This window comes from Pelotomaculum isophthalicicum JI (genome assembly GCF_029478095.1).
Lineage (GTDB): Bacteria > Bacillota > Desulfotomaculia > Desulfotomaculales > Pelotomaculaceae > Pelotomaculum_D > Pelotomaculum_D isophthalicicum.
The window spans coordinates 57,672-115,342 of record NZ_JAKOAV010000007.1 but is presented as its reverse complement, the minus strand read 5'-3'; the positions used below and the strand labels follow the sequence as shown (position 1 = coordinate 115,342).

The window sequence follows — 57,671 nt, the reverse complement described above, 5'->3', positions numbered from 1 at the left end:
TGGAGAGGGGCAAGCGCTAATTCTAAAGAAATGGAAACAAGTAAGCAGGCCTATGCCAAGCAAATTGAAGACTTGCAAAAAGCAGGGAAAACCGACAAATCGACTCAGGCGAATTCAGCCGGCGCTCAAAGCACTAACAGCACTCAATCAGCGGCAAATCAGACTACTCCGGCAGCCACAAGCGCAATCCCAAATCCTGCACCAACCTCTACGCCTGCATCGACTGTTAAAAGCACAAACTCAATTGCCGCTGGAAGCAAAGTTGGTGATATTGTTAAACTGGGAGATGTGGAAATGGTCGTGACAAAGTCTACGACAAAGTACAAAGTCATCGATATCACTTTGAATGGGAACACACCGGATCAACCGCCAAAACTGCTTCTTACTGAGAACAACCGGATTATTTACGAAATACCCGCGGATGTTGACGTTGACGTAAATGTAACGGAAAAAACGAAAACAGATCAATCCCCGTTATTTAATGGAGTGAAAAAAGCCGGTAACTAACCGGCTTTTTTCGCAGGAAATTATACTTTCCGTTATTTGTGAATAAGTGACCTTTGGGCATACGTACGCGGCGATTTTGATGATCAACTGCCTTTTGCATCCAGACGTATCGCTTCGGTCAGCACTTCAACCACATAATCCAATTGTTTTTCTGTAATGTTATTGAAAAAGGGCAGCGCCAGTGTTGAGGAAGCAACAAACTCTGTATTTGGAAAATCACCTGATTGGTAACCAAATTTCTCCTGATAAAATGGCTGCAAGTGGATTGGCTGAAAGTATGGCCTGCAATCAACGCCATTCCCCTGCAGGTACGCCATAACCCGGTCCCGGTCGATGCCCGGCGCCAGTCGCACTACATACACAAACCAGCTTATCTTTATCCCTGGCTCCAGATAAGGAAGCGCAACCCCTTCCAGACGCTCCAGTCTAGCGTTATAAGCCATTGCTACTGCTTCCCGCTTGGCCAGGATCTCGTCAAGATACTCCATTTGAGCTACACCAAGCGCCGCGCTTAATTCATCCAAACGGTAATTATAACCCAACCGGCAGTGATTGAACCAACCGCCCACACTGTTCCTTCCCTGGTTGCGCATACTCCGGCACAAGCCAGCCAAGTCGCTGTTGTTGGTTGAAATAACCCCTCCTTCACCGGTTGTTATCTGTTTGTTGGGATAAAAGGCGAACACTGCCGCGTCACTCTCGCTGCCCACCATTTTTTCGCGATAGCGGGCGCCGATAGCTTCACAGGCATCTTCAATTACAGCTAGCCGGTACTGCCGGGCTACTTCCATGATGCGCCCCATGTCCGCCGGTCTGCCAAAGACGTGCACGGGAAGAATAGCCCTGGTTCTAGATGTTATTTTTGCTTCTATCTTTTCCGGGTCTATATTTAACGTCAAGGGATCAATATCGACAAACACCGGCCGGGCATTTTCATAGAGCATGCAATTGCTGGAGGAGACAAAACTAAAAGGGGAAGTAATCACCTCGTCACCCGCGCTGATACCCAACCCACGCACTGCCAAATGGAGTCCGCTGGTCCCGCTGTTTACCGCCACAGCTTCTTTTACTCCCAGATAATCCGCCACCATCCGTTCAAACTGTTCTACTTGGGGGCCAATACTGAGAATATTGCTGTCAAGCACTGCATTAACCAATTCCCGTTCCCGCTGGCCAATGTCGGGAGACGAAAGAGGCACATTCATCTTTAAGGCACCTTCCCTAAAATAATTCTTTCTACTGACTACTGACTACTGGCTACAGACCCTTAAGTAGTAACTTTCATCTAAAATTTACCGGCATCCCTGTCTCGGCAGAGCGATATATTCCGAGTACGATTTCCAGCGCCTTTCTCCCTTCGCGGCCATCGACAACAGGCCGGCCGCCGGTTAGGATTGCTTTCACCATATCCTGTAAAACAGCCTGGTGACCTGGTTCCATGTAACATTTTGCCTCCTCTTTTAGGCACACCATCTGATCTTCTTCTCTTGTCTCACTGAACCGCCAGGTCATTACCGTATCGGCTTTTTCCCCACCTATCACAACCGTTCCCCTTTCCCCGAAAACAGCGATTGTCTGTTCCAGGTTCCGCGGATAAACAGTAGTCGCGGCTTCGATTGTCCCCAGGGCTCCGCTTCCAAACTTTAATACCGCAACTCCGACATCCTCAGTTTCAATAGGGCGGCAACGCGTGGCAGTGTAGGCGAAAACCGACTCGACGCTGCCCATCAACCACGAAAGAATATCGACAATGTGTATAGCCTGGTTCATCATCACCCCGCCATCCTCCGCCCTCTTGCCCCGCCAGGGGTTGTTTAAAAAATACGCCTCGTCACGATTCCACCGCACCGTGGCGGTGGCGTGACTCAATTTCCCAAATCTCCCATCATCTATAGCTGATTTAAGTATTTGAAAGAACCGGTTAAAACGCTTTTGCATAACCACCGAAAGAATTACTCCTGCTTTCTCGCAGGTGTTTACCAGCATGTCGGCATCCGACAGGCTCAATGCCAGCGGTTTTTCCACCAACACGTGTTTGCCCGACCGGGCAGCCAAAATACCCATTTTTGCGTGCAGGCCGCTCGGAGTGCAGATAACAACAACATCAAGATCCCGCTCTTCCAGCATCTTTTTATAATCACGATAGCCTTTAACGTTGTAATAAGAGGCAAAATTCTTTAAAACAAATGGGTCAATATCATTAACCGCCACCAGTTCCGCCTGGGGTAATGCTACGATTTCATTAGCATGCACTCTCGCTATACGGCCGCAACCGGCAATTCCGAACTTTATTCCCGCCATAGTCGCAGGTATCCCATGACAGCCACAAGTATGAAGGATACTAGCATTCCGGCCAGACCGGCGGCAAGCATACACAAGAAAATGTTCGGTCCCACACGGCGCTCATCGGGGGAAGCCGGTATGATTATCCGCAGGTTGTTCATCTTCCACGCTTCCTTCTCCTCCTGCTGTAAAAGCGTGGCCAGGCTGCCGGCAATAAACGCCGCCCGGTAGGGGTCGGTGTCTCTTACCAGGATCTCAAGCAGTTCCAGGTCTTTTACTTTCCGTACAGTAACCATCCGCCTCAGGTCACCGGGACTTAATTTACGCTCAACCCGTTCGGACAGCTTTTGCAGCACCTGCTCACTTTCCGCCAGTTCACAGTAAGTTCTCGCCAGTTGGCGGTACATCATCAAACTGTTATAGTCCATACGATTGGCGCCGGTATCACCGGCAAAACCGTTTTCTGGCTGACTGAGCCGTAAAATTGTATTGGCCTGGTACTTTGCCGGTAAAATCATGCATACCAATCCTCCGGCGGTCAATGCAACGATGATCGTCGCCAGCACCAGGAATAATCTTTCTTTAATCAGTGTGGGAAGGTCAATATTATCCAATAATTCTTCCACCCCCTTACCGCTTTTCACTCTTTGGAACATCCCTGATGAACCTTGCAGGACAGCCCGCCACAACAATTCCTGGAAGGGTATCTTTTGTAACCAGCGCGCCGGCGGCGACAAAGGTTTCGGCGGCAACCGCCACACCCGGCAAAATAACCGCCCCGGCTCCTACTCTGGCGTTTTCTCCGATTCTTGGCCCTTTAATTTTGGCAAACCGTTCTTCCGTCCTCCCCATGTAATTGTCGTTGGCAGTAACAACCATAGGCGCTATGAAAGCGCCCGCGCCGACCATGGTATGCGCCGTCAGGTATGCGCCGGTCTGGATTTTAGCATAATCCCCCACCGTCACATCGTTCTCCAAAACCACACCGCGGCCGATAATTACCCGGCTGCCAACCAGACACAGCTCTCTAACTGAGGCCATATCCCCGACCATCACCTCCTCGTCCAGGCTGGTCCCCGCATAAAGCACCACTCCGCTGCCAAGTATGCTGCCCGGCCCTACCCGCAAGGGGTGTAAAGGAGCACTCAAGCGGTTTGTACTGGTTTTAGCCGGATGAGGCTGCTTGCCGATGACGCAGTTGTCACCAACCAAGCAGTTTTCGCCAACGTATGTCTCCGGGTAAACGGTAACATTATTGCCTATGGACGTGCCGGAGCCAATAAAGGCGCCCTCGCTAATCACCGAAAAAAAACCGATGGCACAGTTCGCGCCGATTGTCGCGCCCGGGTGAATAAAGTTCATCTATTATCCGATCCCCACCTCACCTTGTTATTTCTTTTGACAGTATTACGATTATAATATTACGGCGGCTTGCGTTTGGTGACGAAATAAAGGAGCAAATAGTAACTATGGGTATAAACGCAGCTCATCACTAAGCAGCAAGAAAGGGACACACCTTTATTAGTGATGCGTAATAAAAAGCCGCCCACCGGGGCGGTTGCATCCATGAAATATTCATTTATCACCTGTCTTATTCAGGTCCGGATATTAACCCTGAGAGTACTCCCTGATAGTCTCCAACAATATCGACTTCTTGACCGGTTTGGTCAAGTGGGCCGTACATCCCGCATCAAGGCTCTTTCGCGCGTCTTCTTTTAGCGCGTAAGCCGTCAGAGCGACCACCGGAGTCGGCGCCAGGCGGTTCTCCGCTTCCCATTTCCTAATAGTCCTTGTGGCCGTATACCCATCCATCACGGGCATTTGCATATCCATCAGGACCAAGTCGTATTTTCCCGACTTAAACTTCTCAACGGCTATTTCACCATTTTCGGCAATCTCAATTTGATAGGCGGTCTTCTTCAAGTATGCCTGGACCAGCAACTGGTTATCCGGGGAATCTTCCACCAGGAGAATCCGTAAGGCGCGCTGGTCCGCAAAAACCGTTGTTGTCTCATCAGGCTCACTTTTTTCTTTTGGCAGTTTCACTTGGCCCATGGCGGTTTCAATCGCGTTTCTTAAATCTGAACGTTTAACCGGCTTAACGAGGCAAGAAGAGATCCCCAGTTCCCGGTACCGCTCCATATTACCGATGCGCATGTCCGACGTTAACATCATTACCGTCACACCCGCAAGGCCGGGATCGTTATGAATTTTTTCCGCCACCTCGAACCCGTCCATCACCGGCATACGGCAGTCAAGCAATACAAGGTTGTACGGAAAACCCGCCTTTTTCGCCTTTTTCAATTCGGCCAGGCCAGCTAGACCGGCTTCCGCCTCTTCCACAATCGCGCCCCAAGCGGTGAGGGTTTCTTTTAGAATCAAGCGGTTAGTTGCATTGTCATCAATAATAAGTGTTTTTACCCCTTTAATATCTACAACCGGTAATCTTTCTGCCTTAGATTGCCCTGATTGAACAGTGAAGCGGATGGTAAAGTAAAAGGTGCTCCCCTTTCCCACTTCACTTTCCACCCAGATGCGTCCGCCCATCAATTCCACGAGCCTCTTGGCAATGGTTAGACCCAGTCCGGTACCTCCGTATTTCCGGGTGGTGGAAGAGTCCGCTTGAGTAAACCATTCAAAAATAACGTCCAGCTTTTCCGGCGGTATTCCGATGCCGGTATCGCTGACAGTAAAAAGCAACCGGCATTCCCGCATGTCTTGTCCCGTGGAGAAGGGCGGTTGCTTGTCCGCAAGCTCAACTTTTAACAATACCTCGCCTTTATCGGTAAATTTTATGGCGTTCCCAATCAGGTTGATGATAATTTGGCGTAAGCGGCCGGGGTCCCCGACCAGTTCCACGGGCACATCGGGCATGAGCTGGCAGACCAACTCAACCCCCTTTTCATGCGTGCGGATAGCCATTACTTCGCAGGTTTTTTCTATCACATTACTAAGATTAAAACCAATACTTTCAAGCTCGTAATGGCCCACCTCGACCCTGGAAAGATCGAGGATGTCATTGATCAAGTTTAACAGTGTTTCACCCGCCGACCTGAAAGTTACGATATATTTTTGCTGCTCGGAAGTCAGGTGTGTTTCACCAAGCAGTTCGGCCATCCCGATAATCGCGTTCATCGGCGTGCGGATTTCATGGCTCATGCTGGCCAGAAATTCACTTTTCGCCTTATTGGCGGCTTCCGCAGCCTCTTTGGCCTGCTGCATGGCCTCCTCTACCCGCTTTCGCTCAGTAACGTCGTCCACCACGCCGATGATAAACAAAGGCTCATTCAAGTTGTCGTGGGCCAGTGAGAAATTAATACTCACCCAAACCAGCCTGCCACCTTCCGGGCATAGCGTTTTTCCATCTGATAGCTATCCTGTCTGCCTGCCCACAGATCGTTAAACATTTCAATGAAATTTACTTTATCATCCGGGTAAATGAGCTCGGCAAAAACCATATTGGCCAGTTCCTGGCCGTTGTAACCGAGCATTTCCTGCAGTGCCGGGTTGCTTTCGACAAGCCGTCCTTCCCTGTCGATTAACGTTATTCCCACGGACGTGCCCTCGAAAACCGCCCTGAAACGCGCTTCACTAGTTCGCAGTTTCTCTTCAATCAACTTTTGTCCGGTAATATCACGGGCTATGGTTGAAGCGCCAATTACTTTACCTGAAGCGTCTCTAATCGGGGATATAGTCAAAGAAACCTGAATCTGCCTAAAATCTTTTCTGACGCGCACGGTTTCGTAGTAATCGACCCTTTCCCCCAACTTGATTCGTTCAAGGTTACTTGTTATTTCGCCGTAACTGGGCGCGAGGATAAACACAGGGCGGCCAATGACTTCATCCGCCTTGTATCCGTAGATTCTCTCCGCTCCCGAGTTCCAGCTAAAAATAATACCCTCAAGACTCATCCCGACAATCGCGTCATTTGAGAACTCCACCATAGAAGCCAGCCAGGTAAGTTTTTCTTCCACCTGCTGCGGCGTTTTTAAACCGGCAACTTTTCTCTTCATTTCATTTAATTCATTGATCAGCTGTTTTTTGGTCTTATCAGAGTCTTTCATCTCTTATAATTTCCCCAATACCACTCTGTTCCTGCCGCTTTGCTTTGCCTGGTAGAGCGCTTTGTCAGCCGCCGCCAGCAATTCTTCCGGGGAGCCGGCTTGTAGAGGTACGGTAGATGCCACACCGGCGCTTACCGTGACAAACGCGCTGACAGACGAACTGGCATGAGGAATTTGCAGCGCCTCAATACCGCTGCGCAGCATCTCCGCCATTGCTGCAGCCCCTTGCATATCCGTGTTTGGCAGGATAGCCGCAAATTCCTCGCCGCCGTAGCGGGCCGCCAGATCCCCGGGCCGTTTTAAGAGACCGCTCAGACAGCCCGCCACATGCTTCAAACAGTCGTCACCGGTCTGATGACCATAAGTGTCATTATAGTTTTTAAAAAAATCTATATCAAGAATTACTAAGGATAGCGGCATGGCATCACGCACCGCGCGGTTCCATTCATTCAATAATATTTCATCAAAATGACGCCGGTTGGCGATACCGGTGAGGCCATCTAAAAAAGAGAGCCGGCGCAGGTTCTGATTTGCTTCTTCCAGTTGTCGCGTTACCTCCAGCAACTCCTCCTCGCGCGCTTTCCGCCTGTCCGTCTCGTGTTTAAGTCTTAATGCCGAGCGCACGCGCGCCAGCAACTCCACCTCGCGCGCTTTCCGCCTGTCCGTCTCGTGTTTAAGTCTTAATGCCGAGCGCACGCGCGCCAGCAACTCCACCTTATTCAGCGGCTTCGTGATATAGTCCATCGCCCCGGCGGAAAAAGCTGACTGCAGGTTATCAATATCGTAATTAGCAGTTACCATGATGACAGGAATATCCTGCAGATGTTCATGCTCTTTTATTAAACGGCATGCTTCAATGCCGTCCGTACCGGGCATGACAATATCCATCACGATTAAATCAAAATCCGTTTCATCACTCCGTGAATTACCCATGCCGAGAAGATTAAAGGCTTCTTGGGCCGATTCCGCGGTTAGCACATCAGTGTAACCTGCCGACTTTAAAATATATTCAATTAACAGCCTGCTGTCTGATGAGTCATCAACAATAAGTATAGCCATAAGAATCCTTCCCCGGTTTATATGATTAAACCCAAGTAAATCGATACTTCTATAATTATTAAAATTTTCCTGCTGTTTATAATAAAATATGTAATAATTTATCATTTGTTGTCGTAAGGTTAATCACAACAAGAACAAATTTTCCGATGGGAACCTTTGGGTATACAACGCACCTCATGTTCGGCCTCTATAATTGTTCGAGCGCTAGCAATAAATTAAGCCGCCCTTTAAACAACAGGCGGCTCGCAACTCAATATTGGCATAAAACTAAATCAAACTTTTTTCATAGATACATCGTCGAAATCATGCGTGCCTGTACCACCGTTAACCAGCAACTTGATTTGTATCTTAGCCGCTCCGGCCGGCGCAGCCACTGTTTGAGCCGGAATCTGCTCCCATCCCGCGCCCTTATGTTTGTATAAAATGCTGCCGCTGGACAACTGCTTGCCGGCAGCGTCATAAAAGAAGTAGGCTATCCTGGCTTCGGTGACGGCGTTGCCTTTCCGGCTCCTGGCGCTTAAAGTGTATTTAGCTCCGGCCTCTACGGGAACATACTGGTAGAAATACCACCCATACTTGGCGCTGCCGTACTTATTTCCGTTGGTTTCCGTTTTTATCACCACGTCAGCGCCCGTCCATTCAGCTTTACCCTGGCTGAAATCGCCGTTTTTAACCAACTCCCCCGCCGGAGGGTTGTCCACCGGTGGAGGGGGTTGGATTCCCCCAATGCGGTAACCGGGCTGCGCGTTGGCCTTATTCAACATGGCCGCTGCCAGCAGGCCGGTTGCGCCGCCGGAAGTGGTTGCCGACAGCTTTTTGTAGGCAGTGTCTGTGATCACGGGAGCAAATTGACCGTAGGCTGACCATAAACCGATGAACCAGGGGTACTGGGTGGCGCCCCCGCCCATTATGTCGTCAGCAATGCTGCCGTCAGACTTGATCACTTTTTTGGCGCCGGTATTGGCGAACCTGTCCATGTCGGTGGCGTTAAAAACCACGCCGGCCGCGTATCCCTGATACGCCGCGTCTATGTCGATAATGGCGTGGCCGGTATCCTCATAAGACGAGTTATCAAGAGAATACCGCCAGTTGTAGCTATTGGCGCCTTGGTCTAAAGCCAAATTGTTTTTAAAATGCTGCAGCATTTTCTTCGCCCTGTCCTGGTATTGGGTTTCACCGGTGGAGTTATAAATCATCAACTCTGTCCTGGCCATGGCCAGGTACTGGTTAAAGGGCAGTTTCGCGCCCGCCTGCTTGTACGGCATGTCATTGCGAAATTTGTAATAGCCGGTACTGCCCTCGTCCACCCATTCGTCATCATGAACGGCCACCGCGTCTTTAGCCGCTTGCAGGAACAAATCCCTGTCGCTCAGGTACTTTTGCAAGGATGAAGTCCTGGTGACAATAGCGGCGAACTTGGCCATGGGATAAGTGATCATGCCTGTATGCGCGGCAAAAATAGCATATTTCCCGTTCAAGGTGTAGCTGCCGTTGCGCCAGGCAGGCAAACTTAAGCCCCGGTAATCCGTGACACCGCGGGAGATGTCCCGCTGGGCTAAAACTCCTTTGCCGTGGGCAATGAACTTGTCTAAATAATTAGTGTCGCCCGTAGCCTCATACATAGTTAAATAAGCGTCCATAACATAGCTTTCACCCCAGGCCAGTTGCGCGTTGTCATTGTTGGCATCCTTAAACCAGTTTCCGTTGTTCACAGTGTCCAGTCTGGTAAACATCTGAAGCAATTCATTGGAATCGACCGCCCCGGCGGGCATGGCCGGCACAATGACACATAACAAACAAAAAATTAAAATCAAACTAAGATAGAAAGACCCGCGCTTTTTTTTCATCGCATACCTCCCGGCAGTATTCTGGAAGCTTGTCCCGTTCCCAGTTAACGTAAAATTCGACAATATTCGTAAGTTTCCTGGTGGTAAAATATTGCAGTAGTCAGTAGTCAGTAGTCAGTAGTCAGAATACCACGAGTATAACCGGAAGGGGGATACACTTTCCTTGGTTACACTGGATAAGTGACCTATGGGCTTACATTAGCGGTGATTTTGAGGCTTAATTCAAAGAGCGAATGAGCCCGAGGATAAATGAGGAATGTCCCGATTATATGGGCCGAATATGAGCCGCGTTGTAAGTTTGTCTACTGTATTGAATACTGACTACTGACTACTGGTTTATTTCAAGCTCTCCAAGACCTCCGCCAGCTTGCCGGCCAGCATCGATATATCGTGAAATCTTTCCACATAAGCACGGGCGCGGTCCCCCATAACTTTCCTGGCGCCTGGTGTTTTACCGGCCATTTGCAGCATTGCGTCCGCCAGGATAACAGAATCATCGGAGGGTATATGCAGCCCGAAACGGGTAAACTCCGGGTTCGGGGTTTTTTCTACAGCAGCGATTATCGGGCGCGCCGCAGCCATGTAGTCAAACAACTTATTGGAACTCAAACCGTAGCGGTACGCTTTGCTGTTGCGCAGGTGAAACAGGCACACATCGGTGTTTTTTAGGATTACTGGAACCTGAACTTTTTCCAGCGTATTTATAAATGTTACATTAGTCAGCCCATTGTCCTCTGCCATCTTAACCAGTCCTGGTTTATCCGGCCCGTCACCCACCATTAAGACATGTATCCCGCCAATCCCGGCCCGGTGCAGTATTTCAGCAGCTTTTATCACCGTTTCCAGACCATTGGCATATCCGTGCGCACCCGCATAAGTGAATATCACCCGCCCTTTGAGCCGGTGGAATAGAGCGGTTAGCTCCGGGTTCAGGCGACCTTCGCGGGCACAGTTGTCATACCAGGCCAGGTCGACACCGTTGGGAATATGGACCACCTTTTTATGATCGATACCAAAACGGGCGATGTGCTCCTTACCACCTGGCAGCACACTGATGATCAAATGAGCCCTCCGGTATAAAAATTTCTCCAGCGCACCCATCCCCACGGCCAGAGGACTGAACTTGCTTAGTGCCCCAATGTCTACAAGCGACTGGGGCCAGATGTCCCTCACTTCAAAAACAAAAGGAATATTATATTTTCTGGCGAGGTAATATGCCGATAATCCGGCGAACAGGTGGGTGGAAGAACCGATGATAACTTCAGGCGCGTCCAGTTTGCGCCCCAGCCAAGCCGCCCTGCAGGTAAAAGCCAGGTGGTTGATCAACCTGGATAAGCTATTGTCATAGTACGGCGGAGTCTGAATCCAAACCCGGCTGACGCCCCTCACTGTTTCATCGAGGTAATGGCAACCCGGGGGGTATTTTTTTTGTTCGGTGAAGACATTGTGAATAAAACTGGCTGCAAACAGCTTCACCATCCAGCCCCGGGCGGACAGTTCCCTCCCCAGACTCTCATGCCTGCCGGGACCTGCGGCGTGATGATTAATAATCCAAAGGGTTCGTTCAAATGTGCTTGGCATATCGCGCTCCTTACGGTATGACATCCATCATGCCAAGTAAAACATGAACGTTTGCGCTCAGCTCAAACTTTTCCCCGACCCTGCGGTGGGCCGCTATCGCCAGCGCTCTGGCCCTGTCCGGGTCACTAAGCAGACTCTCGATGGCCAGCGCAAGAGCGGACGGGTTTTCCGGGGGAACAATCACACCGGTATCGTGGTCGACAAGGTCCGTTACACTGCCGGTTCCCGTGACAACTACCGGTACTCCGCCAGCCATGGACTCCATCACAGCCACCGGCACCCCCTCATGAGCGCCGCCAGGCGTTTCCACGCTGGGATGCGCCAGCAGGTTAAAAATGCCCGACCTGAGCATGCGCAGCACTCGGTCATGTGATAGCGCGCCGACCAAGAAAACAATACCGCCAAGCTTTAACCTGTCAGCCAAACGCGACAGGCTGCCCCGTTCCGGCCCGTCCCCGACAATCAGGCACCGGAAGTCCACTCCCCTGTCTGCCAGCAGCCGGCAGGCATGAAGCAGGTAACGGTGGCCCTTTACCGCCGTGAGGCTGCCAACGGCCCCAATAATGGGCTTGCCCCTGCCCGGGCGGCGCTTTTGCGGTAATTCCGGAGGCACATCCACCCCTAACGGACTCAGAATAACCCTTTTCCTTTCTTCTTCCCGGCCTATGATTTTAGTCACCTGCTTAAGACCACGGGACGAAATAACCCGCACAAAGGAACATCTTCGTACTTTCTCCGGCAGGAGGTTGTTGTTCTTGATATCCCAACGGTGGGCGGTAAAGCTCCAGCCGACACCGGTCAAGGCGGAAGCCACCAGGGCACAGGTTGAAGGAGTGGACGCCCAGTGGGCGTGAATATGGGTTATTCCCAGGGACTGAACCTTCTCAGCGATGAACATGCCCTTGGGAAGCAGCAGCAGGTTTTTTACTTTGTTAGTGAAGCTCCCGCCTTTTAACAGCAGACACAACAAGCCGGCCACCTGCAAGGGAGCCCTGAGCAGCCACGTTACTGTCGAACGCCAAACTGCCAAGCTCCATGGCCCGGAAACAATAGTTTTGAGGAAAGGGCCGTTCCCGTCCTTGTGTGCCAGTGACCCGGCCGGCCGGACAGGTATGATGGTGAGATCGACCCCGTGCGCGGCCAGGCAGTTCATCTCCGGGATTAAAAAAGCTTCCGGCCGCCCAAGAGGCGCGGTGACGGTCAGGTACATTAATTTTTTTGTAATGATTACCACCTGCCTTTCCGGCGCCTGGTTCTATTCACTAGCGAGATTATCCGGGAAGCCCGGTGTTCCCAAGCAGCTTCCTTTTCAATAAAGTATCTGCCCCTGCGCCCGGCTTCCGCCCATGCAAGCGGATACTCCAGCATGGCTGTCAACGCTGCCGCCAGGCTTCCCACCCGGTCGGGCTCCACCACTAGTCCACAGCCGGTCAGCCGCACTATATCTGACAGATCGGCAATATCCGGTACAACTACCGGCAGGCTGCAAGCCAGATAAGAATAAAACTTCAAGGCGGAACTGCCGCTGCGACAAAATCTCCTTTTTAAGGTCATGTTTTCTCCATACCAACCCCCGCCGATCCCGGCGACACAGGCGCTCAGATAAATGGGCACCCGGTTATACGGCACCCGGCCGGTGAAAAGCACCCTGCCGGCAAGCCCCTTGGAGCGCACCTGTACCTCCAGCGCTTCCCTTTCCGGTCCGTCCCCGATAATCAGCAGCATAGCGTCCCGGCAAAGACCGGCTATTCTGTCAAAGGCTTCAACAACTATTCCTCCGCCTTGCCAGGCCGCCAAGTTGCCGGCAAAACAGAGATACTGTTTGAACGGGTCCAGACCCAGCCGCGCCAGGGCATCCTTTTGTTCAACCGGGCGGTATAAATATGGGTTGGCCCCATTGGCTACCACTGTTACTTTTTCGGCGGGCACTCCCTGCCCGGCCAGCCACCCGGCCAGACTAGAAGTAACCGGCAGGACCAGGGCAGCGGAAAAACAAGCCTTTCGCTGCGCCCATCCGGCTACAGCCTGTTTCCACCGGGTCCTGCCTTTAGCGCGCAGGTCTTCAGACGACACCGTGTTTAACTCCAGGAGCGTGAACTGACCCAACAGCTTAAGCAGCCAAACCACGGGCATTTCATAGATGCTGTCACGTATATACACAGCGTCGTAACCTACCCGCAGAATTAAAAACAAAGCTGCCATACATACCAGTACCGGTCTGAGCAGCCCGTCGAGGTACTTGTTTTTCATAACCGGTAAACCAACAACATTCACACCCTGCCGGCCTGGTCCGCGGTATTTCCCCCGCAGCGCCAAAGTCACCCGGGCGCCTGCGCCGGCCAACCCCCCCGCCATTTCCAGCGTATGTATGATCTCGCCTGTGGAAACCCCAGCTTTTGCGCCGGAGATCATTAAAATTTTCACCGACATCTCTCCGGATCTGTCATGGCCAAAGAAGCCGCTACCCCCGCGGCAAGCCAGAGCAGGTAATTCCCAGGAATATCCCCGCTAAGCATGGCGTTCAACAGGCAAAATACCAGCAACGAAACGGCAAGGGCAGTCCCTTTAGTTTTCTTCCGCCATAATACCAGCCGCGCCAAAGGAGCGAACACAAACATCAAGGACAGCGCCAGACCTGGAAACCCCAGTTCCGCCGCCGATTCCAAAAACAAGTTGTGCGGGTAATAAATTCCCGGCTCTGGTGAAATACCGGCGAAAGATCCCGTTCCGGCGCCCATCACCGGGTTCTGCCCAAATGCCGTTAAAGCGGCCTGGTAAAGTTGCCACCTGCCGTTATCCGCTAAACTGAAAAAATCCGGTGAAAACCAGTAGTGGGAGGAAACATAAACAGCTATCAGAACAAACAGAGAGACAACCAGGGCCGGCAGCAGGCGAAACTCCCGGCGACTCGCCACTATACCCCCGCAGAGCAGGGCAATAACCAGCGCCAGGGCGGGTCCCCGGGCACCGAGCAGAATCATGGCGGCGCTTGCGGCTGTAACCAGGAAGAGCGTAAGCGGATGAGGAACTGCAACCCCCCTGCCTATCACCAACAGAAGGATGAACAAGCCAATCAACCTGCTTAGCTCAATAGGATTAAAATTAAGCACGGCATAAATATTTAAAGGCAAATCAAGGTAAGACTTACTTACCCAAAAATACATGGTCAAGGCCAAGCCGCCCAAGAAGACCCCTTTCAGGAAGCGGCAAAGGCCTGTTTTGCCCCAGACTGCTGAAGCCAGCACCGGGCTAAAAAAACTGACAGCGTTGTTAACCAGGTAATACTTTATTTTCTGCGCTCCATATTCTTCGAACAAGCTGTCCGGCAGGCGGACCAGCATTAACAAACCAAGACCCAGCATGGCCCATAATTCCCAAAGTCCGAATACAGCAGTCAGGGCGTAAGCTCTTTTTTTATACAGCAAACGAACAACAAGAGAAAATATTGGAAGTAAGAACGCGCCCGCATTAAAATAAAGCAGAGCCTCATGCCCAATGTCCAGGGTCCTGCCAACCAGATAAAGGCCGCCTCCGGTGAAAAATCCCAAGACTTCCGGCGCCAATGGACAAGTAAGAAACACCAGGAAACTGCCTGTCATGAGGACAGGCCACCTAACCCCGGCCATACCTGCCAGGGTCCCCACTGTTAAAGCAGCCATAAGCAATTGGGGACAATTCTTAGGCAAGTGGGGACTGTTCTTGCTTGCCGCCACAGGTAATTTTTGAGTATTCACTGATTAACAAACCCGCTTCTTTCCGCCATGTCAAACTCATTCTGGCTTTCAAGGTATTCAGTCTCAAGAAGTGCAGCTTTTCCGCGTCGTCCAGCAGTTCGCTCATAGATTTCCTGATATTTGCGCTGTCTCCGGGGTCCGCCAAAACACCTACTTGATATTCATCCACCAGCCGGCTTATCTCCGGCAGTTTCGACGCCAGCACCGGTACGCCCGCGGCGATAAATTCAAGCAGCTTGTTCGGCAGGGAATAGCGCTTGCTTTGATCAGTGTCCTCAATTAAGACCACTCCCAGGGTGGCTCCGCGGATATATCCCGGCAATTCCAACGCATTTACCGGCGGCAGGAAATAAACATTTTTTAGCCCGGCGCTAAGCGCGAAATCTCTCAGGCTGCCTTCAAGCGGCCCCTGGCCGATTATAGCCAGGTGGCGGTCAGCGGGCAAACCGGCCCAGGCTTTGAACAAATTTTCCAAGCCGCGCCCTTTTTGCAGTTTACCTGTATACACAACCAACAGTTCATTATGGCCGAGCCCCAGCGCTCCCCGCAGGCTGCCCGCGGGACCTGCCGATTCTGCGGGGTCAACACAGTTTCTCAGCGCCAGCGGTGGCCGAACCCCCAGTATTCGGGCTATTTCCCGGGCACAGCTTTCGTTGACGGTGATTATCAAATGACAATGCTTTGCCAGCGCCTTTTCCAGCCACAGCCAGCCTTGCCAAAGCAGGCGCCGCAACAAACCCCGCCTGCCGCCGCGGCCGGGCCAGTCGTATCCATGCCAGAGTTCGTGGGAATCATATACAAGTTTGCCCCCCTTGAGCTTCGCGGCAATAAACACGAAGGGCAGCATATCCAGGTCGTGCCCGTGCCATACATCCGCTTTCTCGCGCAACAGCGCGCGTATTATCTGCCAATAGGCTTTCAGGTAAGACAACTTGTAAGGAAACCAGGCCATCCTTCCAGTAGTGGGGTTCAGCACTCTTACGCCCATTACGTTTTGCTCACGCCGGACATCCATGGCCAGGGAGAAAACAGTTATACTATACCCCGCCATGCCAAGGGCGGCAGCCTCTTTCTGCACCCTGGCGTCGTACCGGTAATCGCTGTTCACCACCATGACTACCTTGGGCAAAAATATTCCTCCAGCAACCGGGAGATCAACCACGAGGCGTTTCCCTGCCCGTATGGGCTGCCGGACCAGTCGCCGCGCGCGGAAGCTCCGACAGCCTCCAGGATTAGCCGCCGATCACAGCCCACCAGCACGTTGCAGCCCCTTTCAACTGTTTCCGTCCACTCGGTCTCTTCCCGTAAAGTTATGCAAGGCACTCTCAGATAAAAAGCCTCTTTTTGCACACCACCGGAGTCAGTAATTATTTTCCTGGCGTTTTTGCAAAGCCAAATCATCTCATCATAGCCTGCCGGATCAATCACAACCATATTAGGATGGGCCAGATAACCACCCAGGTTAAACTCGCTGATTCTCTTCATAGTGCGGGGGTGCACCGGAAATACAACCTTTTCTCCCAGCGTAACGAGGCTTTCCAGAATAACTGACAGCCGCTCCTTTTTATCAGCGTTTTCCGCCCGGTGCACAGTGGCTAGAAGGTACTCTCCGGGTTCCGGAAGCCGGCCTGCCGCCGATGGCGGTGAGCAATTACCATTGTTCAGGCACTCCTGCAAAGCGTCATACATGACATCCCCGACATTAACGATAATTGAACCCCTAAACCGAACCGTATCAGTTTCCTTGCCGGAAGCCGCGCCGTTGCCATTGATAATCCCTTCCTTATTAAGGTTGCGCACCGCTATTTCAGAAGGGCAAAACAATATGGCAGACAGATAATCGGTTAATTCCCTGATAAATTCCTCCGGCATGGCCCGCTTGCCGCAGCGCAAGCCGGCTTCAACATGCGCCAAGGGTATGCCTGTTTTTGAAGCCGCCAGCGCCCCGGCCAGGGTGGAGCGGGAGTCACCGTAAACAACAACGACGTCAGGCTTCTCCCATTCAAACACGGCCTTCAGCCCGTCGAACATCTTAGCCAGTTGCCGCCCCGGCGCGGCCAGTCCGGCGTCAATATAATAATCCGGCGCGGGACAGCCCCGTCCGGAGAAGAACACCTGCGACATATTCGCATCGCAATGCTGACCGGTGTGAATCAATATCTCATCATGATTTTTCCTGACGGCTTTGGAAACCATCATCGCTTTGATAAACTGGGGGCGGGTACCAACTACTGTGGCGATCTTCAAAGAATCTCTCCCCTGTATGTCTTTAATCGTCTATGCTTTATCCTATGAATTTCTTTATTAAATCGTTCCACAGTCATTAGTGGCCCAAAGGCCACTTAGCCACAAATATCGAGAAATAAAATAACCGGATCTATGCTAAAAAGGATCCGGCAAGCGCTTCTCTGTTTGTTTATATTTCATCGAATTATACATTCAGGCGGGTGACAAATCTTCTGCATTCCTTTTTTTACTACTGCTCTAAACCTGTTTATGCTCCATGACCACTGGCGCTCAAATTTAACACGGTAGAAACGGGCTGCCGCCTCAAACTCGGGGAATGTTTTTTCTATCGCCAGCAGCTGCGCGATGTGCAATTTGTGATAAAACGGGCTGGAAAGGCTGCTCAAGGTGTCATAGTAAGACCAGTAACCGGCGTCATAACGTGGCAAGTAAATGCTCAGGGCTCGGAGTGTGTCGTTAAGCGCCTTTTCGATATCAAAAGACAAACATGTTTTTGTAAGCTTTAAATCGTACAAGCCATAAAGAGCAAAACACCACCCATTGAGGATGGTGTTCGGGTTCTTTGAGGGATATTCCTCAAGTACAAGACCTTCCGGCGTGTACCGGGCGGTCCCGCCCTCCATAACTGGTTTTAACATTAGCCTGGCAGCGTTTTCCGCCACTCTTATCCACGCATGTTCCGGATCATGCAGATACGCCCGCACTGCCACCGAAACAGCCTCACCTTGAACCATTGCTGAGTAATGGGAAATACCGGACATACCCAGTAGTGGCCATATCGGCCACCCGCCTTCCGCATCCTGGTGCTCACGCAGCCAACCGGCAAGCATCATAAAGTCATCCAGGTTTCGGCGGTCCCCGCCAAGCAACCAACTGTCATAATGTCCCAAAGCTTTTTGCGCTATGGTCGTGGGAATAATAACAAGGCTTCCATTAGCCGTTCTGTTCAAAGGAAAACCACCCTTTGAAACCGGCCCCCTCCATTTTATCTTAGCTGTCAAGTCATTAAAATAACCAAGAACACCACCAGGCTGATAGAATTTGCCAAGCGGCTGTTCTTGGTGGTAATAACTCCTGCCGGATACTATTGACAGCCAGCGCATGAGCATTAAACCAGTATTCTGCAAAGACATTAACCGGTTACCTTTTGCTCGCACTCTCTGTCGAGCAGAATTTTCTTGACTAAACGGCGAATATCATCCAAGTCGAAAGGCTTGCCTAAATAATGTTGGATCAAACCATCCTTTTGGGCCGCCATTATCGTGTCCAGCTCAGTGTACGCGGTCATCATCACTACCGGTATATCCGGTACGATTTCTTTAATTTTATCCAATGTCTCCAGACCGCTCATACCTGGCATTTTAACATCGAGAAGGATCAGCGAAGGTGTTCTGCCGCAAACTATCCGGAGCGCTTCCGCGCCGCTTAGCGCCGTCTCAACAATATACCCCTCATCGCTGAACAACTCAAACAAAAGACGGCACACCCCGACGTTATCATCAACAATAAGCAGATATTGTGAAGATTGAGACATAATGTCCTCCCCAATGGTATAATTTAACAATTATTATTTAATTTAATATTCGTTATTACTTCCTGAAATCCTCTAACTAAAAATAGTTCCAAAATTCCAACTATTTAGAACCGGAGAAGAATTGCCTTCTATTTCTTTAATGTATCAATCATTTTATATACCAGTATTTGTATCTCATTGATTTCTTGCAACAATAATAAAGAATAATCAACCTTCTTACGCTCAGTACTTAATTGAAGGTATCCTTTAACTACTGTTAATTTATCTAATAAATCACTACAAGTGTTTAATATCTCTTCATTATCCACAGCCTAATCTCCCCCATAAGATTTTTCCCAAAAAAAATAAAAACATTATCGATGCAAAGTAGTTTTTATGAAAAATAACCGCGGATAGAATTACCTCTCCACGGTTCGTTAAAGATCATTTATGATGCAGCTGCTGTGACTTCATCAACATCCCCTGGCAACCTTTTTAATCCCGCTCCCCGATAATAGAAAGTGTTACATGGTCTGTTTAAAAACAGCTTGCACTTTCCAGAATCCAAAAAACTTTTTTTGAATATAGTTAATTATACGGCGCCGGGAGGGTAATTATGTTTTCAATTTTAATCCTGCTAATGGCAGGACATGTCTTCGCTGATTTTTTTCTCCAGCTAACCCGTTTAGCTGCCTATAAAAGGAAAAAAATCATGGCGCTTGCCGCCCACGCCTTGTCTTGGGCGCTCGTAATCAGCCTCGCCTTGATTTTAACTGGTTTTTTTTCAATATGGAAACTCTTTTTTCTATTTGCTACACATTTTACAATCGATTTTCTCAAGATTCGCCTTTTTGCCTCATCACTATCCAAATTGCATCCGGTCAATATTACTGATCAGCTTTTGCACATCGCCACCATACTTGTGGCACTATTTTACAAATGATAATATTCCGGGTTATCTTTAAGCCAGCGGTGAGTTATAGCGAGCCCTTCGGCAATTCTAAACGCCGGTTTAAAGCCAAGTACCTCTTTTGATTTCCGGTTGTCAATAAACAGCCTGCGTCCGGCGGCCGGACTGTCCTGAAAGAGGACCGGGCTGGCGCTTCCCACAATTCCCCTAATGTTAGAAGCTAGTTCACACATGGACACACACTCATCACTTCCAACATTAAAAACATCACCGGTTGCTTCAGGCCGGATCATGCTTAAGACAACCGCTTCGGTAAAGTCGGCAACGAATGTATAAGAGCGGCTGTCGGAACCATCCCCATATACCGTTATTGGCTCGTTTGCCATAGCCTGGAGCAAGAATTTTATCGGCACACTGATCCTGGTGTTACGTGGGCCATAAATATCCGCCACCCGGAGGATGACCGTTCGCAGTCCATTGCTTCCGGCAAGTGTGCGGCAGAAGTTTTCGCCGGCCAATTTTACGGCGCCGTGTATCAGGACAGGCTCCAAAGGGTGGTTTTCATCAATAGGAACATATCTTCCATTCCCGTAAACAGCAATCGACGAAGTATAAATCAGCAAAGCGTCACGGGCAAGGGCTGCCTTGATCAAATTTAGAAGGCCGGTCAAAATACCTGTTATAACCGGAGTTTCAATTGACCGCTCGCGCAAGGCCAGGGGAAAAGCCAGGTGAACAATCGTATCGGTGTTCCCCACGGCCTTTAAGACTGAATCCGCGCTGGCGATATCACCGTTAACAAGGTTGATTTGCCCTGATAACGCGCCCAGATTAGCGGCCCTGCCGGAAGTAAACACATCCAGCACATGCACCTCCGCTCCTTCCGCGAGCAGCTTTTCACATAAGTGGGAGCCTAAAAAACCGGCTCCCCCCGTCACTAAAACCTTACGCCCTTTAAGCCTCACCTGTAATCCTCCATTGCATTAGTAGTCAGTAGTCAGGATTCAGTACTCAGAATAAATAATAAAAGTTTTTCATCTTTTAATATTCTGACTCCTGACTCCTGAATTCTGACTCCTTAATGAATTACATTTTCATAAACGGGTCTACCTCTTTACGATCCGCCCTGGCGGTTCCGCCGTGGCGGAACAAAACCACGGCGACGGTTCTGACTAATATCTTTATGTCCAGCCAGAACGAATAATGCTCAACATACCAGACATCCAATTCGATACGCTCGGGCCAGTAAATGGCTAAGCGGCCGTTAACCTGTGCCCAGCCGGTTATGCCGGGCTTAACGTCGAGCCTTTTCCGCTGCCTTTCGTCATACTTGCTGAGGTGGTGCAGGGGGGCGGGCCGTGGGCCGACCAGGCTCATTTCACCGCGCAGCACGTTAAAAAGCTGCGCCAGTTCATCAATGCTGGTCTTTCTAAGGAACTTACCTATTTTGGTTATGCGTGGGTCATCTTTCTCCACAAACATCCCGGAGCCGGTTTTCTCGGCGTTGGGAATCATGCTCCGGAATTTATACAAATAAAATATTTTCCCTTGTCGCCCCAGACGCTTTTGTTTAAAGATGACCGGACCCGGCGAAGTTATTTTTATCGCCAGCGCTACCGCCAAAAGCAGCGGGCTGATGAGCGCCAGGATCAGTAAAGAGCCAATCAGGTCAAATGCCCTTTTCATCTCTAGTACCTCCGGTAACCGGGGAAATAACTGTCGCTTTCCCGTGGGACTTTTGTCGCCATCATATTTTCCAGCATGCTTACCGCTCCATGGTTATGCACCTTTTTCCCGATGTAGAAATCCAACACACCATCGCGGGAGAAAGAATGTTTATAGCAATAAATACCGTCACCCTCACGGTACCCCCCGCCAAGTAAAAAATAGCTGATGCCCCTGTCTTTTGCCCACTTGATTACTTCATGTTTTAATATATTGTTCGGCCGGTACTCATAAAATTGTTCTAAAGTCCCTCCTAGAAATGAATGAATATAAGTTTTATTAAACAAGAGCAGCTCAGTGGAAATAATTTGGCCGTTTTTCGAGGTGTGAGCATACAAAAAGTTACTCTTTAATTCTTTATGTATATATTCATAAAAATCGCTGTTAAAGAAGTAAAATTCACTGGCCTGGTTTCGAAAAAGCGTATGGTGGTAAATCGAAATAAAATCGGAAAAGTGCGACGGCGTATCTTCAAGGATCACTTCAAGACCTTCCCGGTAAGCTTTATTTATGTTTTTGCGGTTATTGCGCTCATACCCAGTCCATATTTCTTCATTAGTTCTTCTGAGATCTACGCAGATTACTGAGGAAACCCTTTCGACTTCCAAGTTGTTTAATAGTAAGCGGTGATTTCCCAATAAAGGGTGGAACCGGATAAACTCGCTGACGATACGGTTCCTGGCGCAATAATCCGTGAAACACAGGTGAAAGTTGCCCCATACACCTTCACCGGCTGACGGAGAGGCCAACGGCCCTCCATAACCATAAGGGCTGGTAACATCGTACAGGTCCTGCTCAAGTTTGCCTTCCAGGCCCGGGATTAAATTCACCTTCCTGAGCAGAAAAGGATAAACAACAGAGTCGCCTCCTTCTTTGTAGACGAAAAGCCGGACTTCCCCCGATTCCTTGAATAATCCGCAGTATTCGGGCGTGTAATGAAGATCCGGACTCAACTCCTTTATATAACCCAGCTCCCGCAGCCACTGATCCTTATCACGCAAACCCAGCACATAATAACTTCCCACTATATGCCACCCTTTCAAGTAGTCAGAATTCAGAATACCTCAAGGCGATAACCGTTCTCTCATCCTGACTACTGATTCCTGACTACTGGCTCTACCAATACCTGAACCAGTAATAAATCAGTTTTATATACTCGCTTCGGACTATCTGCCTGTCAATATCGCTTTTGCACTGCCCATCCACATTAAATCCTGAGTCCTTGGTCGAACAGTAAAGCAGTTTCACGCCGGTATTTCTGAATATCCTTCCGAATACCAGCTTGGTTCTCCTCATGTGGTACGGCGAAGTAATGATAATGGCAGACTTGAAATTTTGAGCGGTTACAATATCCTTGGAATAAACGGCATTCTGATAAGTGCTTTCGGATTTGCCATCGACTAAAATATCCCTTTCCCTAACACCCGCGTTGACAACTACTTTTGCCTTCTGCTCACCGCCACAACCAGATATGATTATTTTTGGCGCCAGGCCTAGCTTATAAAGCTGCACCGCGTAGAGATCCCTTTCCGAATCACCCTCGAGGACTACCAGTACATCTACTTTCTCGGGCTTGTCATCAATGACTAATAGTTTTGCCAGTAACGCCCACGGGGGGTTGGCAAAAAATATAATTATCCCAATAAGAAGAAAGCTAAAAAATATAACTATATATCGAATCCTTCTTTTTATTTAAATCACCCGGCCTTGTCTATCCCGCTATTTACGCGCAAGGATTAAAGAAACTGAATCTACCCGGCTCACTCTCTCAATCTTATAACCACATTTTTTTAGGCATGACAAGATAAAGCCTTCCGAGGTGAAGACCGTATGAATTAATTTTTTTTCGGTAATTCTGTAAATGTATGGGGATAATAGCTTCAATGGTGACTTCCAGGTTAAAGGTTCCCTAAAGATCCTGCGCCAGTTACGGAAGGTTAAGTAAAAATATCCATTTTCCTTAAGTACGCGATAAACCTCGGCTACTGTTCTTTTTTCACTTGGGGAATGGAAAATGGAGTCCCTGCACAGAACAAAATCAACCGATTCGTTTTCCAGAGGAATAGACATCATGTCTCCCAATAGAAATTCCACATTATCACAGCCCTGCAGCCTGCGTTTCGCTTTCTCGTAAAAAAATTCGGAAAGGTCCTGCCAAATTACTTTACCAGCGCCCAGGGACAGAAAAACTTCTTCCCAGTGGCCCGTTCCGGCCGCGAGATCAAGGACGGTTTTATTTCTAAAATCCAGGTCTAAACTCTTTATCTCACGGTGCCACTCACCCTCTCGAAAAAGCTCTTCATTCCTTTGGTAAAATAACCTGCTTAGTTCACTATTCATTACTGTTCCAGCCAAAAAACATACCCCCATCATCATCTACCCGTGATAAGCCTACAGGTCATTAATGCCGCCTGCGCAGCGAAAATTATGAGCATCCCCCATATACAATTTCTCCAGATACTTCACTAAGTCGTCTGTCTCATAATGATGTGCGTCGTTATAGGCACATGCGCTAAACTTGACAGCTTCGGTTTTATTATTAATCAGATAACTGATACCTTCAGCCAAAGCATGGGGATCCCCCGGCTTTACGAGGTAAGAGTTTTTCATATGCTTCAAAAAATCAGTTACTCCACCCACTTCCGTGGCCACCACCGGCACCCCGCAAGACATTGCCTCAACAATAGATATGCCAAATCCCTCCATGAGTGACGGTGAAACATACAAATCAAACAAAGGCAGCAAATCCCTGATATCTTTTCTAAACCCTAGTAATCGCACATGCCCGGTTAGCTGGTTCGCCCGGATCTGATTTTCAAGGTTTCCCCGCTCCGGCCCATCACCGATAATAACCAGTCTCACATTAAAGCCTGCTTCTGTTAAGATTTTTATACTATCGATCAGGTAGCTCAAACCTTTTACCGGTCTAAAATTCGCTACTGTCCCTACAATAATGGAATCATCAGGCCAGTGGGAGTACTCGCAAAAATCTCTTTTTGAAAAGACTCCTTTGCGTATCTCATTAAGTTCTATGGGATTTGGGATCAAAACAAGCTTCTTTTCGGGTACTCCAATAGTTTTTAACCAGTGTATAATCTTACTGGATACCCCCACAAAATGATTGGTCCTCCATTTGGCCAGGCGGTAATAAATACGTCCCAGCGTTGTTACTTTTCTCCGGTCCGAAAGATTGTGCTCGGTACTGATCAGTTTTACAGGAGTGAAGAAGCCTAAAAAAAGACCATAAATGTCCGCTAAGGCCAGATGCGTATGCAAAATATCGTATTTCTCAGCTTTTATTAATTTGAGTAACTTAAAATACGTTGAGATAAGACCACATTTTTTTGCATCAATACAAAAAACCTGGTTAACTATTCTTTTCACCGACAATACAAAATCATCTTCAAAACCAAAAAAACAAACATCAATTTTGAATATATTTCTATCTACTTTATTTAAGAAACGGTAGGTTGCTGTCTCCGCTCCTCCCACTCCGTTAAAGTTGCTTATGATAATAAGAATTTTTTTCATATTTCAAGACTTCCTCATAAACGGACATAACCTTCCGGCTCACCTCAGCTTCATCGAAATACCGGCGCACCCGCTTCCGCCCCTCCTGACCCATTCGCAGGCGAAGCCCGGGATCCAGCAGCAGCTTGCGCAAAACCCCGCCCATAGTTTCGCTGTCTCCCGGCGTTATCAGAAATCCTGTCACACCTTCTTCAACAACCTCCCGGCATCCCCTGATATTAGTAGCTACGCAGGGCAAAGCCATGGCCTGGGCTTCGATCAGGGAGCGGGGCAACCCCTCACGGTAAGAAGGGAGCACGTAAATATCCGTCACCGCCAGCAAGTCGGCAATATCACTCCGCGGTCCCAAAATCCCGATTCGGTCTTGTAATTCGCAACTATTAATTTGCTGAGTTAAGATGGACAAAAAACCCTCGTCAGGGCCGATAAAAAGAGCCTGCCACGGAATATCCCTAACCGTTTGCAGCGCATCGACCAAATCATGGTATCCTTTTTCCTGATTAATGCGGCCGATCATCGTAATTACCGGCTCTTTTTCACCGATTGCCAGTCTTTCCCTGACACGGAATCTCCGCCCGGAGGAATATTCGTCCGGATCAAATTCAGCCAGGTCAACACCGTTGCCAATGTGCAGCAAATCACCCTTACGCGGCTTAATACCCATATTAGAAGCGTTAACAACATCCTCTTCACTTTGGGACAGCATGAAGTCCGTGATCCCGGCCATTCGTCTCTCAATTTGCTCATAGACCCATCGTTTAAGCTTTGGCATTCCCGGGTGAAAGGGAAATCCATGTACTGTGTGAATGATGTTGGGAACACCCGCGAGTCTGGCAGCCACCCTGCCCACTACTCCCGCCTTGGAAGTATGGGTATGGACAATATCCGGTCTTACGGTCCGGAAATAACGGAGCAATTTATATATCGACCTCGAATCTGACCAGATATTAATCTTTCTGTCGATATAAATCTCCTCTACCGGGAATCCCAATTGACGCAGCATCTCACCCTCTGGGGAAGGGCTGAAAACAAACCCCACCTCAACACCTTTCTGGCGGAAGTACCTGCATTGAGCCAGCAGAGCCCGGTAAGAAGTTATACCGATTGTGGTTACATGAATTACCCGGGGCGCACTATGTTTTTTAACCATTCAACTGTTGACCTTAATCCTTTTTCTAAACTGGTTTTTGGAGAAAAACCGAGTAGACCGGAAGCTTTTTCTATGCTCGCCATTGAGTGCTTTACATCACCCGGCCGTGCTTCAGAATATATTGCCTCCATTTGCGAGCCGGTAATTCCCTTTAAAACATTCAATAACCCATTCAAAGTAATTCTGTTGCCACCGGCGATATTGACAACTTTCCCGGCAACTCCCGCCGCCCGCCAGGACAAAAGATTTGCCTGGACAACATCGTCAACGAAAGTAAAATCCCGGGACTGCTCTCCGTCACCGTATACTACCGGCGGCGTTTTATCCAACAATGCTTTGATAAACCGGGGAATAACCGCGGCATACTCTGATTTTGGGTTTTGCCGCGGACCAAAAACGTTAAAATACCTCAGTCCCACTGTTTCCAAACCATACAGCTCATAAAAAATCCTTCCGAATACTTCCCCGGCAAGTTTGGTAGCCGCATAAGGCGACATTGGGCAGGGAGTCATACTTTCAACTTTTGGAAGGATATCATTGACACCATAAACAGAAGATGAGGAAGCATAGACCACTCTCCTGACGCCGGCATCCCTGGAGGCCTGAAAAATATTCAGTGTCCCGTTAATATTAACTTCACTGGTCGTCAATGGGTCTGCCACCGACCTCGGCACTGACGGCAACGCGCCCTGGTGAAAAACTGCATCAACTCCCTTAACAGCCTGCCGGACATCATTAAGGTTTCGCAGATCCCCTTTATGCACCGCTATTTCATTCAAAACCGGCGTCAAATTGTCCAGGCTGCCGGTAGAAAAATTATCCAAAACCTTTACCTTATGGCCTTGCTCAACCAGAGCGATGGTTAGGTTAGAACCAATGAAGCCCCCCCCTCCGGTGACCAGAAAAGTACTCATTCGAGAACCACCAGCTTTAATATAATTTGCTGAACTACTTAGTAGCCAGTAGTCAGTAGTCAGTATTCAGTAGTCAGAATAATTTTTGGGTACAACTCAAGGGTTTAAAAACTCTAAAGGAATGCAAGGAATTTCTACTGAATTCTGAATTCTGACTACTTAAATAACAATTTACTTTTTGACAGGCGCCTTCTTTTTAATCTCCGTCTCTTTTTTAATGATTTTCTCTTTATTCGCGTAGTGTGATTGATAATTCTCAACAGCTTCATTCATTCTGGCACAATTTAAAGCTACGCCAAGGATCCTTGCTCTGGCGTTTGTTAACATCTCCTTGGTCCTAACTACCGAATCATGAGAGGCAACCATCGCTCTTACCACCATCAACACACCGTCCACCGCCTTTGACAAAACGGCGGCATCGGCCACAACCGCTAACGGAGGCGCATCCAATAGGATTACATCAGCCTTTTCTTTCAGGCTTGCGATTAACTGGCGCATCTTGTTTTTGCCTAGCAATTCAGTCGGGTTGGCAGAAGGCGGGCCTGCGGTTAATATTTTTAATCCGGCTATTGGAAGGTCCTTGATAACATCTTCAGGTTCTTTGAATTCTAATAAAATATTTGTCAAACCGGAGTTATTATCCACGTTAAAAATTAAATGCTGCTGTGGTTTACGCAGGTCGCAGTCAACAACAATAACCTTTTGGCCGGTTTGCGCGAAAACGACACCAAGGTTGGCTGTCATAAAAGAAGTCCCTTCTCCGAACCCTCCCCCGGCCAGCAAGATCGCTTTTAATGAATCCCCCACCTCAAAAAACTGAAGATTTGCCCGTAGAGTCCGAAAAGACTCTGTTATAAAAGCCCGGGGCTGGTTGTAAGTAACCAGTTCAAAACTGCTCAAACTTTAACTCCCCTTCCGTCACCTGTTTGGAGAGTGGCCGCAGGTATCATTCCCAACACAGACAGCTTCAGTAAGCTTTCTATCTCTTCAGGATACCTGATGGTATCGTCAAGATATTCCCTGACAAAAATGATTGCCACCGTTATTACAAGACCGAGAATACCAGCAACTAAAATATTTAATACAGATTTAGGGCTAACCGGAGTTCCTGACGGCACGGCAGGATCAAGCACCTGTATATTTTTAACATTCATGACTTTGTAAACTTTGCCGGAAAGCGCCTGGGCGACTCCATTGGCGATTAATGCCGCAATTGAAGGGTTGGAATCACCTGCTGTAATTTTCAGCACCTCAGTATCGCCGGCCAATTCAACTTTGATCTTCGCGCTTAACTCCCCGGGGGTATAACTCAAATTATTATTATTAATGACTTCTTCAGCTACGGAACGGCTTTTTGCCAGTTCGCTGTAAGTCCTTACCAGCCTTTGATTTAATGTGATCGTATTAATGTTTATCTCGGAATACGGGGTCATCTGGTCTCTTAGCACTATTATTGTTGTTGTTGACTCATAAACAGGCGTCAATACAAATAAATTGATTATGGCGCTTGTCAGCATTGCCACAACGGGCACCAGAACCAAGACCAGTTTCAACTCTCCCAATATTCTCCCGAGTTCCTTTAGCTTCATCACCTTTCCCCCTTAGACAAATTGCAGATGTTACTATTCAAGTAGTCAGTACTATTATTTACTGCAATATTTCTAAATTCTTCCTAATTACCCACCCCTTTTGCCCGGAGTTCAACTTTACATTGACCCACTCACCAATTACGGTATTATCTATAACCTCCACAATATCGCCTGTATTTAACGATCCGATAACATTACCATCCATGCTTCCCTTATCTCTGACATTAAGGGATGACACCAGAACCTTTGCCTTAACTACTTTTTGACTACTCAACTGTTTTATTAAATCTTTCCTACTGCCGGTATCTGTATTTTGAACATCCTTCTGCCCCTCCGCGGAGGAGCCGGCGCCGCCAGGCTGCTGTTCAGAGGAATTTTCCGGGAGCTCTTCCGAAGCGGTTTCTTCGCTGCCTTCTTCCGCACGTTGTTTCAGGTCCAATATTTCTTCAAGGACAGGATCTTTGTATATATTGTCATTACTTTTCTTTTTAAGGGAGTCGTTAAGCTGGTCTTGTATAGTTGGCGCGGTCTTTTTATTTTCCGTCGTACTATTTGTTCCTGACTCACCGCCGTTTTTTTCTTGGGAAACCTTAGTCTGCCCCTGCGTTCCCTGATTTTTGCCCGACGTACTTTGTGACTTTTCACCGGACGAACTGCCAGTAGAACTGGTGGAATTTGCAGCGCTTTTTTTGGGGGCTGTGTCCTTCTGTTTATCCACGTTTTCCGTGACTGCGGGAGACACCGGCAAATACTGTACTTCTTCCTTGTTCGGCTTGGGTTTCATAATGATTAACGATACCATCACTACCAGTGAACAAAATGTCAAGGTCAACCACTTGGATTTCGCCTTTCCCCCCGCTTCCATATAGGCTAAAGCAATAATAAGAAAAATAGCGGTGATAATGGCGTTTGCAATTAATGCCCAAAACCACACGTTCCCCAACACTCCAGCCAATAACATGAATTGCGGTCCCCATCCCTTGCGTAATTTCCATCACATCTCCAGCACACGCTTCGTGTTATCTTATGTCGGGTAAACCGGGCTTGTGATAGCAAAATGCGCCAATTATCCATTGTTTGATGAATTGTAACTTCTAATATCAAAATTTCATATGCTATTCCTGAGAATTCATAGATACCGCTTACGGGCTAGAAAGGAGGTGCAAGAGTTCTCTTGAGAACCGGTTATTTATGTCAATAAAATTAAATAGAAGTATGTTGCGAGCTGCCTTTGGGAGACTTTTCTTTTCGGCTGTATTGTTCTTAATGTTCATTAATGTGATCACCGGAGCTTGCTTACTGGGAGGATGTAGTCGCAAGCAAGCTGTTATCACTCCTCCGGTTGTTGAAGAAAAAAAAGAAGACCCGGCGGATCGCCAGGCTGCCGCAGAAAAAATAGCCGGCTATGCGCATCCTGAAGCCCTAATCAGCGTTTACGAATTAAATCAAAAAATTTACGATACCAGCATATTTACCCTTGACACACGCGGCAGGAGCTATGAAGTTTTCCTAAAATCTTACCGGTACGGTCATATACCAGGGGCAGTGCCCATATTGCATGAAAGCTATACCCACCCCAAATATACCGACAGGATAGCGACACCGCCACAATTACAAGATGTTCTCGGCGGGCTGGGAGCCGACAATGAAAGCACCGTTGTCCTATATGGCAATGACGGATTACAGGCACGACTATTTTGGGCCATGCGGATGTATGGCTACGATAACGTAAAAATTCTGGACGGCGGCTTGGATAAGTGGAAAGAAGCAGGCTACGATATTACGTCCGCAAACTCTGTCCGCCCGCCTGATACATTCGAATTTGATTTAGCGAGATCAAAAATGGAGTTGCTGGCAACTCTAAATGAAGTAGAAGCGGCAATCGGCAACCCGAATAATGTTATCGTGGACACCCGGAGCAGAGACGAATATTTATACAAACATATTCCCGGCAGCATAAACTTTTTCTATGCGGAATTATTGAACAAAGACCTGACTTTTAAGTCTGCCTCTGACTTGAAGGCCCTCGCTGAAAATAAAAAAATAACCCCAGATAAAAAAATAATTGTGTATTGCGATTCCGGCGTCGACTCTTCACTGGTCTGGTTTGCTTTTTCTCAACTGTTGGGGTATCCAAATGTGAAGAATTATGACGGCTCCTTAAATGAGTGGCTCAAGATGGACCGAAAGACCCAAAGCGGTGAATAGGGAGTTCCATACCTTATTACTAAAAAACTTTACGAAAATGGGGAGGGACAATGAATAAAAAAAGTCTGTCCATATTAATTTACTGTCTGGCGACTATATTAATTTTCGCGATTTCCTTAACTGCCCTGGCGAGCTGCAAACGCCAGTACCGCAGTTCAAAACCGGCCGTGGTGCAGCCGAAGCAAAAAGATCCGGCGCAATTAGCCGCTGACAAAATTTCTGAATACAGCAATCCTGACGCTGTAATAAGCGTTTACGAGCTAAACAAGATGACCAGTGACCCGAACGTGTCAATTCTTGATACACGCGGGAGAAGCTTTCAGGTTTTCGCGTATTCTTACCCTGCTGGTCATGTTCCCGGCGCTATCCCCATCCTGCATGCCGAGTATACACATCCTGCCTACAATGACCGGTTGGCCGCCCCGGATCAGGTGCAAAAAACTTTGGGGGACAAAGGGATAAACAGCCAGAAGAAGATCGTGCTTTATGGCAACGACGGATTACAGGCGCGTATCTACTGGATATTAAAAGCCTATGGCTGCGACAACCCGGTTCAAATACTGGACGGTGGGTACGAAAAGTGGAAAGAAGCAGGTTTCGAGGCAGCCGTGGCGGCGCCGATAATCACGCCGTCTAATTTTGCATTTAATTATGCAAAAGCGGATACAAACATATACACAAACCTGGAAGAAGTTGTGGATGCGATTCTGAACTATACTCCAAGCACTATCATTGTTGACACCCGTTCTAAAAATGAATACTTGGTAGGGCATATTCCCACCAGTGTCAATATCAGTCTTTTGGATACTCTTAATGAGGATAAAACTTTTAAGGCTATACAGGAATTGAATGTTCTAATGGCAAGCAAAGGAGTGACTCCGGACAAAAAGGTGCTGGTTTATTCGAACAACGGAGTGGAATCTTCTCTGGTATGGTTTGTTCTACACGAGCTAATGGGCTTTTCTAATGTCAAGAACTACGACGGCGGTTTTAGTGAGTGGGTCGAAAGGGAATTGGTGCTAGAATACGGTGAACAACAATTAGTAGTAAAACCCGTAAAATAAGTGAAATAAGGGGAAGTGGTTTAGCTTTCCCTTATTTTTTACTCAATAATTAATATATTAATGGGAGATTTTTATGCTTTTTAACAGTTTTGAATTTATATTTATCTTTTTGCCATTAACCATTGTAATTTTTTATTTCTGCACAAATAAAAAGCTTTACCTTCCGGCGATATTATCCTTAGTTCTGATGTCTCTTGTTTTCTATAGCTACTGGAATTATCGATATGCAATCTTAATAGTGATCAGTATCAGCCTAAACTATCTGACTGGTCATTTATTATGCAGAACGGGTAGGAAGGAAATATTGATCGCGGGAGTTTCTTTCAACCTGTTACTGCTTGCATATTATAAATACTGCAATTTCTTCATTGATAATATCAATAAAATGTTCCAAACAAACATAAGCTCCTTAAACATTGTTTTGCCTTTGGCCATTTCTTTTTTTACTTTTACGCAAATAGCTTACATAGTTGATATATATAAAAACAGAAACATTAAGTATAACTTAATCAGTTACAGTTTATTTGTGCTGTTTTTTCCTCATTTAATAGCAGGCCCGATAGTTTACCACAAAGAGATCATCCCGCAGTTCAAAGATGAAAAAACTTTTAAAGTGAACTACTTGAATATATCCACCGGAATCCTGTTATTTTTTATCGGGCTGTTTAAAAAAGTAATTATAGCAGACTATTTTTCTCCTCATGTAGCCTTGGTTTTTGACCTGGCTGAGCATCCGACATTTATTGAAGCCTGGGCGGGCGCCCTTTCTTATACAATGCAAATTTACTTTGACTTTTCCGGCTATACAGATATGGCGTTGGGCTTGGCCTATATGTTTAATATCAAGATGCCGTATAACTTTAATTCTCCCTATAAGTCAAACAATATCATAGATTTCTGGCGCACGTGGCACATGACCTTATCAAGATTCCTAAAAGATTATTTATATATTCCACTTGGTGGAAACAGGCTAGGCAAGCTCAGGAAATATATTAATTTAATGATAACAATGCTATTGGGCGGTTTATGGCACGGAGCAGGCTGGACTTTCGTAATATGGGGAGGTTTGCACGGTATTTACTTATGTATCAACCATGAATTCAGGTCCACAAAAATTAAAATTAATTGGTTTATAGCAAGAACCGTCACATTTATCGCCGTGGTTGTGGCCTGGATATTCTTTAGGGCAAAAGATATAAAAACAGCGTTCAACATACTAAAAGGCTGCGTTGGCTTAAACGGAATTGATTTCCATCCTGAATACGCGACAAAAATTGAAATCTTTTTTATTATACTCGCCGTAATTGCCGTTAACCTACTGCCGAACTCCATATACCTGGCAAATAACATCAGGCCGAACACAAAATGGCTGGTCTTTACGATCCTGATTGCCCTCATTTCTCTGACAATGATTAACAACCCCAGTGAATTTTTATATTTTCAATTTTGAGAAGCCAGGTGAGAAACTTGTCCTATAAATATTTTGTAAAAGTATTTACGATAGCGATTATCTCTTTTTTAATTTTTCATATAATTCTTTATGGATTTACGGGGGAAGCTCTTTCTTTGCCGGATAAGTTTATCAAAAGATCAGCATATACAGGCAGACACGAGCCGCAGAGACATATTGAGGTTACGGCATTCGGTGATTTAGCGCGACTTTCATATCTATACAGGCTGGGTGTTCGCCGCAAAGTTGTTGATACATCAGATCAAAATGGATACTTAAATAAAGATTACAACGATAATTTAACATATCCGGTGCTCACCGTCGGCGACTCATTCATGCTATGCAATAATGATGACGAACGTTTTTCGATGTTGTTGCAAAACAAATTAAATATAAACTGTTACAATGCGGCAGCCAATGGTGTCTTGGATCCTTTTTCTTTTTTACAGGGTGATCTTATGAAAAACGCAAAGGTCCTGGTGTGGGAATCCGTTGAAAGAAATATTAATAACGATAGTTTCAACATAGGGAAAGTTGATTTTTATTATTCAGCATCAAAGAAGAAAAATGAATACGAAGAAAATTGGGGTAAGAAAAATACTTCTCACAAACAACTGGCAGTGGTAAATTCTTCTAATATTAAGTTTTTAGTAAATAATTTATCGTATAACATTACCGGCAAACCGGTACTCGATAAAGTTGACATAGTGAAACTGAAGAACGGCAGAGATCTGATGTTTTTCCAGGACGATCTGGTTTCCTTCAATAAAACAGGGGATTTTGAAGATGTATGTCAACCGGTCGCGTTTATTTCTTATATCAATGAGCAACTTAAGGCAAAAGGTATAACACTCATTTTCCTTGCCGTTCCTGATAAATTTAACGCTTATTATGATGAAATTGTTGAAGAACAAAAAACAAAAAAAGATCCACATTTTATTGAGCGCCTGACAAGTGAACTCCAGAAGAACAACGTAATCGCTATAAATCTGATTGATCCATTCAGAAATGAAATCAGAGAAGGCAGAGATGTTTATTACTTTGATGATACCCACTGGAATGGTGAAGGCGCAGAAATAGCGGCCGGATTGGTTGCACAGGAAATTATTAAAGGTAAACTATTGGATTAATGTTATTATTTAGGCATTCAGAATTCAGTAGTCAGAATTCAGAATTATCCAAAGCGCTAAACCTTTCTATCATTCTGGCAACCTGATTACTGACTACTGACTACTGACTTCTGACCCTTAAGTAGTGCCGGATAACTTTTTATGCCAGTAGTTGTGCGATAAACTTAATAAAATACGCGCCCGGCAAAAAAAGCGCCTGGGCCAAAACGGTTCCGGCTAGGCGTGTTAATGCCATGTAGAAGGCCATTTGTTTAACGTCCGCTTCATCCCTGTCCCCGCGTAGCGCCTCATCAGTGATGGATGACGCTGTCGGTTCCACCACCATTGTTCCCAGGATGGTGGCAAAGCCGTTGACAACCATTGAAAGCGTAGTGGCCGTTGTCCGGAAATCAGGAAACATAGCACCGGCATAAAGGGCTGAGAGTACACCAGTCGTATAAAACCCGGTAACAATAACATTCGCCAACAAGAAATTTTTAGGTATTTTTATCTTCTGCCTGATTATCTGTTTTAATAAAGTGCAATAAGCCCCAAAATGCAGTCTTTTCGGACGTAAGCGCCAAGGCAGACAGGAAATAGCAAGGTTAATAAACGTACGAAGCGTCGAGCCCGTTTCTTCAAAAAGCCGGATTGCTTTTACAAAAATGCTTACGAAAGGCGGAACTAAGAATGCTCCTCCCAAAGTGCCCAAAGTGGCTGCCGCAATAACCAGACGAATTTGCTCCGCGAGCAAGGTCAATTGACCCTGATACGCCGCATGGGAAACCACTTGCTCGACAGGTACATTTAAACCAGCCTGCATCGCACCCGCGTTAATTCCGTGTTCTACAATGGAAGTTAACAAAGGGGTCTGTATGTTATTGGAAAAACTTGCCGCAAGGTAAATTATGTTATACAGAGAAAATGCAGTAAGCAGCCGCTGCGTACGCACCCCGGCCAACCGGACTGAATAGGCTAAAGTGCTTATCAGATGGATAATCACTGTCAGAGTAATGACAATCAAAAACCGCTCCATACTTACCCCCGACTAAATATATTCTTAATATATTAGCAAAACCCTAAATTGACACTCAACAGACCGCTATCAATATCAATAAAATCGCCCTTCATTATTACTATGTGAATAATTAGAAGTCTGATCCCATGAAAGGTTGTGAATTATGTCGACACCAGAAACATCTGTCATAATACCAAACTGGAATGGCCGTGACCTGCTGGAAATCTGTCTATCATCCCTAAAGCGCCAAACATACCGGGACTTCGAAGTAATAGTGGTAGACAACGGGTCATCCGATGGCTCCGACAGGTTCGTCGAATCTTTCTACCCGGAAGTCAGGATTTATAAGTTACAGACCAATAAAGGATTTTGCGTGGCCGTCAACTGTGGGATTAAATCTGCCCGGGGCAAATATGTCGCTTTGCTGAATAACGATACAGAAGCCGACCCGGCATGGCTGGGTGAGCTTGTTAAAGCGCTTAATGAAAACACTGACGTTGGTTTTTGCGCCTCGAAAATGATGAATTATTTCAATAGGAATCTAATCGACAACGCCGGCGACATGCTTTGTTACTACGGACATACTGTCGGAAGAGATGAGCTTGATACCGGGCAATATGACCAGCCCAGATATTTATTTTCCGCTTGTGCCGGAGCAGCGATTTATCGTAAGGAAATGTTTGAAAAGGTAGGGTTTTTTGATGAGGATTTTTTTGCCTATTATGAAGACATAGATATAGGTGTGCGCGCTCAACTAATGGGTTATAAATGCTTATACGTACCTACAGCAATCGTTTACCACATGATCCAGGCAACCTCCAGCCAGATTCCGGCAAAACGTTTCATTTGGATGCAAAGAAATATTATTTGCGTTCACCTGAAAAACATGCCGGTGAAATTACTCGGGCACATTATCACTACTTTTTTGTTACTACACACATACTCCACTTTTTTATATTTTATTAAAACCAGGGATATTAAAACGATTATAAAATTGTACTACAATATTATAAAAATTCTCCCCCGCACAATCAAAAAGCGCAGCCATATTCAAAAGAAAATAACAGTACCGGTATCATATATAAAGTCAATTGCAGGCCCGTTCCTTACATTATTTGATTACTTTAGAAAGCACACCTCAAAAATCAAAATATTTTTGTAACTACTGAGGTTGTTGGGATAATGCTCCAATGGAGTCCTTCTGGGGAAAGATGAAGTATGAGTAGCTCGGTGAACTTAATTTTATATTGGGGCATGCCTTTAGCCATCATCTTGGATATTTGAACTTAATCTGTCTATCCTCCACTGGAAAGCCATCATCACCTTATTGATGTGTTAATTATAGGGCAGTCTTCAGTTAATAACTTCCTGCGGGTTACACCTATGGTAATCCTACCCAAAATAAAAACTTCAGGATTTACCTGAAGCAAATTAATTAAAACTTTTTCAACTATATTTAATAATTTTAAATTTACTACTTCATAGTGACATGTTTTACTCGATTGGTTGCAAATCAACCTTAACTGAATCAAAGTCTTTTTGTCCGCCAACATTGTCTATAACCCATTTACCATTTTCTCTAATACAATTGTATTTTTTCATATCAGTGGATTGAACCCTGTTTTTATAAGACTTACCATCTTTATTCACAATATCTGTAATATACTTAGTAACTTGGGCTTCTACTAGAGCCGTGTCATCTTTAATATTACATTGTTTAATAACTATGTTTACAACTCCACCATCAACGTCATCAAGTACTTCCCTACTATTAAGAGCGCTATCAACCTTATCTTTCATTACATTAGACTTCTCAGTGGAGAAGAGTTCATCAACATTTTTTTGTTCCCTTTGTCTTATTGCACTCTTGACAGAATCAGGTGTCTTAGTTGTCTTCCCTAAATTATCATTATCTGGTATTAACATTCTCACTGTCCATGTTTCGTACTTACTTATTAAATCATTAATATTTTTTTCATTTATTGCACTATATGCCTTTTGAGAACCTATTAATAACAAACAAGTTATAACAACACTTAGTGTACAAATAAATAATTTATTTTTCATCATTATTCTATCCTCCTAGTTTAATATTAATTAATACATATGAACGCAATAAATTGTTGTAGTGTTTCTATCTGTATTTCTATAGGATAAAGACCATATTTCATGTGCTACATTATTACTATGCTGGTCAATGAGCGCTCCAGAATACCCGCTATCAGGATCTGTACCATTACAAACATATATTGAAGAATGATCAATTTCACCATAACCATACCAATCATAATAGAATAAATCTCCAGCAGAAACACCAGACGGATAGGGAACCGAGGTTGTTCCAGGATATGTCCCCTTTAACTGGCCACGTGTAGGACTCGAATTTTGAGTTTGCCAATCATAGGAACGTGAGGCAAGTGACCAGTTATATGCACAGACATCATCCCATGTCCAAGGAGTTGAAAAGTTATTATACCACCATACGTAATAAGAATCTTGGGTTCCTGTTACCATGCTTTCGCCACCTGCATATAAGCATTGGGATGTAAAATTCGTGCAATCGCCACTTGAACCATAGTAACGGTAATTTGAATTTGGATTTACTGCATAACTTTCAGCATAATTAATAGCATTAGTTCTATTATAAGCCATAGCAGGTAACGATACAAACATGCTTAAAATACTAAGAATAATATTTATACTAATTATAGTTTTTTTTATCAACGCTTTTTCCTCCTCGTATAATTAATTTAAATAATGAACCGATAACTTGTAAAACAAACTTCATAAGTTAATAGTGATACAGTTTTACTTATAGTTTATGTTGGCGTAACATGCTTCCGGAACTTGAAATTAAATACACTGCTAGTATAGTTAATAACTGGAAACGACTTTGCATCTGATTCAAGCTATGCTGGTATAGGGCCAACACCTAGATTTAAATTAAAAAAACAGAAGTAAAAACCAAATAAACATCGGTTCTTAGCTTCCGTCCCTCGGTCAGCTTAAAATATTCTATTTCTTTATTTCCTTTTTTTAATCAAAAAATCATATTCAACTATTTTATTCTCTTTAACTATTAAGGTAAAATTCCCGCAACTTATATTCTTTAGAAAATTTTCTCATACTCCCGACCTGTCAACTCACGATACCGCTCCTTCGCATACTTACGTCGATAACTATGTATATCAGCACGAACCGGTATACGCTCAAAAATCTTCTCATCCGGATGCCGGTCACGATATGTTTTCACACACAGTTACCTCATGTGGCCGACCGCCTTTGCCACGTTCAACATGTACCATTAATTTATTATTTTTCTCGTATACATCAGATGGCCTTACAACCTTGAACTCGCACCTCCTAAAACCAGTACCTTTACAAAAATCAACTAAATCGCGATTTCGCTCAACAGCAATCTTTCTGACTCAATAAATCAATTCCCCCTCTAGTCATGACCACTGGCTTAGCCGGTGGCTTGATTAAGCCCCATAGGGGTAAAATTACTTGCTTGCCAAAAGGCAATACCCCGCTTTCAGCCTCGCAGGGGATAGGGTTAAATGCTGGTCTTGGGGCAAAAGGAGGACAGATTCTTAGTCTGTCTGTGCTATACAAGTATGTAGCCCAGCAATTGATGGTTATGGCTATTTTCGACTGTTTCATTATGGCCTTTTTCAAAAATCCGGCCATTTCCTCGCTTGTCCTCAAATGGGAAAAGTCATGAAAAACCATCCCTTTATGAAATCCATCCATTGGAAGAGCCTCTGTGACTACTTCCATATTATACTTGTGCCCAATGTGTTCAATTAAATCGGTAATCAACTGGGTGGAGCCGCCGACAAAGGTATTGGCGATTATATGAATAACTATTGGGATGCCGGGGACTTGGGGCGTTATTTATCTTAACCCGATACAGGGTCGGGCGAATTTTAAAAACACGTTCCTTGATAAAGTCAGCAACTTTTCCGAGAAAACCTTTCTGAGATAACCGGAGAACCCAGCGGCGGCTCCTTTTGCTCCACCGGGAAACCCCGCATGTTTCATAAGAAAAAAAAACGATATGGTAAAGGAATCTCCACCATTTTCAATGAGACCTTTTCCTTCCACTATATCTTCCTAGCCAGTATAATATGGTCCAGGTACAAATTGTTATTCCTCGGCAATAACTTTTGCAAAAGCAGCCCCAAGATTTGCACAGGAGCGCACAAAAAAGCAGTCACAATCATATTCCATAAATTACTGCGCCTGGCGGCCGCACTATACAAGTAAGATGAAGCCATTTGGGCTAAAGCCCCAAAATACCCGGCCGTTTGGTTTTGCTCAACAACTTCAAATCCGGAACGGGTGATCATATCCATCATACCGAATCTGGTAAAGCGGGTAAAATCATATGGCTGTTCGTGTTCTTCCCATACAAAAGGAGCGGTCAGAAGGAGATGCCCCCCCGGCTTTAAAGCACGCGTCATTTCTCTCAATAATTCTTTACTATGCAAAACGTGCTCCAGCACCTGGGTACAAACAATCCCGTCAAAGGATTCCGATGGAAACGGTATGTTCATTCCATCAAAGAAGATGTCGCAATACTTTGCGTCAGGATGATGCCCACTTTCTTCAACATCAATACCGATGTACTCTTTCACATTAAACAGATATTCATAAGGCCGCTCCCCACAGCCCACGTCAAGCCACCGGCTAACTCCATCCCCTGCAATCTTCGCCGTCAATGCGCGTATACCCTGAAATAAACAGCGGCGGGTGATGAAATATGGATTAAAAAACACTCCCCACCAGGACGGGCTGTATTTTTGCTTTTTTATCATTTTTTTGATCATGTAAAAACAACTCCCTGCTCCTGAATAAATCCCCTGTCATTAGAAGCGAATCCGGTATAATCCACCCGATAATCTGGTTGTGTTTCCATCACGATATTAGTTATTACCTGAGGATCGTCAGGCAGGTGGTAAGAGCAAATAAACATTTTTGGTTTGTCCCTGGCAATAGCTCCTTTTGCTCCAATAAGAGCTTCCCGTTCGGCCCCCTCGACGTCCATTTTAATAAAACCAATTCTTTCATTCGGTACAAGGTCTTGAATCACTGTATCTATTTCAACTACCTCAATGGGAGTTGAATCAATTGCTTCAACTCCACTCAGCAGAGAATGCCCCACCCCGCTCTCGGTAAGCCTCAAGCCCATACTGCCACCCGTGCTCCATACTCCCTTGCCAATAAGGAGCACTTTGCCGGAATCGATGTAGGATGAAAGGTTGCGTCTTAAACACTCATAGTTCCTTTTCTCGGGTTCGAACACAATAACCCGTTTAGCGCCTTTTTTCAGACACCACAAAGTAAATAAACCAATATACCCTCCACAATCGATTACAGTGTCTCCCCTGGAAATCAAGTCACCTATGTATGTGTTGTGGTATAAATCATATTTAAATAAATATTGGTCTACATCCAGCCCGGGGTTTTTTTGCAATGGTATCCATAAATCAGGAAAGAAATCACTTTTGTATAAACCAATACTAGTCTCTTTATCTTGCATAATTAATGAAAAAGCAACCGGCTTTACAATTGGTTTATTTAGAATAATTTTAAATACTTGCATCCACCCTAACCTTTTCAAACTGCCGCTAATCTTGGCTATTATAAAATTAATGCGCCACATTATTATTTTTATTATTTTCATTACAACATCCTCTTTCAGATTAGTTAATTAATCACGTGCAAATACTGTTTCATATATTCATAAGTCATTCTAATGCCATTTTCAATATCCACCACCGGAAACCAATTCAAATGCTCTTTAGCCTTGCTGATATCCAAATAAACAGAAGGAACATCACAAGTCCTTGGCTTTTGGTAATTTACAGTTAACTTTTTCCCCTCACAGCGTTCCAGTATATTAATCAATTGATTGATACTAAGTCCAACACCGGAACCAATATTAAACAACCGTTCTTCCCCTTGATAATTGATTGACTTAACAAAGGCGGAAATTACGTCGTCAATGTATATGTAATCTCTGATTACTTCACCATTTCCCCAAACATATAAGGGTTTTCCATCCAATATATATCTAATAAAAGCAGGAATAACCCCTTGCGAGAAGCCGGTAAATTTGGGGCCATACGGATTGGCCAATCGAAGGATTATATATTTAAGTCCATACTTTTTTTCAAAAATATAAAGGTATTTTTCAATAGCAACTTTGGTTGCTCCGTAAGAAGAGATTGGGTGAGTGGCAAAATCCTCCTTTATCGCTGTATCAGCCGAATGAATTCCATATACTGTGCCGCCGGAGGAAGGAAATATTATTTTCTTTACTTTATGCTTTACACACATAATTAGTATTTTTATGGTACTGATTAAATTCGAGGTAATATCATAGATGATGTCCGCGTCCGATGTGGACGGTGTGGTGGTATAAGCAAGATGAAAAAGAATATCGGTATTGCTTATAACCTCTTCCAAAGAGAAATCGTTTGAGATATCGCCCGGGTAGAGATGTATTTTCCCCGCTAACTCATTCAATAATTTATTATTAAAAACACAGTCGAAAGCATTAACTTGATCAGTCAATGCAACTAATTCTTTGCAGAGATAGCCGCCAATGAAACCGTTCGCGCCTAAAACCGTGCATCTAAGCGCTTTCAAATCCCTGATGGCACCTCCTCATAAATTTTCACACCGTCTACCATGGAATCATATCTCAAAGCTTTTTCCGCTAGTATTTCACCGTAATATTCTTCCAGTTCATTCACATAAGCGGGAATCGATTTTGGTTTCACCGCCTTTGCCGAAAGAGCTGGAAGAAGATTACGGTCCCGGCATAAACGCATTATTAAATGAGCTAATTGTGCCGTATCCCCTTTTTCAAACAACAAGCCGTTTTTTTCATGCTGAATCACTTCTGACATGCCACCAAGGTTTGTCGCGATAACGGGTGTGTTAGTCGCTTGTGCGGAGTAAATAACTAACGGCGTATTTTCATACCAAATAGACGGTACTACTAAACAATCTATTTGGGAAAAAACAACACCAATTTCATGACTTGGAAAAGTGCCGCAAAAATGTATCCGCCCGTCACCGCCGGCAATCTCTTTTAGGCACGCTGTGTACTCAGGCACTTCTTCCAGTTTTCCATATATAAATATTTCAATTGGAATATCCTTTGGCAGTAAACGAACTGCCTCTAATAAAACATGAACCCCCTTATGTTCGGCAACTGTACCGATAAAACCCAAACGAACCTTTGCACCGGCAGTTTTTAAACGTTGTTCTTCAATATTATTTAAATTGATTCCATAAGGCACGTAACGTATTTTATTAAGCTCAAAACCATGTCTTTGCAAAACCTGTTTCAATAAATGAGTGGGCACAAGAATTCTGTCTATATGATTTATCGTTTTTTTTAGAAAATCTGCTCTCGATACCACCGCGCGCAATAACGGCAAATATCGCTTTTCCGGACACCAGCCTTGTTTCGCTAACCATATCAATGATTTAAACAACCAACATGGCATTAGATTTAAATAACTTCTATTCAACATATGAGCAAAGCAATTCATGCTGTTCGCTCCGGGTCCTTCACATATTGAATTATCTGCTAAGCGCAGTTGACATTTGGGGCAAACAGCCCAGAAGTCTGTCGCAGTAAAAACAGTGGGAATGTTAAGTTTCACACATTCAGTTATAAGAGAAGCAGACAAGTTGCCTAAATGAAAAGCGTGGACGATGTCAGGCCGTTTACTTTTTAATAAATCACTGAAATATTCACTAAAGATTTTATTGTTATATTCAAACTCCCACAATTTATTTAGCGAGATTGATTGTTTATAATAATGGTAAAATCGTTGCACGAAAATACCATCATAAAGATAATTATCGAAGTGTTTATTTTTACATAATTCCATATTAAGGGGAAAACCGGTCCATAATTCGACCTGATGGCCGCGTTTCTGCAATTCTTTTGCCGTATCATAGGTCAATATTTCCGTACCGGCAAAAAACTCAGGGAGGAACTGATGAACTGTAAGGATAATTTTCAATAACTGTTTACCTCCGAAAATAAGTAGTCAGAACTTTTAATCCGTTCAGTAAAGAAAACCATTCTCTTATTCTCACTACTGAATACTGAATACTGACTACTGGCTCCTATACCAGGAGTTGCGCAAAATATTTTATAAGGTAAGCACAGGGCAAAAAGATCACCTGGGCAAAGAGTGTGCCTAACAGGCGGGTCAACACCATGCATATAGTCATTTGTTTGATATCAGTCTCACTCCTGACCCCGCATAGCACCTGGTCGGTAATGGACGATAAAGTAGGTTCCAACATCACAGCCCCTATTAAAATGGCTGCTCCATTTATTATTACTGAAAGCGATGTAGCCGTAGAACGAAAATCCGGGTACATGACGCCGGCGTAAAGAGCGGAAAGTACCCCGGTAGTATAAAACCCGGTCATAATAATATTCGCCAACAAAAGATTCTTTGAAATTGTCAATTTTTGTTTAAATAGGTGTATGAGCGAACTGTATTGCGGCCAAGCTGCGCCGATTCGCCGCCATGGCAAAGAAAAAAAAATCTTGATTAATGTCAATGGCACCGAGCCCACTTCTTCAAAAATCCGGATCGCCCTGATAAAAACACGCACCACAGCCGGAATCATGAATGCTCCAAGCATAGATCCCACAGTTGACGCCAAAATGACCAGCCGCATCTTATGCTCCAGTAAAACCAGTTGCTCTTTATAAGCATCCTGGTAGATCAGTTGGCCGGCGGGAATCTCCACTCCCGCCTGCCCTATACCTGCCTTTATGGAATGCTCTACAATCGACGTCATTAAGGGAGCCTGAATTACATTGGACACGCTGGCAGAAAGGTAGATCACATTAAAAATAGAAATTGCGGTAAGCAACCGCCTCGTTCGTAATCCGGCCAACCGTATTGAGTAGTTTAACGTGATGATCAGGTGAATAAATACCGTTATTGCTGTTACCAGTAAGAGACGGTCCATTTTTCCCTCCGTCCTGCCCAAGGAGTTGTACCTTCATGGGTGTCCAAAAGGACATCCCTATTCAGGAGGTGTCCCATTTTCCCTGTCAACGTCCGGACAATAAAGACTGCAAAACTTTTCCACATCGCCACTGCAAAGCATACCCACATTTGCCGCAATAACTTCGGGAGGCCATTCCCACCAGCATATTTCCAGCAACCGCTTGATCTGACTTTCTGAAAATCTCTTTTTAACAACTTTACCGGGATTCCCCACTACAATTGCGTAAGGGGGAACCGATTTTGTGACAACCGCCCGCGCCCCGATCACAGCCCCGGATCCAATTTCCACACCAGATAAGATCGTAGCCCCATTCCCAATCCAAACATCGGAACCGATGATCACGTCGCCCTTTGATGCTACCACGCCTTCATCCGGTTCTTTTACAAGTTCAAACATAAGCCGGATAGGAAAAGTGGTTATCCAGTCAACCCGGTGATTACCTCCGACAAGAATTGTTACACCGTCCGCTATGGAGCAATATGAACCGATCGATACCTTGTTTATATCACCGGGGAAACTTATGATCGTCGGGGTCCCGTAGGTATATTTACCTACTGTTACCAAGCCCTGCTTCTTAGCCCTGTCAAACTGTTTTCTTTTCTCTATCTCAAGAAATTTCTCATAAGTATCATGCAATATCCGGTAAAGCCATTTTCCGAGAAACCTCCACATAAACCGAACCTCCCGACCAAGCCGCTAAAAATCATTAAACTATTATAATTCAGTTATTAATGCAGCATTTTCTGAAGTGATTACCTGTATTAACTTCGGTAAATTAGCTCTTATGGAAAAACGTTGTTCAACGGTATCTCTACCACGCCTCCCCATCTCCAACCGTAGCTGGGTTGAATGAATCAAAGCGCGTAATTTTTCCGCCCACTCTTCTGGTGAACCGGCCAGATAACCGTTTATTCCATCGGTTATAATCTCATTATTGGCGCTGACAGGTGAAGCCACCGCGGGAACTCCCGCAGCCATGTATTGAAGCAACTTCAGCCCGCATTTTCCCCGGGCTTCCTCGCTTTCAAAAAGGGGCATTACTCCCATGTCAAAAGTAAGAATCTGGCTGACTTCATCTTTTAAAGACCAGGGGATGTGCTCTACCCGAACCCCTGGACACTCGTAATTTTGCCCGCCGATAATCCGGATCAGAATCTTATATCTTATGCCAATTTCCTGAAAAACAGGTTTTAAAATATTCAAATAGGGCAACGATCCGGGCATGCCAATCCAGCCTATTACATACGGTTCACCCGGCTTTTTTTCGGCAACCTTTTTTACCGGATATCTGGACAGGTCAATAGATGTAGGGATAATTGCCACATTACTGTTATAAATCCTGGCATAGTCCGCCAGGTATGCGTTCCCGGCAATTACAGCGTCGCACCTGGCTAATATCCTGGCTACTCTGTTGCTGTCGGTGAATTTTTCCACCAGAGTCCGTTTGCGGTGCGGTGACGTGGCGAAAATTGCGTCGTCAAAATCAAAGATTATTCTTTTGCCCAGCAGGCCGGCAACTAAACAGATTAGCATTTCAGGTAGAGGATAGACGTGCGGCAGCACCAACCGCTGGATAAATACAGCGTTGTAACGCCAGATTATAAAGCAAGCCAGAATGCGGGAAAGTAACGAAAGCCCGAAAAAGACAGCTTTGGCAAGAATTCCTTTATAAGGGGTGAACCTGGCATATATATAATCAGATACTCCAGCTTTACAATCAGCAACGATCCCCTGCCCTCTCAGGTAATCCAGGTACTGGTGTATTCTGTACCTGCTGGGCGGGTCATTCCAAGACGCTGTCGGTAAAAATAATACTCTCAACTATGTACACCCCAAAATTTATTTAGGTATTCAGAAATCAGGAGTCAGTAGTCAGAATTGACTAATTAGTAGTTAGTAATCAGTTGTCATAGTTCAGTAGGAATTTCTTGCATACTTGTTGGGTTTTTAAACCCTTGAGTTGTACCCAAAATTATTCTGACTCCTGACTCCTGACTTCTGACTCCTGATTAGTTATGGTTGTAAAATTACCCGTGGTATGTAATTCTTTAATTGATATAGCAGTCCGGAATCTCTGAAAGCGGCAAAATAAGGCGAGGTTTTTAAACGAAACCGCCAATCGGTATCGTTGGAATAAATTCCGATTCTTTTTAAACTGTATATATCTTCATCAACCTGTCTAAGTCTTGGAGTCACCACAGCCGCCAGGTAACCCGCCTGACAGACGGCTTCTTTAACTCTCTGATTGAAACGTCCCGAAGGATAACAAAAACTCGTCACAGTTGATTGAAGGTTTTCTTCCAGACAGCGTTTTGAATCAACTAATTCTTTGATTAATTCTTTTTCCGGCAATTCATCCAGGTGCCAGTGGGAACAGGTATGTGACCCAAATTCCACACCGTATTTCTTCATCTCAAGGACTTGTTCCCAGCTTAGCGGCAAATCTTCATCATTAATTTTGTCCCATTTATTTTTATCCATGGGGAAGGTATCACTAGTGCCTATAAAATCCACTGTCAAAAAAATTGTAGCGCGGAAACCGTAGAGTTTCAGGGTAGGAAAGGCAAAAAGGTAATTATCGCGGTAACCGTCATCAAAAGTAATAACCAACGATTTTTTTGGCAAATCATTCTGATTTATCATGTTGGAATAGTCAGCCAGGGTTAATGATGAGTATCCTCTCTCGTGGAAATATTTCATTTGAGCCTGGAAGTTTTCAACTGAGACGGCCATAGGGTCCTTCCCGCTGGAGTTTACCCTGTGATAGGCAATTATTAATCCTTTCCTCATCTGGAAAACACCCCGCCCCTGTCTATTTTAGAAGATACTTCTTACCGGTCAGACGCCCGAATATTCTTGCCAATACCCAGCTGTTTTGCATACCTTCGCTGATTGCAATAAAAGCAATCATTATTACTTGCAGGCGAACACGGTAAAGGCCTCCGATATTGGATGAACCAAGACTGTAAATCAAACCGAAACATATGATTAAAACCAGCAAAAACAAGCAAGCGCCCCGTTGGGTCTGCCAGAGATTTTTTATTCCAACTCTGAAATAATTATATAAATAGTATAAGAAGATCATCTCCGGCAACGTAATGATCCGGATCGGGCCGACAGACTGCCAGGGCAGGGGGCCGAAAAGAAAATAAAATATGCCTATAGGCAAATATTTTAGTGCTTCAGAGTAAGAATCAAAACTAACGTCACCGGCGAAAGCACCCTGACCATAAGCCCCTTTTTCGTGTTGCTCTCCAATCGTTTCAATGCTCTGACTGAACACATAATCCTTTCCCATAAAGCCGTATCCCATTTGTTGCAGAGCTAAACCAGCGATTAAAAAAATAGCCAGGGTGTAGGCGATTCTCTGCCACCAGTGGAATTTCGTGGCGGTAAGAATATAGGAAAGGCTTATACAAATGGCAAGCAATATCCCTATATAAAACCGCAGCGAGATGAGCGCCATCAGCAGCAGGGACATAAAAAGGACCTTTCCAAGCTGAAATTTTTCCATCAACTCAATATTCTTTCTAACGATCAATGTTATAAGAAAAATAATCAAACTATCTTTTAAATTCAAGGATGACCATAGAATAGCCGAAGGGAAAAAAGCGGCAAGCGCGAAACTTATTCTTGCCGCTTTCGCTCCGCTTAGTTTCAATGAAATAAAATATAAATTTAACCCAATACAAACAGATGTAATGCTGTTTAATATACGGATCAAGTCCGGCTTATAACCCGCCAGGTAATAAATCAGGCCGTTCCAGTAGAAGTAACCGTAATTTCCAGTAGGCACCGCGAAGGTCGTGCCGTCACGCCAGGCGTCTGCGATCTGCCTGCCCATATACTCATAATAAAGCGCGTCTGAAGAATTTACGTAATTGATAAAAGCCGTGTCAAAACTATGCGTGGCCAGAATGAAAAGAAACCTGATTAAAACCGCACCCAGCGCCAGCCTGAACAGAAACATCCTATCCTTCACCGGAACCTCAAATATTCCGGCGACAAATAAAACTATGGCACTATATAAAATAGCGATTGGCACTGTTATTATGTAATCATTTGTAAAAGCGCCTGTCACAATCCCAATTATTATCAAGGATAAAACTGTACTTTTGATGATCGCACCTCCCGGAATTGAGTTTGTTACTATTCAAGTAGTCAGTATTCAGTAGTCAGTAGGGATTTTTTGCATTCCTTTAGGGTTTTTAAACCCTTGGTCCCTAAAAATTATTCTGACTCCTGACTTCTGACTCCTGACTCCTATTTATTTAACTATATTTTTACTATTTTTCCCTTACCATCTGTCAAGTTTTTCGTTGCATTGCGCGCGTCCAGAACGAGTTTTGCGTGCTCCACCACCCACTGGTAGTCAATAATGGAATGGTCGGTTATGATCAAAACACAGTCTGCACTGACTAATTCTTCTTGCGTAAGTTTTAAACTTCGCATATATCTTTCCTTTATACCGGGGAGTTTCAATACCGGTACATAGGGGTCGTGATAAACCACCTCAGCTTGATTCTTTTGCAACAAATCGATAATTTTCAAAGCCGGCGACTCTCTTATGTCATCAATATCTTTCTTATAAGCGACACCAAGGACTAATATTTTAGACCCATTTAAACATTTTCTTTGTTTATTAAGAGTGGTGGCTAATTTCTGCACAACATACTCTGACGCTTGCATGTTTATTTCTCCGGCAAGGTCTATAAAACGGGTATAAAAATTATAATCTTTGGCCTTCCAGGACAAATAAACAGGGTCGACAGGTATGCAATGCCCTCCCACCCCGGGACCGGGATAAAAGGTTTGAATGCCAAAGGGCTTGGTAGCCGCGGCATCCACAACTTCCCAGATATCAAGACCCATCCGGTCACAGAGGATCATGAACTCGTTAACCAGAGCAATATTGACAGACCGGTAGGTGTTTTCGAATATTTTGGTCATTTCCGCGGCCGCAGGGGAGGATACCGGTACTACCTGCTTCAGGCTCTGGCTGTAAAAAGCGCATGCCACGTCCCGGCACGAGGGAGTGACTCCTCCGATCACTTTCGAGATATCCCTGGTAGTGTAACGCTTGTTGCCAGGGTCAACCCTTTCCGGGGAAAAAGCTAAAAAAAAGTCCTTGCCAACAGTGTGGCCTGTTGATTCCAGAATAGGCAGAATCACTTCCTGGGTTGTTCCCGGAAAAGTGGTGCTTTCCAAACAAATTAGCCGGTTTGTTTTGACCTGATCGGCTATTTCCCTGGTTGCTGAAATAACGAACGAAAGATCCGGTTGGTTCATCGATTTCAAAGGGGTCGGCACGCAAATAATGACAATGTCGGCTTCTTTAAGCAGGTCAAAATGATGATATGCGCTTAATTTCCCATTTTCCACCACGGAAAACAGAACATCTTCAGGAACGTCCTGAATATAATTCTTTCCTTTGTTTATCTGTTCCACCTTTTTTATATCTTTGTCTATACCCATCACCGAAAATCCAATTCTAGCCTGTTCAACCGCCAGCGGCAGGCCAACGTAGCCCAAGCCGATTACCGCAACTTTTGCCGACCGGTTATATATTTTTTCTTTTAATTTTTCCTCCGGGTATTCCCCTTGTTCTCTGTATTTTCCCATTTGGAAGACACCATCCCAAGTGATTATTTTCTAAAACCAGGAATTAATTTTTGCAGTAAAAGAATTATTTCATGTTCCCGGTAAGGAAAACCCGGACTTTCCAAAACATTGAGAGAGGCTTCCAAAAGATCGAAGTCCTGCTTGCCTTCAGATATGGCGAAGATTCTTTCATGCTCGGTGGGTATGGTTCTCTCGCCCTCGCCTACTAACTGCTCAACTAATTTTTCGCCAGGGTTAATGCCGGTAAAACAGATCGGTATGTCTTTTTCAGGCTCGAAACCTGAAAGGCTAATCAGTTTTTTGGCTAAATCAAGAATCTTCACCGGATTACCCATATCCAGAATAAATATCTCTCCGCCTTTAGCTAGAACACCCGCCTGGATAACCAGTTGCGCCGCCTCAGCGGTAGTCATAAAATAACGCTCCATATCCGGATGGGTAACGGTTACCGGACCGCCACGGGCAATTTGCCTCTTAAACAACGGTATTACACTGCCCCGGCTACCCAAAACATTGCCGAAACGTACAGCGGCAAAACGAGTTTTTCCCCTTTCGTTCATTCTCTGAATAACCATTTCCGCCACGCGTTTTGAAGCTCCCATAATGCTCGCAGGATTTACCGCTTTATCCGACGAGATCAGGATAAAGGCGCCGGTACCCACCCGGCAGGCCGATTCAGCCAAGATTCTCGTACCGGTAATATTATTTTTCACCGCTTCTTCCGGACACTGTTCCATAAATAAAACATGCTTATGGGCGGCAGCGTGAAATACCACGTTTGGCCTGTATCTATCAAATATCCGCCTCATACGCGCCCGATCTTTAATATCACCTATTTCAGGGATGAGTTGCAAACCTTGAAAATTTTCCCTCAACTCAAGATTAATTTCATAGATACTGTTCTCCCCGCGCCCCAACAAAATTAATTGTCCAGGTGAAAATTTCGCAACCTGACGGCTCAGTTCGGAGCCGATAGAACCCCCGGCGCCGGTAACCAGCACGCTTTGGTTGGTCAGATACCCGGCTATCCGCTCCACATCCAGAGTTACAGGCTCCCGGCCAAGCAGGTCGCTTACCTCAATATCCCTGATTTTGCTTATTTTTATCTTACCTGTAATCAGATCGTAGAAACCCGGAAGAATTTTTAAATGCGCTTTGCTCTGATGGCATTTTTCAATGATCTGGCAGATAACCCGGCCTGAAGCTGAAGGTATCGCGATAATAATTTTTTTAATATCGTAACCGCGAACAATCGTCAGGATGTCATCCCTGGTTCCTAAAACCGGTAAACCATGCAGCACTAATTTTTGTTTTTTGAGATCATCGTCAATAAAACCAACAGGTTTCAAATCCTTGTTTAGACTTTGGCCAAGAACATCAGCCACGACTCCTCCCGCTACCCCGGCGCCGATGATTAACACTGGCTCAGCTTTTTTTGCCACATTTTTACCTCTTTTCAGCCTTTGCCAAACTGCTTCTATTTTGCCAACAATACACCTAAAGCATGATATGGGAAGGTGACTGAAAAGGTTACTGCGATACACCATACAGCAATTGTCAGAAATACTGTGTATATTTCTTATTGCAATCATTGAAACTAAAAAGAAAGAATACAGGAGGGAATAAATATTGGAGAAAAATGTAACTGTTTACACAACACCCACTTGACCCCATTGCAACCATGTGAAAGAGTTTCTTTCAGGCAAAGGGGTAAATTACAAAGAAATCAACGTCGCGGCTGATGAGCGCGCCAGGGACGAAATGATCAGGAAGACCGGGCGGATGGCCGTGCCGACAGTTACCATGGGCAGCCAGGTAGTGGTAGGTTTTAATCGCAATGAGCTGGAGAAAATGCTCTCTTAACGGCTCGTTTCAGATAGGACTAGCAGCGCTGAAAAGGTGGTTTCGACGACTTGTGGGCACGCTGCTTAATAAGCCCATAAGTCGTTTATCCACAATTATTGAAGTCCGGTTACTCCTACTCGCAGACTGATATTACTGGCGCTTAAAATGGGTCGTTCGCTATGGGCAACGCCATGCCCTCAATTGTCAGGTTTGCTGAATGCTAACGCTTAATCAAAACGCAAGATCTGTTCCATTATTTCCCGGAAAACCGGCGCGGCTGATTCACTACCGCTGGCGCCGTCTTCAACTAAGACGGTGACAATATAACGTGGATTGATTCGCGGGGCATAGCCGGTAAACCAGGCGTTCACCGAATGTTTCATGTCGCCGGTTTGCGCTGATCCCGTCTTGCCGGCGCTCCCGAAAACCGGCACTAAGGACCCTTTCGCGACACCCTCGTCAGTTGCCAGTTCCAATAATTCACGCAGTACAGCGGCGGTATCAGGACGGATTGCCTGGCAGCCGGGTTCTGAATTGAATTCTCTGGCCGCCTCTCCGCCGCTTTTACGCACTTCTTTTACAAGACGCGGCGCCCGGTAAACGCCGCCGGAAATGACCGCGTTCATCATGGCCGCGACTTGAACGGGACTAACCAGCACAGGCCCCTGGCCAATACTGCTGTTCACCAAATTGTACGGCGCCGCAATCAGGCTCAGATCCTCGCGCCGGTCAACCGGTACCGGGTAACCTGTGACAGACTGGTTATCCAAACCCAGTTTTCGGGCATATTCAATTATTTTTTGCGCGCCGAGGCTTAAGCCAATCCTGGCGAACGCAGGATTACAGGATTCGGCAAAGGCACGGGAAAAAGTAATATTGCCATGTCCCGCGTCATTCCAGCAATGGATTAAATTATCTTTTGCCCCGCCGCAGGTTAACAAACTGCCGGCGCCGGCGACACCTTCCTCCAAAGCAGCCGCGGCAACTACAATTTTAAAAATAGAACCGGGCTGATAGAGAGCGGTACAATGGTCAAAAAACCGCTCCTCGCCGCCTTTTCGTAAATAATCTTCCACCTGCGCCGGGTGGAAGGCCGGGCGGCCTGCCATGGCAAGCAAATCTCCCGTGCCCGCCTCCATCACGACCACCGCGCCCTTGATCGACCTATTGTCCATCACACTTTCCACAACCTGCTGAATACGGGCGTCAATGGTAAGCACCAGATCCTGCCTGTTGCTGTCCCTGACACCCTCCTCCACTGTTATCACAGAACCGTTTAGAATATTCCCAGTGGCATCGTGGTAAACCCTGGCCGCCCGTTCAGGTCTCTCGCCTTTCAGTTCGGACTCATACATACCTTCAAGACCGATTTTGCCGACCACATCATCGTATTTATAGGACTTGCCACTCTGACTGCTTAATATGGACAACTCCTCACGCGAGGCGATTTTCCCCAAATGACCGATCACTTGAGCCGCCAGCGGCTTGTCCCCGTAACGAAAACTAACCGGTAATACCGCCACTCCTTTCCATCCCCGCTCTTTCACCGCTTCCACCTGTGCTTGTGACAACTGGTAGGGCAAGTAACGAGGAGCCCCGTTCAGCAAGTCAGCCAGAACCGTGCGCGGCACATTAAGGATTTCTGAAAGACCCCGGATAACTTCCTCCCTGTCTATCACTTCAGGGAAAACAACAATTCTCTCAGATTCCTGCTCACCGGTCAAAGACAGTAGGTTTCTGTCCAGAATTTTTCCCCTGCACACTTCTTCCAGGGGAACATAAATGCTTCCCTGCTCCAGAGCCATAGCGGCATATTTTTCTCCGTCCCTGATTTGAATCATCCAGAGACATGCAGTCAGGAGGCCTAAAATGATGATAAAGAAGTAAAAAACCGCAACTTGTCTTTTCTGAATCAATAGCCCCATTATTTTCCGGCCTTTCCACATGTATGTATATATTAGAGCTTGGCCGGAAATGTTTATAGTTATACATTCGAAACCTTTGGGCATATAACACAGGTCGAGTAGCTGTATGCCTCACGGGGAAGCAGGGGGACGTTCTTTTCAGGGGAAGCAGGGGAGGAAGCAGGGGGACGTTCTTTTCAGGGGAAGCAGGGGAGGAAGCAGGGGGACGTTCTTTTCAGGGGAAGCAGGGGAGGAAGCAGGGGGACGTTCTTTTTGCTTCCCTCCCAGGAGGGAAGCAAAAAGAACGTCCCCCTGCTTCCAACGGGCCGGCTTTACTGAATACTGACTACTGACTACTGAATAATTATTCGATTGGTTTTCTCAGCATGGAATATGCCTCAAGTTCCTTATGTACTGGTATTTTGACAATTTGCTGGGGGTGTGGGGCAACCTCTATTGAATAGCCATCCTCGTCGTAAATAGCGCTGATTGTTAGCTTTGAAGGCCCTCCCGCCGGAGTGAGTATTTCCACTTCATCCCCGACGGCAAAGCGGTTGCGCTGCTCCACCACCGCCAACCCGGCTTGTTGATCGTAACCCCGGACCAGACCAATAAAGGAATAGCGTCGCCGGTAAATTTTACTGTTATAATGCTGACCCGCCGCGCCAGGGTTACCGAAAAGAAAGCCGGTGGTATATTCGCGGTGGCTTACCTTGCCGATTTCCTCAAGCCAGACGTCCGGATTCCAGCAACCCGCCCCGCCGGCAAAAAAAGTATCCATCGCCTCACGGTAGGCCTTTACAACCCCGGCTACGTAATGGATACTTTTCATTCTGCCCTCGATCTTAAAGCTGTTAATGCCGGCCGCCGCCAGCTCCGGAATATGCTCAATCAGACAAAGATCCCGGGAACTAAGGATATAGGCGCCTTTTTCATCTTCTTCAAGAGGCAGGTACTCGCCCGGTCTTGTTTCCTCCACCAGGGCGTACCTCCAGCGGCAGGACTGCGCGCAGTCGCCCCTGTTGGCGTCTCTCCCGGTAAAGTAGTTGCTTAACAAACAGCGTCCGGAATATGAAACACACATGGCGCCGTGGACGAATATCTCCAGCTCCACTCCTACCCGTTCCCTGATCTCGGCAATTTCATCAAGAGACAACTCGCGGGCTAGAATGATCCGTGAGACACCTAGTTTTTCCCAGAATTGCGCCGCCGCCCAATTAGTTGTATTAGCCTGGGTGCTCAGATGCACCGGTAGAGCCGGGTGGAGCTTTCTTACCAGTTCAACTACTCCCGGGTCGGATAAAATCACACCGTCTACACCGGCCGCGCTGACCGTATCAAGATAACCGGGTAATTTAGCAAGATCGCTGTTGTGGGCAAATATATTCACTGTCACATAAACCCGTACTCCTTTTTCATGGGCAAAGCGTACCCCTTCAGCTATTTCTTCCTCACTGAAATTGCCCGCCCCGGCGCGCAGTCCAAAATGCCGCCCACCGAGGTAGACGGCATCAGCGCCATAAATGACGGCCACTTTTAATTTTTCCAGGTCTCCGGCAGGCGCCAGAAGTTCCGGTCGTTTCACTGCAGATACCTCTCTTTATTGGCATTGTGCTCTGCCAGCGTTCTGGCGAAGGCATGATAGCCGTCCGGCTTGGCGACATAATAAAAATCTCCTGTCACAACCGGATGAACCGCGGCAAGTAATGATGACTTGCCGGGTACTGCTATCGGACCGGGCGGGAGCCCTTGCATGAGATAGGTATTATAAGGTGAATTAACTTCCAAATCTTTGTAGGATAGCTGCGGCTTATTAGCGCCCAGGGCATATTGTACCGTGGCGTCAACTTGCAGGGGCATGTTACAAGACAGGCGATTATAGATGACCCCGGCAATTAACGGTTTTTCCTCTTCAATTTTTGCCTCCCGCTCCACCAGCGAAGCGATTGTCACAGCTTGGTGCAGCGTCAGCCCCGCTTCCCGCGCCAGAGTTAGGTAGTCCAATTCATCTATTTCTTTTTCAAAACGGTTTAGCATCAGTTCAATGATGGAACTTTCACTGATACGCCTGGTTACCTGGTAGGTATCCGGGAAAAGATACCCCTCCAGACGCTTTTCATTTTTCGGCAAACCCTGGATAAAAGGGTAATTAAAATTATAGTTAACAACCGCTCCGTAAAAACGCTCACGGTTAATTAACCCCTTGTTTACAAGTAAATCGGCAATTTGGGCGGTAGTAAAACCTTCAGGTATGGTAAAAGTCTGGACCACCAGGCGGCCGTCAATTAGTTCAGCAAGTATTTGCGGTGTTGACAGCCCACCGTTAAGCTTATACTCACCGGCCTTGATCTGCCCGTCCTTCCCCTTCCACCTGGCAAAAAGACTAAACGCCACAGCGCTTCGCACCAGTTTATTCTGCTGCAGTATTTTTCCCGCCTGCCCGGCGGACGCTTGCAGGGGTACAGTCACAACCACGTCACTCGCCTTGCTTTGCGGCGACACAGGCAACAGCAAAGCTACGCCGCTGAGTATAAACAGACAAATAAAACTCGCCGGAATCATGAAATAAAACTTATACCTTGCCAGCCACCTGACCACAGTATTTTTTCTTTTTAACTTGCCCATGCCAAGCCCATAGTATATCATCCATAATCTTTATTTGCGCGGATTATTGAACACGAACGCTTCCCCGGCTTGCCCCAGTCCCACTCCCGCTTGTGCCTCCTTGATTAGTGGGCGGCTTCGTCGGGATCGCCTGATTAACTGTTTGATTCCCGGTCACGCTGGAAGTTTCACCGTTATTCCCGATATTTACACTGTCCACCGGCTGATTTATATTTCCCAGGCTGTTCTGGCCGCCTACCGGCTTATTTGGCCAGCCTGCCGCCGGTGGAGGAGTGGAAGGGGCGATTTGCGGCAGAACCTGTTCCATTGTGCCAACCGCTATTACTTTGTTCACAGGACTATATTCACTGGAAGAAAGGTATTCCCTTTTTTCCACCACTCCATTTGAGAGGAACAACCGCTCAGCGGACGCTTTAAATCCTTTCGCGCCTTCCTGCTTTACAACCTGCTCACCTTTACGCAGGTTGGGATCATTCTCGTAAACCACGCCGGGCTCAATCTCCTGAGTAACCCAGGAATTCACCCGCACATCTTTTTTATAAGCAGTGTTGCCATATATTTTAAAACCAATCTGCCCACCGGCAACAAAAGACTTGATATAAATATAGTTTTCAGTATTATTGCGGAATCTAAAATCTAACTCGTCATAAACAACAGTGGCGTCGCGGCCGATTGGCACATAGCTTACCGGCAGGGAGTGATTGTAACGTTCCACAATTTCCAAGCCGGCCAGCAGGACACAATTATAGAGGGTCGTGGACACTTGACAAACCCCACCCCCCAAACCTTCCACTATCTCGTTATTGACAATCACCGGAGCGTTTTTATAGCCTGCCTCCGAACTACGCGGACCGACAACTTTATTAAAAGACACTTCATGTCCCGGGCGGATTAGCTGTTCGTCAAAAGCGCGTGCCGCCACGCTGATATTATAGGTACGGCTGACTTTGCCGGCATCAAACCAGGTAGAATAACCGGCCAGCAGGCCGTTTATCCCCATCGACCGGATCATTTCAGTGGAGCGGGCAGGCGGTACGGTAATGACGGTCAGTTCCACCTCCGGTTTTTTCGCTTCAACAATGACTGATGTAAGATCGCTTGTTAGTTTT

Annotated in this window: 55 protein-coding genes and 1 pseudogene (2 of these 56 cut by a window edge); 8 read left to right on the top strand and 48 right to left on the bottom strand. The window is 46.0% G+C overall.

The annotated features are described in order from the left end of the window. Positions 1-507, top strand: partial view of a hypothetical protein gene (locus L7E55_RS05790; RefSeq protein ID WP_277443124.1) — the 3' portion only. It extends 75 nt beyond the left edge of the window; 507 of the gene's 582 nt are visible here — the last part of the coding sequence; its start codon lies beyond the left edge, outside the window; its stop codon occupies positions 505-507. Positions 508-590: 83 nt separating this feature from the next. Here the strand turns inward: L7E55_RS05790 and L7E55_RS05785 are convergent, their stop codons facing one another. From L7E55_RS05785 to L7E55_RS05705, 17 genes and pseudogenes are all read right to left on the bottom strand, one after another. After that, positions 591-1,712, bottom strand: coding sequence for a DegT/DnrJ/EryC1/StrS family aminotransferase (locus tag L7E55_RS05785; protein WP_277443123.1), 1,122 nt, complete (start codon positions 1,710-1,712; stop codon positions 591-593). 76 nt (positions 1,713-1,788) lie between these two features. Further along, positions 1,789-2,808, bottom strand: a complete 1,020-nt coding sequence (locus L7E55_RS05780; protein WP_277443122.1) for a Gfo/Idh/MocA family protein — start codon at positions 2,806-2,808, stop codon at positions 1,789-1,791. Beyond that, positions 2,796-3,434, bottom strand: a complete 639-nt coding sequence (locus tag L7E55_RS05775) for a YveK family protein (protein WP_277443121.1) — start codon at positions 3,432-3,434, stop codon at positions 2,796-2,798. Before L7E55_RS05775 ends, L7E55_RS05780 begins: the two co-directional genes overlap by 13 nt. Beyond that, positions 3,421-4,152 carry an acyltransferase gene (locus L7E55_RS05770; RefSeq protein ID WP_277443120.1) on the bottom strand — a complete coding sequence of 244 codons (732 nt, stop codon included), beginning with the start codon at positions 4,150-4,152 and terminating at the stop codon, positions 3,421-3,423. Before L7E55_RS05770 ends, L7E55_RS05775 begins: the two co-directional genes overlap by 14 nt. A 246-nt stretch (positions 4,153-4,398) precedes the next feature. Further along, on the bottom strand, positions 4,399-6,012 hold the full coding sequence (locus tag L7E55_RS17580) for a response regulator (protein ID WP_338091177.1): 1,614 nt from the start codon (positions 6,010-6,012) through the stop codon (positions 4,399-4,401). A 63-nt stretch (positions 6,013-6,075) separates the two neighbouring features. Then, positions 6,076-6,803: pseudogene (locus L7E55_RS17575) on the bottom strand (PAS domain-containing protein); the annotation flags it as partial. A gap of 54 nt (positions 6,804-6,857) precedes the next feature. Then, entirely contained in the window at positions 6,858-7,913 is a 1,056-nt protein-coding gene (locus L7E55_RS05755; protein WP_277443118.1) for a diguanylate cyclase domain-containing protein, read from the bottom strand. 272 nt (positions 7,914-8,185) lie between these two features. Next, positions 8,186-9,760 (bottom strand): hypothetical protein, encoded by a 1,575-nt coding sequence (locus L7E55_RS05750; protein WP_277443117.1) that lies wholly within the window; start codon positions 9,758-9,760, stop codon positions 8,186-8,188. A 336-nt stretch (positions 9,761-10,096) separates the two neighbouring features. After that, the gene (locus L7E55_RS05745) at positions 10,097-11,341 is read right to left on the bottom strand and encodes a glycosyltransferase family 4 protein (protein ID WP_277443116.1); all 1,245 of its coding nucleotides are present in this window, start codon (positions 11,339-11,341) and stop codon (positions 10,097-10,099) included. Between the two features lie 10 nt (positions 11,342-11,351). After that, positions 11,352-12,575: a glycosyltransferase family 4 protein gene (locus tag L7E55_RS05740; RefSeq protein ID WP_277443115.1), complete on the bottom strand. Its 1,224-nt coding sequence runs from the start codon at positions 12,573-12,575 to the stop codon at positions 11,352-11,354. Then, positions 12,569-13,765, bottom strand: a complete 1,197-nt coding sequence (locus tag L7E55_RS05735; RefSeq protein ID WP_277443114.1) for a glycosyltransferase family 4 protein — start codon at positions 13,763-13,765, stop codon at positions 12,569-12,571. The genes L7E55_RS05740 and L7E55_RS05735 overlap by 7 nt, the downstream gene beginning before the upstream one ends. Then, positions 13,762-15,075 (bottom strand): O-antigen ligase family protein, encoded by a 1,314-nt coding sequence (locus tag L7E55_RS05730; protein ID WP_277443113.1) that lies wholly within the window; start codon positions 15,073-15,075, stop codon positions 13,762-13,764. Before L7E55_RS05730 ends, L7E55_RS05735 begins: the two co-directional genes overlap by 4 nt. Then, positions 15,020-16,204 carry a glycosyltransferase family 4 protein gene (locus tag L7E55_RS05725; RefSeq protein WP_277443112.1) on the bottom strand — a complete coding sequence of 395 codons (1,185 nt, stop codon included), beginning with the start codon at positions 16,202-16,204 and terminating at the stop codon, positions 15,020-15,022. Before L7E55_RS05725 ends, L7E55_RS05730 begins: the two co-directional genes overlap by 56 nt. Beyond that, complete coding sequence (wecB, locus tag L7E55_RS05720; protein WP_277443111.1) at positions 16,192-17,322, bottom strand: non-hydrolyzing UDP-N-acetylglucosamine 2-epimerase; 1,131 nt, start codon at positions 17,320-17,322, stop codon at positions 16,192-16,194. The genes L7E55_RS05725 and wecB overlap by 13 nt, the downstream gene beginning before the upstream one ends. 176 nt (positions 17,323-17,498) lie before the next feature. Next, positions 17,499-18,455: a D-glucuronyl C5-epimerase family protein gene (locus L7E55_RS05715; protein WP_277443110.1), complete on the bottom strand. Its 957-nt coding sequence runs from the start codon at positions 18,453-18,455 to the stop codon at positions 17,499-17,501. Continuing rightward, positions 18,455-18,856, bottom strand: coding sequence for a response regulator (locus L7E55_RS05710; RefSeq protein ID WP_277443109.1), 402 nt, complete (start codon positions 18,854-18,856; stop codon positions 18,455-18,457). The genes L7E55_RS05715 and L7E55_RS05710 overlap by 1 nt, the downstream gene beginning before the upstream one ends. A gap of 128 nt (positions 18,857-18,984) precedes the next feature. Further along, positions 18,985-19,164 (bottom strand): histidine kinase, encoded by a 180-nt coding sequence (locus L7E55_RS05705; protein WP_277443108.1) that lies wholly within the window; start codon positions 19,162-19,164, stop codon positions 18,985-18,987. Positions 19,165-19,451: 287 nt separating this feature from the next. Between L7E55_RS05705 and L7E55_RS05700 the strand changes: the two genes are divergently transcribed. Further along, positions 19,452-19,778, top strand: a complete 327-nt coding sequence (locus L7E55_RS05700) for a DUF3307 domain-containing protein (protein ID WP_277443107.1) — start codon at positions 19,452-19,454, stop codon at positions 19,776-19,778. Here L7E55_RS05700 and L7E55_RS05695 read toward each other — a convergent pair. From L7E55_RS05695 to L7E55_RS05645, 11 genes are all read right to left on the bottom strand, one after another. Then, the gene (locus L7E55_RS05695; protein WP_277443106.1) at positions 19,769-20,710 is read right to left on the bottom strand and encodes an NAD-dependent epimerase/dehydratase family protein; all 942 of its coding nucleotides are present in this window, start codon (positions 20,708-20,710) and stop codon (positions 19,769-19,771) included. The genes L7E55_RS05700 and L7E55_RS05695 overlap by 10 nt on opposite strands. Positions 20,711-20,831: 121 nt before the next feature. Continuing rightward, positions 20,832-21,431 (bottom strand): sugar transferase, encoded by a 600-nt coding sequence (locus L7E55_RS05690; protein ID WP_277443105.1) that lies wholly within the window; start codon positions 21,429-21,431, stop codon positions 20,832-20,834. A 2-nt stretch (positions 21,432-21,433) separates the two neighbouring features. Then, positions 21,434-22,495 carry a GNAT family N-acetyltransferase gene (locus tag L7E55_RS05685; RefSeq protein WP_277443104.1) on the bottom strand — a complete coding sequence of 354 codons (1,062 nt, stop codon included), beginning with the start codon at positions 22,493-22,495 and terminating at the stop codon, positions 21,434-21,436. A 91-nt stretch (positions 22,496-22,586) separates the two neighbouring features. Then, positions 22,587-23,024: a YdcF family protein gene (locus L7E55_RS05680; protein ID WP_277443141.1), complete on the bottom strand. Its 438-nt coding sequence runs from the start codon at positions 23,022-23,024 to the stop codon at positions 22,587-22,589. 165 nt (positions 23,025-23,189) lie between these two features. Beyond that, positions 23,190-23,825 (bottom strand): class I SAM-dependent methyltransferase, encoded by a 636-nt coding sequence (locus L7E55_RS05675; RefSeq protein ID WP_277443103.1) that lies wholly within the window; start codon positions 23,823-23,825, stop codon positions 23,190-23,192. A 36-nt stretch (positions 23,826-23,861) separates the two neighbouring features. Next, a complete protein-coding gene (locus L7E55_RS05670; RefSeq protein ID WP_277443102.1) occupies positions 23,862-25,001 on the bottom strand; it encodes a glycosyltransferase in 1,140 nt (379 codons plus the stop codon). After that, a complete protein-coding gene (locus L7E55_RS05665; RefSeq protein ID WP_277443101.1) occupies positions 24,967-26,151 on the bottom strand; it encodes a glycosyltransferase family 4 protein in 1,185 nt (394 codons plus the stop codon). Before L7E55_RS05665 ends, L7E55_RS05670 begins: the two co-directional genes overlap by 35 nt. Then, complete coding sequence (locus L7E55_RS05660) at positions 26,121-27,065, bottom strand: SDR family oxidoreductase (protein WP_277443100.1); 945 nt, start codon at positions 27,063-27,065, stop codon at positions 26,121-26,123. Before L7E55_RS05660 ends, L7E55_RS05665 begins: the two co-directional genes overlap by 31 nt. A gap of 171 nt (positions 27,066-27,236) precedes the next feature. Next, a complete protein-coding gene (locus L7E55_RS05655) occupies positions 27,237-27,965 on the bottom strand; it encodes a CpsD/CapB family tyrosine-protein kinase (RefSeq protein ID WP_277443099.1) in 729 nt (242 codons plus the stop codon). Next, complete coding sequence (locus tag L7E55_RS05650; protein ID WP_277443098.1) at positions 27,962-28,654, bottom strand: YveK family protein; 693 nt, start codon at positions 28,652-28,654, stop codon at positions 27,962-27,964. The genes L7E55_RS05655 and L7E55_RS05650 overlap by 4 nt, the downstream gene beginning before the upstream one ends. A 58-nt stretch (positions 28,655-28,712) precedes the next feature. Beyond that, positions 28,713-29,615: an SH3 domain-containing protein gene (locus L7E55_RS05645; RefSeq protein WP_277443097.1), complete on the bottom strand. Its 903-nt coding sequence runs from the start codon at positions 29,613-29,615 to the stop codon at positions 28,713-28,715. Positions 29,616-29,920: 305 nt separating this feature from the next. On the opposite strand from L7E55_RS05645, the gene L7E55_RS05640 reads away from it, so the two are divergent. From L7E55_RS05640 to L7E55_RS05625, 4 genes are all read left to right on the top strand, one after another. Beyond that, positions 29,921-30,862, top strand: coding sequence for a sulfurtransferase (locus tag L7E55_RS05640; RefSeq protein WP_277443096.1), 942 nt, complete (start codon positions 29,921-29,923; stop codon positions 30,860-30,862). 50 nt (positions 30,863-30,912) lie between these two features. Further along, the gene (locus L7E55_RS05635; RefSeq protein WP_277443095.1) at positions 30,913-31,926 is read left to right on the top strand and encodes a sulfurtransferase; all 1,014 of its coding nucleotides are present in this window, start codon (positions 30,913-30,915) and stop codon (positions 31,924-31,926) included. Between the two features lie 304 nt (positions 31,927-32,230). Continuing rightward, positions 32,231-33,376: an MBOAT family O-acyltransferase gene (locus L7E55_RS05630; protein ID WP_277443094.1), complete on the top strand. Its 1,146-nt coding sequence runs from the start codon at positions 32,231-32,233 to the stop codon at positions 33,374-33,376. Positions 33,377-33,393: 17 nt separating this feature from the next. Beyond that, positions 33,394-34,506: an alginate O-acetyltransferase AlgX-related protein gene (locus L7E55_RS05625; protein WP_277443093.1), complete on the top strand. Its 1,113-nt coding sequence runs from the start codon at positions 33,394-33,396 to the stop codon at positions 34,504-34,506. Between the two features lie 139 nt (positions 34,507-34,645). Here L7E55_RS05625 and L7E55_RS05620 read toward each other — a convergent pair whose 3' ends face one another. Continuing rightward, positions 34,646-35,521: a lipid II flippase Amj family protein gene (locus L7E55_RS05620; RefSeq protein ID WP_277443092.1), complete on the bottom strand. Its 876-nt coding sequence runs from the start codon at positions 35,519-35,521 to the stop codon at positions 34,646-34,648. Between the two features lie 145 nt (positions 35,522-35,666). Here L7E55_RS05620 and L7E55_RS05615 point away from each other — a divergent pair, with 145 nt between their 5' ends. After that, entirely contained in the window at positions 35,667-36,665 is a 999-nt protein-coding gene (locus L7E55_RS05615) for a glycosyltransferase family 2 protein (RefSeq protein ID WP_277443090.1), read from the top strand. 332 nt (positions 36,666-36,997) lie between these two features. Here the strand turns inward: L7E55_RS05615 and L7E55_RS05610 are convergent, their stop codons facing one another. The 15 genes from L7E55_RS05610 to L7E55_RS05540 all read right to left on the bottom strand — a co-directional run bounded on the left by L7E55_RS05610 (position 36,998) and on the right by L7E55_RS05540 (position 51,735). Beyond that, positions 36,998-37,573: a hypothetical protein gene (locus L7E55_RS05610; RefSeq protein ID WP_277443089.1), complete on the bottom strand. Its 576-nt coding sequence runs from the start codon at positions 37,571-37,573 to the stop codon at positions 36,998-37,000. A gap of 27 nt (positions 37,574-37,600) precedes the next feature. Continuing rightward, the gene (locus L7E55_RS05605; RefSeq protein WP_277443088.1) at positions 37,601-38,227 is read right to left on the bottom strand and encodes an amidase domain-containing protein; all 627 of its coding nucleotides are present in this window, start codon (positions 38,225-38,227) and stop codon (positions 37,601-37,603) included. Between the two features lie 385 nt (positions 38,228-38,612). Continuing rightward, positions 38,613-38,756: a hypothetical protein gene (locus tag L7E55_RS05600; RefSeq protein WP_277443087.1), complete on the bottom strand. Its 144-nt coding sequence runs from the start codon at positions 38,754-38,756 to the stop codon at positions 38,613-38,615. 155 nt (positions 38,757-38,911) lie between these two features. After that, the gene (locus L7E55_RS05595; protein WP_277443086.1) at positions 38,912-39,325 is read right to left on the bottom strand and encodes a hypothetical protein; all 414 of its coding nucleotides are present in this window, start codon (positions 39,323-39,325) and stop codon (positions 38,912-38,914) included. 284 nt (positions 39,326-39,609) lie between these two features. Then, a complete protein-coding gene (locus L7E55_RS05590) occupies positions 39,610-40,335 on the bottom strand; it encodes a class I SAM-dependent methyltransferase (RefSeq protein ID WP_277443085.1) in 726 nt (241 codons plus the stop codon). After that, entirely contained in the window at positions 40,332-41,192 is an 861-nt protein-coding gene (locus L7E55_RS05585) for an FkbM family methyltransferase (protein WP_277443084.1), read from the bottom strand. Before L7E55_RS05585 ends, L7E55_RS05590 begins: the two co-directional genes overlap by 4 nt. A 23-nt stretch (positions 41,193-41,215) precedes the next feature. Further along, the gene (locus tag L7E55_RS05580) at positions 41,216-42,160 is read right to left on the bottom strand and encodes an NAD-dependent epimerase/dehydratase family protein (RefSeq protein WP_277443083.1); all 945 of its coding nucleotides are present in this window, start codon (positions 42,158-42,160) and stop codon (positions 41,216-41,218) included. Continuing rightward, positions 42,157-43,554 (bottom strand): glycosyltransferase family 4 protein, encoded by a 1,398-nt coding sequence (locus tag L7E55_RS05575; RefSeq protein WP_277443082.1) that lies wholly within the window; start codon positions 43,552-43,554, stop codon positions 42,157-42,159. The genes L7E55_RS05580 and L7E55_RS05575 overlap by 4 nt, the downstream gene beginning before the upstream one ends. Before the next feature lie 106 nt (positions 43,555-43,660). Continuing rightward, on the bottom strand, positions 43,661-44,524 hold the full coding sequence (locus tag L7E55_RS05570; protein ID WP_277443081.1) for a lipid II flippase family protein: 864 nt from the start codon (positions 44,522-44,524) through the stop codon (positions 43,661-43,663). Between the two features lie 57 nt (positions 44,525-44,581). After that, the gene (locus tag L7E55_RS05565; protein WP_277443080.1) at positions 44,582-45,238 is read right to left on the bottom strand and encodes a CatB-related O-acetyltransferase; all 657 of its coding nucleotides are present in this window, start codon (positions 45,236-45,238) and stop codon (positions 44,582-44,584) included. A gap of 42 nt (positions 45,239-45,280) precedes the next feature. Continuing rightward, entirely contained in the window at positions 45,281-46,387 is a 1,107-nt protein-coding gene (locus L7E55_RS05560; protein WP_277443079.1) for a glycosyltransferase family 4 protein, read from the bottom strand. 192 nt (positions 46,388-46,579) lie between these two features. Further along, complete coding sequence (locus L7E55_RS05555) at positions 46,580-47,356, bottom strand: polysaccharide deacetylase family protein (protein ID WP_277443078.1); 777 nt, start codon at positions 47,354-47,356, stop codon at positions 46,580-46,582. 22 nt (positions 47,357-47,378) lie between these two features. Continuing rightward, positions 47,379-48,536, bottom strand: a complete 1,158-nt coding sequence (locus L7E55_RS05550) for a hypothetical protein (protein ID WP_277443077.1) — start codon at positions 48,534-48,536, stop codon at positions 47,379-47,381. A 305-nt stretch (positions 48,537-48,841) separates the two neighbouring features. Next, positions 48,842-50,188 carry a nucleotide sugar dehydrogenase gene (locus L7E55_RS05545; protein WP_277443076.1) on the bottom strand — a complete coding sequence of 449 codons (1,347 nt, stop codon included), beginning with the start codon at positions 50,186-50,188 and terminating at the stop codon, positions 48,842-48,844. 23 nt (positions 50,189-50,211) lie between these two features. Beyond that, positions 50,212-51,735: a polysaccharide biosynthesis protein gene (locus tag L7E55_RS05540; RefSeq protein ID WP_277443075.1), complete on the bottom strand. Its 1,524-nt coding sequence runs from the start codon at positions 51,733-51,735 to the stop codon at positions 50,212-50,214. Positions 51,736-51,817: 82 nt separating this feature from the next. On the opposite strand from L7E55_RS05540, the gene L7E55_RS05535 reads away from it, so the two are divergent. Beyond that, the gene (locus L7E55_RS05535; RefSeq protein WP_476748053.1) at positions 51,818-52,051 is read left to right on the top strand and encodes a glutaredoxin family protein; all 234 of its coding nucleotides are present in this window, start codon (positions 51,818-51,820) and stop codon (positions 52,049-52,051) included. A gap of 209 nt (positions 52,052-52,260) precedes the next feature. Here L7E55_RS05535 and L7E55_RS05530 read toward each other — a convergent pair whose 3' ends face one another. The 4 genes from L7E55_RS05530 to L7E55_RS05515 form a co-directional block, all read right to left on the bottom strand. Next, positions 52,261-53,958, bottom strand: a complete 1,698-nt coding sequence (locus tag L7E55_RS05530) for a peptidoglycan D,D-transpeptidase FtsI family protein (RefSeq protein ID WP_277443073.1) — start codon at positions 53,956-53,958, stop codon at positions 52,261-52,263. 343 nt (positions 53,959-54,301) lie between these two features. Further along, complete coding sequence (locus L7E55_RS05525; protein ID WP_277443072.1) at positions 54,302-55,522, bottom strand: peptidase U32 family protein; 1,221 nt, start codon at positions 55,520-55,522, stop codon at positions 54,302-54,304. Further along, the gene (gene mltG / locus L7E55_RS05520; protein ID WP_277443071.1) at positions 55,519-56,583 is read right to left on the bottom strand and encodes an endolytic transglycosylase MltG; all 1,065 of its coding nucleotides are present in this window, start codon (positions 56,581-56,583) and stop codon (positions 55,519-55,521) included. The genes L7E55_RS05525 and mltG overlap by 4 nt, the downstream gene beginning before the upstream one ends. Before the next feature lie 22 nt (positions 56,584-56,605). Next, positions 56,606-57,671, bottom strand: partial view of a VanW family protein gene (locus L7E55_RS05515; RefSeq protein WP_277443070.1) — the 3' portion only. The gene runs 533 nt beyond the window's last position; the window shows 1,066 of its 1,599 coding nt (coding positions 534-1,599); its start codon lies off the right edge, out of view; it ends in the stop codon at positions 56,606-56,608.

What these genes read in the sequence shown, in the direction of transcription:
- L7E55_RS05785 (WP_277443123.1), bottom strand. Translation starts at nt 1,712, where the DNA reads ATGAATGTGCCTCTTTCGTCTCCCGACATTGGCCAGCGGGAACGGGAA.
- L7E55_RS05780 (WP_277443122.1), bottom strand. Translation starts at nt 2,808, where the DNA reads ATGGCGGGAATAAAGTTCGGAATTGCCGGTTGCGGCCGTATAGCGAGA.
- L7E55_RS05770 (WP_277443120.1), bottom strand. Translation starts at nt 4,152, where the DNA reads ATGAACTTTATTCACCCGGGCGCGACAATCGGCGCGAACTGTGCCATC.
- L7E55_RS17580 (WP_338091177.1), bottom strand. Translation starts at nt 6,012, where the DNA reads ATGCAGCAGGCCAAAGAGGCTGCGGAAGCCGCCAATAAGGCGAAAAGT.
- L7E55_RS05755 (WP_277443118.1), bottom strand. Translation starts at nt 7,913, where the DNA reads ATGGCTATACTTATTGTTGATGACTCATCAGACAGCAGGCTGTTAATT.
- L7E55_RS05750 (WP_277443117.1), bottom strand. Translation starts at nt 9,760, where the DNA reads ATGAAAAAAAAGCGCGGGTCTTTCTATCTTAGTTTGATTTTAATTTTT.
- L7E55_RS05745 (WP_277443116.1), bottom strand. Translation starts at nt 11,341, where the DNA reads ATGCCAAGCACATTTGAACGAACCCTTTGGATTATTAATCATCACGCC.
- L7E55_RS05715 (WP_277443110.1), bottom strand. Translation starts at nt 18,455, where the DNA reads ATGTCTTTGCAGAATACTGGTTTAATGCTCATGCGCTGGCTGTCAATA.
- L7E55_RS05710 (WP_277443109.1), bottom strand. Translation starts at nt 18,856, where the DNA reads ATGTCTCAATCTTCACAATATCTGCTTATTGTTGATGATAACGTCGGG.
- L7E55_RS05700 (WP_277443107.1), top strand. Translation starts at nt 19,452, where the DNA reads ATGTTTTCAATTTTAATCCTGCTAATGGCAGGACATGTCTTCGCTGAT.
- L7E55_RS05690 (WP_277443105.1), bottom strand. Translation starts at nt 21,431, where the DNA reads ATGAAAAGGGCATTTGACCTGATTGGCTCTTTACTGATCCTGGCGCTC.
- L7E55_RS05670 (WP_277443102.1), bottom strand. Translation starts at nt 25,001, where the DNA reads ATGAAAAAAATTCTTATTATCATAAGCAACTTTAACGGAGTGGGAGGA.
- L7E55_RS05665 (WP_277443101.1), bottom strand. Translation starts at nt 26,151, where the DNA reads ATGGTTAAAAAACATAGTGCGCCCCGGGTAATTCATGTAACCACAATC.
- L7E55_RS05660 (WP_277443100.1), bottom strand. Translation starts at nt 27,065, where the DNA reads ATGAGTACTTTTCTGGTCACCGGAGGGGGGGGCTTCATTGGTTCTAAC.
- L7E55_RS05650 (WP_277443098.1), bottom strand. Translation starts at nt 28,654, where the DNA reads ATGAAGCTAAAGGAACTCGGGAGAATATTGGGAGAGTTGAAACTGGTC.
- L7E55_RS05645 (WP_277443097.1), bottom strand. Translation starts at nt 29,615, where the DNA reads ATGTTATTGGCTGGAGTGTTGGGGAACGTGTGGTTTTGGGCATTAATT.
- L7E55_RS05640 (WP_277443096.1), top strand. Translation starts at nt 29,921, where the DNA reads ATGTTCATTAATGTGATCACCGGAGCTTGCTTACTGGGAGGATGTAGT.
- L7E55_RS05635 (WP_277443095.1), top strand. Translation starts at nt 30,913, where the DNA reads ATGAATAAAAAAAGTCTGTCCATATTAATTTACTGTCTGGCGACTATA.
- L7E55_RS05620 (WP_277443092.1), bottom strand. Translation starts at nt 35,521, where the DNA reads ATGGAGCGGTTTTTGATTGTCATTACTCTGACAGTGATTATCCATCTG.
- L7E55_RS05615 (WP_277443090.1), top strand. Translation starts at nt 35,667, where the DNA reads ATGTCGACACCAGAAACATCTGTCATAATACCAAACTGGAATGGCCGT.
- L7E55_RS05610 (WP_277443089.1), bottom strand. Translation starts at nt 37,573, where the DNA reads ATGATGAAAAATAAATTATTTATTTGTACACTAAGTGTTGTTATAACT.
- L7E55_RS05590 (WP_277443085.1), bottom strand. Translation starts at nt 40,335, where the DNA reads ATGATCAAAAAAATGATAAAAAAGCAAAAATACAGCCCGTCCTGGTGG.
- L7E55_RS05585 (WP_277443084.1), bottom strand. Translation starts at nt 41,192, where the DNA reads ATGAAAATAATAAAAATAATAATGTGGCGCATTAATTTTATAATAGCC.
- L7E55_RS05570 (WP_277443081.1), bottom strand. Translation starts at nt 44,524, where the DNA reads ATGGACCGTCTCTTACTGGTAACAGCAATAACGGTATTTATTCACCTG.
- L7E55_RS05565 (WP_277443080.1), bottom strand. Translation starts at nt 45,238, where the DNA reads ATGTGGAGGTTTCTCGGAAAATGGCTTTACCGGATATTGCATGATACT.
- L7E55_RS05555 (WP_277443078.1), bottom strand. Translation starts at nt 47,356, where the DNA reads ATGAGGAAAGGATTAATAATTGCCTATCACAGGGTAAACTCCAGCGGG.
- L7E55_RS05550 (WP_277443077.1), bottom strand. Translation starts at nt 48,536, where the DNA reads ATGTTTCTGTTCAGGCTGGCGCTGGGTGCGGTTTTAATCAGGTTTCTT.
- L7E55_RS05545 (WP_277443076.1), bottom strand. Translation starts at nt 50,188, where the DNA reads ATGGGAAAATACAGAGAACAAGGGGAATACCCGGAGGAAAAATTAAAA.
- L7E55_RS05540 (WP_277443075.1), bottom strand. Translation starts at nt 51,735, where the DNA reads ATGGTGTATCGCAGTAACCTTTTCAGTCACCTTCCCATATCATGCTTT.
- L7E55_RS05530 (WP_277443073.1), bottom strand. Translation starts at nt 53,958, where the DNA reads ATGGGGCTATTGATTCAGAAAAGACAAGTTGCGGTTTTTTACTTCTTT.
- mltG (WP_277443071.1), bottom strand. Translation starts at nt 56,583, where the DNA reads ATGATATACTATGGGCTTGGCATGGGCAAGTTAAAAAGAAAAAATACT.